The 57,377-nt window shown below is 73.3% G+C and carries 51 protein-coding genes and 1 tRNA gene (2 of these 52 cut by a window edge); 28 read left to right on the forward strand and 24 right to left on the reverse strand.

The window, feature by feature from the left end:
• A protein-coding gene (locus FHU33_RS16885; RefSeq protein WP_142026370.1) for a ribose-5-phosphate isomerase crosses the window boundary here: on the reverse strand, positions 1–438 show its 5' portion. It extends 42 nt beyond the left edge of the window; only the first 438 of its 480 coding nucleotides appear in the window; its start codon is at positions 436–438; its stop codon lies off the left edge, out of view.
• A 26-nt stretch (positions 439–464) separates the two neighbouring features.
• On the opposite strand from FHU33_RS16885, the gene FHU33_RS16890 reads away from it, so the two are divergent.
• A complete protein-coding gene (locus FHU33_RS16890) occupies positions 465–1,136 on the forward strand; it encodes a DUF429 domain-containing protein (RefSeq protein ID WP_142026371.1) in 672 nt (223 codons plus the stop codon).
• Between the two features lie 129 nt (positions 1,137–1,265).
• Here the strand turns inward: FHU33_RS16890 and FHU33_RS16895 are convergent, their stop codons facing one another.
• Entirely contained in the window at positions 1,266–2,027 is a 762-nt protein-coding gene (locus FHU33_RS16895; protein ID WP_142026372.1) for an SDR family oxidoreductase, read from the reverse strand.
• 219 nt (positions 2,028–2,246) lie between these two features.
• Here FHU33_RS16895 and FHU33_RS16900 point away from each other — a divergent pair, with 219 nt between their 5' ends.
• Complete coding sequence (locus FHU33_RS16900) at positions 2,247–3,917, forward strand: MFS transporter (RefSeq protein WP_142026373.1); 1,671 nt, start codon at positions 2,247–2,249, stop codon at positions 3,915–3,917.
• Between the two features lie 15 nt (positions 3,918–3,932).
• On the opposite strand, the gene FHU33_RS16905 is transcribed toward FHU33_RS16900, so the two are convergent.
• Positions 3,933–4,598 carry a mycothiol-dependent nitroreductase Rv2466c family protein gene (locus FHU33_RS16905; protein WP_142026374.1) on the reverse strand — a complete coding sequence of 222 codons (666 nt, stop codon included), beginning with the start codon at positions 4,596–4,598 and terminating at the stop codon, positions 3,933–3,935.
• Positions 4,599–4,750: 152 nt separating this feature from the next.
• Here FHU33_RS16905 and pepN point away from each other — a divergent pair, with 152 nt between their 5' ends.
• Positions 4,751–7,303 (forward strand): aminopeptidase N, encoded by a 2,553-nt coding sequence (gene pepN / locus FHU33_RS16910; RefSeq protein WP_142026375.1) that lies wholly within the window; start codon positions 4,751–4,753, stop codon positions 7,301–7,303.
• A 135-nt stretch (positions 7,304–7,438) separates the two neighbouring features.
• Here pepN and FHU33_RS16915 read toward each other — a convergent pair whose 3' ends face one another.
• Genes FHU33_RS16915 through FHU33_RS16935 form a run of 5 tightly spaced genes read right to left on the reverse strand, consistent with a single transcriptional unit; the run spans position 7,439 to position 11,230 of the window.
• Complete coding sequence (locus FHU33_RS16915) at positions 7,439–7,909, reverse strand: DUF5130 family protein (protein ID WP_142026376.1); 471 nt, start codon at positions 7,907–7,909, stop codon at positions 7,439–7,441.
• Positions 7,910–7,952: 43 nt separating this feature from the next.
• Positions 7,953–8,345, reverse strand: a complete 393-nt coding sequence (gene ctaJ, locus FHU33_RS16920) for an aa3-type cytochrome oxidase subunit CtaJ (protein WP_142026377.1) — start codon at positions 8,343–8,345, stop codon at positions 7,953–7,955.
• Positions 8,346–8,375: 30 nt separating this feature from the next.
• The gene (locus FHU33_RS16925) at positions 8,376–9,809 is read right to left on the reverse strand and encodes an amidase (RefSeq protein ID WP_142026378.1); all 1,434 of its coding nucleotides are present in this window, start codon (positions 9,807–9,809) and stop codon (positions 8,376–8,378) included.
• Between the two features lie 27 nt (positions 9,810–9,836).
• Positions 9,837–10,700 carry an SCO6745 family protein gene (locus FHU33_RS16930; RefSeq protein ID WP_142026379.1) on the reverse strand — a complete coding sequence of 288 codons (864 nt, stop codon included), beginning with the start codon at positions 10,698–10,700 and terminating at the stop codon, positions 9,837–9,839.
• Complete coding sequence (locus FHU33_RS16935) at positions 10,697–11,230, reverse strand: HNH endonuclease (RefSeq protein WP_142026380.1); 534 nt, start codon at positions 11,228–11,230, stop codon at positions 10,697–10,699. The genes FHU33_RS16930 and FHU33_RS16935 overlap by 4 nt, the downstream gene beginning before the upstream one ends.
• Positions 11,231–11,447: 217 nt before the next feature.
• On the opposite strand from FHU33_RS16935, the gene FHU33_RS16940 reads away from it, so the two are divergent.
• The 6 genes from FHU33_RS16940 (at position 11,448) to FHU33_RS16965 (ending at position 18,738) form a co-directional block, all read left to right on the forward strand.
• Positions 11,448–13,556 carry a prolyl oligopeptidase family serine peptidase gene (locus tag FHU33_RS16940; RefSeq protein WP_142026381.1) on the forward strand — a complete coding sequence of 703 codons (2,109 nt, stop codon included), beginning with the start codon at positions 11,448–11,450 and terminating at the stop codon, positions 13,554–13,556.
• Positions 13,557–13,611: 55 nt separating this feature from the next.
• Positions 13,612–14,619: a mechanosensitive ion channel family protein gene (locus tag FHU33_RS16945; RefSeq protein WP_142026382.1), complete on the forward strand. Its 1,008-nt coding sequence runs from the start codon at positions 13,612–13,614 to the stop codon at positions 14,617–14,619.
• The gene (locus FHU33_RS16950; RefSeq protein ID WP_246063748.1) at positions 14,502–15,929 is read left to right on the forward strand and encodes an MFS transporter; all 1,428 of its coding nucleotides are present in this window, start codon (positions 14,502–14,504) and stop codon (positions 15,927–15,929) included. The genes FHU33_RS16945 and FHU33_RS16950 overlap by 118 nt, the downstream gene beginning before the upstream one ends.
• Complete coding sequence (locus tag FHU33_RS16955) at positions 15,926–16,360, forward strand: globin (protein ID WP_142026383.1); 435 nt, start codon at positions 15,926–15,928, stop codon at positions 16,358–16,360. The genes FHU33_RS16950 and FHU33_RS16955 overlap by 4 nt, the downstream gene beginning before the upstream one ends.
• An 89-nt stretch (positions 16,361–16,449) precedes the next feature.
• On the forward strand, positions 16,450–18,036 hold the full coding sequence (locus FHU33_RS16960; protein WP_246063750.1) for a glycoside hydrolase family 13 protein: 1,587 nt from the start codon (positions 16,450–16,452) through the stop codon (positions 18,034–18,036).
• A gap of 105 nt (positions 18,037–18,141) precedes the next feature.
• Positions 18,142–18,738, forward strand: a complete 597-nt coding sequence (locus tag FHU33_RS16965) for a biotin transporter BioY (RefSeq protein WP_211355162.1) — start codon at positions 18,142–18,144, stop codon at positions 18,736–18,738.
• A gap of 77 nt (positions 18,739–18,815) precedes the next feature.
• Here the strand turns inward: FHU33_RS16965 and FHU33_RS16970 are convergent, their stop codons facing one another.
• Positions 18,816–19,229 carry an acyl-CoA thioesterase gene (locus FHU33_RS16970; RefSeq protein ID WP_142026385.1) on the reverse strand — a complete coding sequence of 138 codons (414 nt, stop codon included), beginning with the start codon at positions 19,227–19,229 and terminating at the stop codon, positions 18,816–18,818.
• 70 nt (positions 19,230–19,299) lie between these two features.
• On the opposite strand from FHU33_RS16970, the gene FHU33_RS16975 reads away from it, so the two are divergent.
• Positions 19,300–19,731, forward strand: coding sequence for a protein-tyrosine phosphatase family protein (locus FHU33_RS16975; RefSeq protein WP_142026386.1), 432 nt, complete (start codon positions 19,300–19,302; stop codon positions 19,729–19,731).
• A 46-nt stretch (positions 19,732–19,777) separates the two neighbouring features.
• Here the strand turns inward: FHU33_RS16975 and ettA are convergent, their stop codons facing one another.
• Both ettA and FHU33_RS16985 read right to left on the reverse strand, forming a co-directional pair.
• Positions 19,778–21,448 carry an energy-dependent translational throttle protein EttA gene (gene ettA / locus FHU33_RS16980; protein WP_142026387.1) on the reverse strand — a complete coding sequence of 557 codons (1,671 nt, stop codon included), beginning with the start codon at positions 21,446–21,448 and terminating at the stop codon, positions 19,778–19,780.
• Between the two features lie 103 nt (positions 21,449–21,551).
• Positions 21,552–22,097 carry a single-stranded DNA-binding protein gene (locus FHU33_RS16985; protein ID WP_142026388.1) on the reverse strand — a complete coding sequence of 182 codons (546 nt, stop codon included), beginning with the start codon at positions 22,095–22,097 and terminating at the stop codon, positions 21,552–21,554.
• 217 nt (positions 22,098–22,314) lie between these two features.
• Here FHU33_RS16985 and FHU33_RS16990 point away from each other — a divergent pair.
• A tRNA-Arg gene (locus tag FHU33_RS16990) sits at positions 22,315–22,387 on the forward strand.
• 243 nt (positions 22,388–22,630) lie between these two features.
• Complete coding sequence (locus FHU33_RS16995) at positions 22,631–24,049, forward strand: lytic transglycosylase domain-containing protein (RefSeq protein ID WP_170182491.1); 1,419 nt, start codon at positions 22,631–22,633, stop codon at positions 24,047–24,049.
• 22 nt (positions 24,050–24,071) lie between these two features.
• Here FHU33_RS16995 and FHU33_RS26250 read toward each other — a convergent pair whose 3' ends face one another.
• The gene (locus tag FHU33_RS26250) at positions 24,072–26,096 is read right to left on the reverse strand and encodes a transcriptional regulator (protein WP_142026390.1); all 2,025 of its coding nucleotides are present in this window, start codon (positions 26,094–26,096) and stop codon (positions 24,072–24,074) included.
• Between the two features lie 145 nt (positions 26,097–26,241).
• On the opposite strand from FHU33_RS26250, the gene FHU33_RS17005 reads away from it, so the two are divergent.
• A complete protein-coding gene (locus FHU33_RS17005) occupies positions 26,242–26,604 on the forward strand; it encodes a cupin domain-containing protein (protein ID WP_142026391.1) in 363 nt (120 codons plus the stop codon).
• 33 nt (positions 26,605–26,637) lie between these two features.
• Here FHU33_RS17005 and FHU33_RS17010 read toward each other — a convergent pair whose 3' ends face one another.
• Positions 26,638–27,348: an NUDIX hydrolase gene (locus FHU33_RS17010; protein WP_142026392.1), complete on the reverse strand. Its 711-nt coding sequence runs from the start codon at positions 27,346–27,348 to the stop codon at positions 26,638–26,640.
• A gap of 73 nt (positions 27,349–27,421) precedes the next feature.
• Here FHU33_RS17010 and nadA point away from each other — a divergent pair, with 73 nt between their 5' ends.
• The 3 genes from nadA to nadC are packed head-to-tail and all read left to right on the forward strand — an operon-like array spanning position 27,422 to position 30,997.
• Positions 27,422–28,435, forward strand: a complete 1,014-nt coding sequence (gene nadA / locus FHU33_RS17015; protein WP_246063752.1) for a quinolinate synthase NadA — start codon at positions 27,422–27,424, stop codon at positions 28,433–28,435.
• Position 28,436: 1 nt separating this feature from the next.
• The gene (locus FHU33_RS17020) at positions 28,437–30,107 is read left to right on the forward strand and encodes an L-aspartate oxidase (protein WP_142026394.1); all 1,671 of its coding nucleotides are present in this window, start codon (positions 28,437–28,439) and stop codon (positions 30,105–30,107) included.
• Complete coding sequence (gene nadC / locus FHU33_RS17025) at positions 30,104–30,997, forward strand: carboxylating nicotinate-nucleotide diphosphorylase (protein ID WP_142026395.1); 894 nt, start codon at positions 30,104–30,106, stop codon at positions 30,995–30,997. The genes FHU33_RS17020 and nadC overlap by 4 nt, the downstream gene beginning before the upstream one ends.
• Before the next feature lie 84 nt (positions 30,998–31,081).
• Here nadC and FHU33_RS17030 read toward each other — a convergent pair whose 3' ends face one another.
• Complete coding sequence (locus FHU33_RS17030) at positions 31,082–32,122, reverse strand: LLM class flavin-dependent oxidoreductase (RefSeq protein WP_211355163.1); 1,041 nt, start codon at positions 32,120–32,122, stop codon at positions 31,082–31,084.
• A gap of 265 nt (positions 32,123–32,387) precedes the next feature.
• Here FHU33_RS17030 and FHU33_RS17035 point away from each other — a divergent pair, with 265 nt between their 5' ends.
• A complete protein-coding gene (locus tag FHU33_RS17035) occupies positions 32,388–34,328 on the forward strand; it encodes a putative bifunctional diguanylate cyclase/phosphodiesterase (RefSeq protein ID WP_246063753.1) in 1,941 nt (646 codons plus the stop codon).
• Between the two features lie 60 nt (positions 34,329–34,388).
• The gene (locus FHU33_RS17040) at positions 34,389–35,174 is read left to right on the forward strand and encodes a transglutaminase-like domain-containing protein (RefSeq protein WP_142026397.1); all 786 of its coding nucleotides are present in this window, start codon (positions 34,389–34,391) and stop codon (positions 35,172–35,174) included.
• Here the strand turns inward: FHU33_RS17040 and FHU33_RS17045 are convergent.
• Both FHU33_RS17045 and FHU33_RS17050 read right to left on the reverse strand, forming a co-directional pair.
• Positions 35,113–36,096, reverse strand: coding sequence for a pyridoxamine 5'-phosphate oxidase family protein (locus FHU33_RS17045; RefSeq protein ID WP_142026398.1), 984 nt, complete (start codon positions 36,094–36,096; stop codon positions 35,113–35,115). The two genes, FHU33_RS17040 and FHU33_RS17045, sit on opposite strands and share 62 nt — an antisense overlap.
• Positions 36,097–36,145: 49 nt before the next feature.
• Positions 36,146–37,558 (reverse strand): dihydrolipoyl dehydrogenase family protein, encoded by a 1,413-nt coding sequence (locus FHU33_RS17050; RefSeq protein WP_246063755.1) that lies wholly within the window; start codon positions 37,556–37,558, stop codon positions 36,146–36,148.
• A 35-nt stretch (positions 37,559–37,593) separates the two neighbouring features.
• On the opposite strand from FHU33_RS17050, the gene FHU33_RS17055 reads away from it, so the two are divergent.
• The 9 genes from FHU33_RS17055 (at position 37,594) to FHU33_RS17095 (ending at position 47,013) form a co-directional block, all read left to right on the forward strand.
• Entirely contained in the window at positions 37,594–38,106 is a 513-nt protein-coding gene (locus tag FHU33_RS17055; RefSeq protein WP_142026400.1) for a flavin reductase family protein, read from the forward strand.
• A gap of 121 nt (positions 38,107–38,227) precedes the next feature.
• A complete protein-coding gene (locus FHU33_RS17060) occupies positions 38,228–38,773 on the forward strand; it encodes a sigma-70 family RNA polymerase sigma factor (RefSeq protein WP_246063757.1) in 546 nt (181 codons plus the stop codon).
• On the forward strand, positions 38,757–39,848 hold the full coding sequence (locus tag FHU33_RS17065) for a hypothetical protein (RefSeq protein ID WP_142026401.1): 1,092 nt from the start codon (positions 38,757–38,759) through the stop codon (positions 39,846–39,848). The genes FHU33_RS17060 and FHU33_RS17065 overlap by 17 nt, the downstream gene beginning before the upstream one ends.
• Before the next feature lie 19 nt (positions 39,849–39,867).
• Positions 39,868–40,824 carry an ABC transporter ATP-binding protein gene (locus FHU33_RS17070; protein WP_142026402.1) on the forward strand — a complete coding sequence of 319 codons (957 nt, stop codon included), beginning with the start codon at positions 39,868–39,870 and terminating at the stop codon, positions 40,822–40,824.
• Positions 40,821–41,669: an ABC transporter permease subunit gene (locus FHU33_RS17075; RefSeq protein WP_142026403.1), complete on the forward strand. Its 849-nt coding sequence runs from the start codon at positions 40,821–40,823 to the stop codon at positions 41,667–41,669. Before FHU33_RS17070 ends, FHU33_RS17075 begins: the two co-directional genes overlap by 4 nt.
• Before the next feature lie 97 nt (positions 41,670–41,766).
• Complete coding sequence (locus FHU33_RS17080) at positions 41,767–42,345, forward strand: dihydrofolate reductase family protein (protein ID WP_142026404.1); 579 nt, start codon at positions 41,767–41,769, stop codon at positions 42,343–42,345.
• A 153-nt stretch (positions 42,346–42,498) separates the two neighbouring features.
• Positions 42,499–44,133 (forward strand): sodium-dependent transporter, encoded by a 1,635-nt coding sequence (locus FHU33_RS17085; RefSeq protein ID WP_142026405.1) that lies wholly within the window; start codon positions 42,499–42,501, stop codon positions 44,131–44,133.
• Positions 44,130–44,264: a methionine/alanine import family NSS transporter small subunit gene (locus FHU33_RS17090; RefSeq protein WP_142026406.1), complete on the forward strand. Its 135-nt coding sequence runs from the start codon at positions 44,130–44,132 to the stop codon at positions 44,262–44,264. Before FHU33_RS17085 ends, FHU33_RS17090 begins: the two co-directional genes overlap by 4 nt.
• Positions 44,265–44,409: 145 nt before the next feature.
• The gene (locus tag FHU33_RS17095; RefSeq protein WP_142026407.1) at positions 44,410–47,013 is read left to right on the forward strand and encodes a bifunctional FO biosynthesis protein CofGH; all 2,604 of its coding nucleotides are present in this window, start codon (positions 44,410–44,412) and stop codon (positions 47,011–47,013) included.
• A gap of 78 nt (positions 47,014–47,091) precedes the next feature.
• Here the strand turns inward: FHU33_RS17095 and FHU33_RS17100 are convergent, their stop codons facing one another.
• The 8 genes from FHU33_RS17100 to FHU33_RS17135 form a co-directional block, all read right to left on the reverse strand.
• Positions 47,092–47,940, reverse strand: coding sequence for a formate/nitrite transporter family protein (locus FHU33_RS17100; protein WP_170182493.1), 849 nt, complete (start codon positions 47,938–47,940; stop codon positions 47,092–47,094).
• Between the two features lie 71 nt (positions 47,941–48,011).
• Positions 48,012–48,854 carry an HAD-IIA family hydrolase gene (locus FHU33_RS17105; protein WP_142026408.1) on the reverse strand — a complete coding sequence of 281 codons (843 nt, stop codon included), beginning with the start codon at positions 48,852–48,854 and terminating at the stop codon, positions 48,012–48,014.
• Positions 48,847–50,328, reverse strand: a complete 1,482-nt coding sequence (locus FHU33_RS17110) for a biotin carboxyl carrier protein (RefSeq protein ID WP_142026409.1) — start codon at positions 50,326–50,328, stop codon at positions 48,847–48,849. The genes FHU33_RS17105 and FHU33_RS17110 overlap by 8 nt, the downstream gene beginning before the upstream one ends.
• Positions 50,328–51,692, reverse strand: a complete 1,365-nt coding sequence (locus tag FHU33_RS17115) for an acetyl-CoA carboxylase biotin carboxylase subunit (RefSeq protein ID WP_142026410.1) — start codon at positions 51,690–51,692, stop codon at positions 50,328–50,330. The genes FHU33_RS17110 and FHU33_RS17115 overlap by 1 nt, the downstream gene beginning before the upstream one ends.
• The gene (locus tag FHU33_RS17120) at positions 51,689–52,156 is read right to left on the reverse strand and encodes an acetyl-CoA carboxylase biotin carboxyl carrier protein (RefSeq protein ID WP_211355164.1); all 468 of its coding nucleotides are present in this window, start codon (positions 52,154–52,156) and stop codon (positions 51,689–51,691) included. The genes FHU33_RS17115 and FHU33_RS17120 overlap by 4 nt, the downstream gene beginning before the upstream one ends.
• Before the next feature lie 5 nt (positions 52,157–52,161).
• Positions 52,162–53,241, reverse strand: a complete 1,080-nt coding sequence (locus tag FHU33_RS17125; RefSeq protein ID WP_142026412.1) for a PEP/pyruvate-binding domain-containing protein — start codon at positions 53,239–53,241, stop codon at positions 52,162–52,164.
• Complete coding sequence (locus FHU33_RS17130) at positions 53,241–55,049, reverse strand: PEP-utilizing enzyme (protein ID WP_142026413.1); 1,809 nt, start codon at positions 55,047–55,049, stop codon at positions 53,241–53,243. Before FHU33_RS17130 ends, FHU33_RS17125 begins: the two co-directional genes overlap by 1 nt.
• A gap of 23 nt (positions 55,050–55,072) precedes the next feature.
• Complete coding sequence (locus FHU33_RS17135) at positions 55,073–57,085, reverse strand: acetoacetate--CoA ligase (protein WP_170182494.1); 2,013 nt, start codon at positions 57,083–57,085, stop codon at positions 55,073–55,075.
• A 90-nt stretch (positions 57,086–57,175) separates the two neighbouring features.
• Here FHU33_RS17135 and FHU33_RS17140 point away from each other — a divergent pair, with 90 nt between their 5' ends.
• Positions 57,176–57,377 carry the 5' portion of a helix-turn-helix domain-containing protein gene (locus FHU33_RS17140; protein WP_142026415.1) on the forward strand. The gene runs 620 nt beyond the window's last position, so only the first 202 of its 822 coding nucleotides appear in the window; its start codon is at positions 57,176–57,178; its stop codon lies beyond the right edge, outside the window.

Below are 57,377 nucleotides of genomic sequence, written 5' to 3' on the forward strand. Positions count from 1 at the left end.
CTCGTAGTCGCTGATCAGGCCGATCCGGCGGACGTGCCGCTCGTCGCCGCTGAAGTCGGTGCGCAGGAATTCGAGCACCAACTCGGTCGCCTCCTCGGGACTGTGCTGGCGGGCACCGATGGAGACCACGTTCGCGTCGTTGTGCTGGCGGGCCAGCTGCGCGGTGGCGGTGTTCCACACGAGCGCGGCACGGACGCCGGGCACCTTGTTCGCCGCGATCTGCTCGCCGTTGCCCGAGCCCCCGATGACGACGCCGAGGCTGCCCGGCTCGGTCACGGTCCGCTCCCCCACCTCGAAGCAGAAGGGGGGGTAGTCGTCCTGGGCGTCGAACTCGAACGCGCCGCAGTCGACCGGGTCGTGGCCGGCGTCGGCGAGCGCCTGCTTGAGGTGGTCCTTGAACTCGAGGCCGGCATGGTCGGTACCGATGAAGACGCGCACGGCGGCGAGTCTGTCAGGCTCGCGCCGTGGCGGTGCTGGGGGTCGACGGGTGGCGGGGGTCCTGGGTCGGCGCCCGGTTGGAGGGCCGCTCGGTCACGCTGCTCGCGCTGGAGGACGTCGCCGCGGTGCTCGCCGTCCCGGACGTCGAACTGATCGCCATCGACATGCCGATCGGCCTCTCCGACGACGGCGTGCGCGCCTGCGACGTCGCGGCGCGCAGGCTGCTGGGTCCGCTGAGCAGCTCGGTCTTCCCGACGCCGGTCCGCGCGGTGCTCGCCACCGACGACTACGCCGAGGCCCGTGCCATCTCGCGGGCGCGCACCGACCCGCCGCGGGCGCCCTCGGCCCAGGCCTTCCAGCTCGTGAAGTCGATCCGGGCACTGGACGACGCCCTGGGCGAGCCACCGACCGATCGGGTGGTGGAGGTGCACCCCGAGCTGGCGTTCCGCGCGCTGTCGGACGGGGTGCGTGACCGGAAGGGTTCCGCTCGCGGAACCGTGCAGCGACTGCAGGCGCTGCGCCCGGTCATGGACGTCGAGGCGGCGCTGCTCGGGGCGCCGGTGGGCGTGCCGGTCATCGACGCGCTGGACGCGTGCGCCGCGGCGTGGTCGGCCGCCCGCCTGGCACGTGGCGACGGCGAGTGTGTCGGGGACGGCGCCGTCGACAGCCGCGGCCGCCCGATGCGGATCTGCTGGTAACGGACGGCCTCCGATCCTCGGGATCCGGTGAGCGTCCCGACTGTGTACCTACGGGTCGACCCGGGCCGTGCAGGGTTGAGCCGCGTCAGCCCGCGGCTCAACCCTGCGCGGCCCGGCTCGACGTTCCCCTCAGGAACCGGTGAGGCGGCGGACCACCGAGAGCGGCAGCACGCGCAGCAGCCGCGCGATCGGCGTCCACGGCCACCCGGGGACGTAGGCCTTGGCGGGCTCGCGCTCGATCGCCGCGGTCAGCGCATCGACACCCGTGTCGAGGTCGACGGTGAACGGACCGCGCCGGCCGACGTTGATGTCGGTGGCGATGTAGCCGGGCAGGATCGTCGTCACGACGATGCCGCTCCCCCACACGTCGGAGCGGATCCCCTCGGCGAGGGCGTTGACCGCGGCCTTGCTGGCGCCGTACGCCGTCCGGGTGCCCGGCATGCCCCGGACGGAGGCCACGGAGGAGATCAGCACCAGGTGGCCCGCGCCCTGGGCGCGGAAGACCTCCATGGCGGCCTCGCACTGGGCGTGGGCCCCGAGGACGTTCGTGTGCAGGACGGCCCGGTTCGCTCCCGCCTTGCCGGTGCCGATCGAGGCGCCCTTCCCGATGCCGGCGTTGACGATCACGCGGTCGAGGCCGCCCAGCTCGGTGGCGAGGGCCGGGATCACCCGGGCCACGGTCTCGGGATCGTCGACGTCGAGCGCCGCCGTCGTCACCCGGATGCCGGGGTGCGCGGCGAGCAGCTCCTTCTTCAGCGACTCGAGCAGCTCGGTGCGTCGGGCGACGAGCGCCAGGTCGCGGCCCATGGCGGCGAACCGGCGGGCCATGCCCTCGCCGAGGCCGGAGCTCGCGCCGGTGATGAGGATGCGCTGACGGGCGGGGTTCGGCACCGCGACAGCATGCCGCAGGGTCCTTGGACCCGGCGTCCGACCCCACGGCGTGACCGACCCGTCGCAGTTGCGCAGTACGCGCCGCAACCGGCTGGACCCGCGAACCGCTGAGCATTCTGGGACGCCGCGCGCCTCGGTAGCGTCCCGCGCGGTCCGAGGCCGAGGCCCCGCGTCGCGTTCTCGACCAGCACGGGGGCCGGCTCTGCACGGAGGACACCCATGAGGACCCGTCGCCCAGACATCCCCGATCCACGGCTCCCCGCGGACGAGCCGTCGTCCAGCGCCGCAGCCCCACCCGCGGCGGAGGCGCGCACGGGACCCGGCGGACACCCGCTGTGGGTCGCCCTCGTCCTGATCAGCACCGTCCAGCTCATGGTGGTGCTCGACGGGTCGGTGGTGAACATCGCGCTCCCCCGCATCCAGGACGAACTGGCGATCACCGATGCCGACCTCACCTGGGTGGTCACCGCGTACGCCATCGCCTTCGGCGGCCTGCTGCTGCTCGGGGGCCGGCTCGGCGACGTCATCGGTCGCCGCAAGGTGTTCTTCGCGGGGGTGCTGCTGTTCTCCGTCGGCTCGCTGCTCGCCGGTCTCGCCCAGGAGCAGTGGCAGCTCCTCGCCGCCCGCGCCCTGCAGGGCGGCGGCGCAGCAGCAGCCTCACCCACGGCGCTGGCGCTGATCACCACGACGTTCCCGGCCGGTCCGCCGCGGAACCGGGCCTTCGCCGTCTACGCGGCCATGTCCGGTGCCGGCGCGGCGGTCGGGCTCATCCTCGGCGGCGCGCTCACCGAGGCCTCGTGGCGCTGGACGATGCTGATCAACGTGCCGATCGGCCTCGCCGTCGCGGTGCTGGCGCCCCGGTTCCTGGCCGAGTCCGAGCCTCAGCCGGGCCGCTGGGACCTCCCCGGAGCGCTGACCGCGACCCTCGGGCTGGCCGCCGTCGTCTACGGTTTCAACCGCAAGGCCCAGACCGATGCCGACACCGGGCTGCCCCAGGAGTGGTCGGACACCCTCGTCTACGGCCCGGTCGTCGCCGGCGTCCTGCTGCTGGTCGCCTTCTTCGTGATCGAGGCCCGCTCCCCGCACGCGTTGCTGCCGATGCGGGTGATCGCCGACCGGACGAGGGCGGTGAGCTTCGCGGTCATGCTCGTCACCGGTGCGGCGATCTTCGCGATGTTCCTGTTCGTGTCGCTGTTCGTGCAGCAGGTGCTCGGCTACAGCCCGCTGGAGGCCGGCATCGCGTTCCTGCCGTTCACCGTCGGCATCGTGGTCGCCGCGCAGGTGGCCTCGGCGCTGGCCTCCCGGGTCGATCCCCGCTGGATCGCGGGTTCCGGCGGAGCGCTGTCGGTCCTGGCGATGTGGGGCTACAGCCAGATGGACGTCGGCGCAGGGTACGCGACCGACCTGCTGCCGTGGGTCGTCGTCCAGGCGGTCGGGATGGGCCTGCTGTTCGTGCCGCTCACCCTGACGGCGGTCAGCCGGGTCGACCCGGGTGACGCCGGCGTGGGCTCGGCCGTGCTCAACACGGTGCAGCAGGTCGGCGGCGCCATGGGCATCGCCGTCCTGGGCACGGTGTTCGCCAACGGGATCAGCGAGCGCACCGCCGAACTGGCCGCGGCCGGCGCTCCGCCTGGCCCGGCGGCCGCCCTGGAGGCGCAGGCGTTCGGCACCTCCGAGGCCTTCGGCGTGGCCCTCTGGATGATGGCCGCTGTCACCGCGGTCATCCTGGTCGGCCTCTCCATCGGGCACGAGGAACTGGCCACCGACGTCACCCCGGGGGCGGCACCCGTCCCCGGAGGACCGCCGGAGGTCCCGCTGCAGACGGATGCCCCGAGGGAGGACGGCGCCGGCCCGTCCACCCAGGCCCGCGTCGCAGGCACCCGCGAGTAGGGCCCGCGGGCGGCCTCAGCGGCGGGCGGTGAGCTCCAGGGTGTCGGCGGGCACCGAGTCCATGTCGGGACCGGAGAGCCGGGTGCGCTTGAGCTCCCAGAAGTCGGGAAGGTTGGCCAGCAGGACCGCGCCGTCGAACGCCTTGCCGGCGTCCTCGCCGGTCGGCACCTTGCTGATCACCGGGCCGAAGAACGCGACGCCGTCGATGTGCATGACCGGGGTGCCGACGTCGTCGCCCACCGGATCCATGCCCTCGTGGTGGCTCTTCTCCAGCGCCTGGTCGTACTCGGTGGAGGTGGCGGCCTCGATCAACGACGCCGGCAGCCCGGCCCGCTCGAGCGCCGGGGCGATGAGCTCGTCCAGCTCCAGCCCCTCGTGGTGCCGGAGCGTGCCCATCGCGGTGTAGAGGTTCCCGAGCACCTCGTCACCGTGCTGCTGGGCGGCGGCGATCGCGACCCGGACGGGCCCGATCGCCTGCTTCATCATCTCGGCGTAGTCCTCGGGCAGTTCCCGCCCGCGGTTGAGGACGGCGAGGGACATGACGTGCCAGTGCAGGTCGATGTCGCGCACCTTGGCCGCCTCGAGCACCCACCGGCTGGTGAGCCAGGCCCACGGGCACAGCGGGTCGAACCAGAAGTCCACGCGGGCCGTGGTGGGGGCGCTCTGCACTGCCTCGGTCATCGTCGGTCTCCTCACGTCGGGTCGGCCGGCCGCTCGCGCCGCGCCTGCTCTTCGTGCCAATCCGGATCGACAGCGGCTTGTTCCCGTGCCGTGGGGCCGACGGCGGTGGAGCGCCGGAGAACGTGTCGTCCCGGCATGGGAAGCTGCCCGCTGTGGCCGTACCGAACCTGACCCGCACCGATGCCGCTGCCCGCGCCGAGCTCCTCGCCGTGCAGAGCTACGACCTCTCCCTCGACGTCACCGACGGCGCCGGACACCCCGGCGAGCGCACGTTCCGGTCGGTCACGACCGTCGAGTTCACCGCCCGGCAGGCGGGAGCGGAGACGTTCATCGACCTGGTCGCAGAGACCGTGCACTCGGCCACCCTCAACGGGGCCGAGCTCGACGTCAGCACCTACACCGAGGACGGCGGCCTGCCGCTGCCCGGCCTGGCCGAGCAGAACACCCTGGTCGTCACCGCCGACTGCCGGTACTCCAACTCGGGCGAGGGGCTGCACCGCTTCGAGGACCCCGAGGACGGGCAGGTCTACCTTTACACGCAGTTCGAGCCGGCCGACGCCAAGCGCATGTTCGCCTGCTTCGACCAACCCGACCTCAAGGCCGCGTTCACGCTGCACGTGGTCGCACCGTTCGACTGGCAGGTCGTCTCCAACACCGGTGGGCGCACCATCGAGGCCGGCCCCGCCGGCTCGCAGCTCGTCCACTTCGAGCCCACCAAGCGCATCTCCACCTACCTGGTGGCGCTGATCGCCGGGCCGTACGCCAAGGTCACCGACTCCCACGAGGGCATCCCGCTGGGGCTGTACTGCCGCGCCTCGCTGGCCAAGCACCTCGATGCCGACGAGCTGTTCCGCGTCACCAAGCAGGGGTTCGACTTCTACCACCGGGTGTTCGACTACCCGTACCCGTTCGACAAGTACGACCAGCTGTTCGTGCCCGAGTTCAACGCCGGAGCCATGGAGAACGCCGGCGCGGTCACCTTCCTGGAGGACTACGTCTTCCGCTCCAAGGTCAGCCGGGCCCGGTACGAGCGGCGCGCGGAGACGATCCTGCACGAGCTCGGGCACATGTGGTTCGGCGACCTGGTGACGATGCGCTGGTGGGACGACCTCTGGCTCAACGAGTCGTTCGCGACCTACATCAGCACGCTCTGCCAGGCCGAGGCCACCGAGTACACGACCGCGTGGACGACGTTCGCCAACACCGAGAAGGCATGGGCCTACGCCCAGGACCAGCTGCCGTCGACGCACCCCATCGCCGCGGACATCCCCGACGTCGCGGCTGTCGAGGTCAACTTCGACGGCATCACCTACGCCAAGGGCGCCTCGGTGCTCAAGCAGCTGGTGGCCTACGTGGGCAGGGACGAGTTCCTCGCCGGCGTGCGGCGGTACTTCCGGCGCCACGAGTACGGCAACACCACGCTGGCCGACCTGCTCGCGCCGCTGGAGGAGAGCTCGGGTCGCGACCTCGGCGAGTGGGTCGAGCAGTGGCTGAAGACCAGCCAGGTCAACACCCTGCGGCCGGTCTTCGAGCTGACCAACGACGGCCGGTACAAGACCTTCGCGATCGAGCAGACGGCGGTCGCCGAGCACCCGGTGCTGCGCAACCACCGGCTGGCGGTGGGCCTCTACAGCGAGGGCCCGCAGGGTCTCACCCGCAGCGACCGGGTCGAGCTGGACGTCGCCGGCGCACGCACCGAGGTGCCCGAGCTCGTGGGACACCCGGCCGCGGACCTGGTGCTGGTCAACGACGACGACCTCACCTACGCCAAGCTGCGGCTCGACGAGCGGTCGCTCGGCACCTTGCGCAGCCGCATCGGGGCGATGCCCGACCCGCTGGCCCGGGCACTGTGCTGGTCCGCGGCCTGGGACATGACCCGGGATGCCGAGCTGCCGGCCCGCGAGTGGGTGCAGCTGGTGCTGGCCGGGGTCGACGCCGAGTCCGAGATCAGCGTCGTCCAGGCACTGCTGGGCCGGGTGCAGACCGCGCTGACCTCCTACACCGACCCCTCCTGGGCGCCGACGGGGTGGGCGGCCCTGGCCGACCACGCCTTGAGCGCGCTGCAGACCGCACCGGCCGGCAGCGACATGCAGCTGCAGTGGTCCCGGACGCTGGCCAGCGCGGCGCGCTCCGAGGAGCACGCGGCCGTGCTGCGCGGGCTGCTCGACGGCTCGCACACCGTCGAGGGCCTGCAGGTCGACGCCGATGCGCGCTGGGCCTTCCTCTTCGGACTGGTGGCGATCGGGGCCGCCGGGGACGCCGAGATCGACGCCGAGGCCGAGCGGGACGCCACCGCGACCGGCGTCCGGCGGGCGGCGACCGCCCGCGCACTGCGCCCGACGGCGGAGGCGAAGGAGGAGACCTGGCAGCGGGCCTTCCACGACGAGCAGGTGCCCAACGCCGTGCACGAGGCGCTCCTGCAGGGCTTCTGGCACCCCGCCCAGCGGGAGCGCACCGCCGGCTACGTGGACCGGTACTTCACCGAGATCGGCCCCATCTGGGAGCGCCGTCCGGGCGAGATCGCGAAGAACGCGGTGCAGTACCTGTTCCCGCCGATCGTCGAGCCCCGGACCATCGCCGCGGCCGACGGCTGGCTGGCCGACACCGACCAACCAGCCCCGCTGCGCCGGTTGGTCTCGGAGGGCCGCGACGGGATCGCCCGGGCGCTACGCGCCCGCGAGCGGGACGCCGACGCGCACCTGTAGGACGAACGACGGGCGCCGCACCACCGCGAGGTGGATGCGGCGCCCGTCGGCGTTCGCGCACGATCCGCCCAGGCAAAGGAACCTTTACCCCCCTCCTCGGCGCCCGAGACAGGGGTAAAGGTTCCTATGCCTCGCTCAGTGCGGGCGGCGCAGGGAGGCCGGGTGACCGGCCTGGTCCGACAGCTGCCGGAGTCCGTTCACGGTGCCGCCGACCAGGTCGCCCGCGGCGAAGGACGTCGTCATGGACAGCACGGCCAGCGCGCACGCCCGGTCGGGCAGCCGTCGCGCCGCGCCCGCCCCGGTGACGACCTCGACGACCTTCTGCCCGGGTGAGATCGCGATGAGCACCGAGTCGGTCGGATTGGCGCCGGAGCGGGAGTGCATCTCCTCGGCCTGGACGCGGGTGCGCTTGCCCAGGTCGCCGATGTAGAGGGTGAAGCGCAGGCCGGTCTCCCGGGAGGACATGGTCAGCGCCTCGTCCAGCCGCGCGAGCTCCTGGAAGGTGAAGATCTCGTCGAGCGCGGACCGCTGCGACTCGTCGGTACGTGCCGGAGCCGTCTGGTTCGTGGCCGTGTCGTGCGACTCGGTCTCCAGCGCGCTGGTCATCGCCGTCCTCCCGGGACAGTGGTCGTGGAGTGGGTCATCGTCGTCACCAGGTCCCGCGGGCGCCGCCGAGCGGGCCGGCGTCCACCGGCGGGTACCCGACGTGGGCGCTGTGCGCCCCGGAGCTCCCGTGCGACAGGGAACCTCCGCCGTCCGTGTCGAGGTTTCGTTCCTCGGGCTGCTCCGGGTACATCGACGAGCCCAGGGCCGACGTCGACCTCCCGGGCACCGCCGCCGGGCCGGAGGCAGGAGCCGGCCCGTGGGCCTCCGACCCGCCGTTCTCCGGGTGCGGCTCGTACCAGACCGGCGCGTGGTCCCACGGCTGGCCCGGCTTGTAGCGGAGGCGCTTGCGCCCACCGGGCAGGGTCAGCAGCGCCAGCACCACGATGACGGCCAGCGGGATGCCGACGAGTATCAGGAGGACCTCGACGGTGTTCACGGGCGACAACTTACCGGCACGGGTCGCTGTTCACCCCGTCTGCTCCCACGACGCGGGGTGCCGGTGGGCCCAGGGGCGGGCGGCCTCCAGCTGGGCCGACAGCGCGAGCAGCGTTCCCTCGTCCGCGGGGCGCCCCACGAGCATGCTGCCGACCGGCAGCCCGGCGTCGGTCCAGTACAGCGGGACGCTCACGGCCGGCTGTCCGGTGACGTTGAACAGCGCGGTGAAGGCGGCGTAGCGCTTCTGTCGTTCGAAGTCCTCGGCGCCGTCGCCGTCGGCGTCGAACCAGCCCAGCGGCCGCGGCGTCATCGTGCAGACCGGAGCCAGCAGCACGTCGTAATCGGCGGTCGCCTGCAGGAACCGGCGGGAGAAGAGCCGCAGCGCCGCCATCGACTCCATCGCGGCCCGGGCCGACATCGCCAGCCCGCGCCCCCGCAGCTCGCGGGTGAGCGGGCGGAGCTCGCCCACCCGGTCCGGCGGGACGGGCAGCATCGTCCCGGACAGCGCCCACACCTGCTCGAAGGACGGGAGGACGTCGGGTCCGAGCAGCCCGGCGGGCACGTCCACGACCTCGTGCCCGAGACCGCCCAGCAGCGCCGACGCGTCCTCGAACGCCGCCGTCACCTCGGGGTCCAGGACGACGTCGGGCATCGGCGACTCCAGGTAGCGGCCGATCCGCAGGCGCCCCGGTTCGCGGTCGGCGGCGCCCAGGAAGGTCTCCCCGGCCGGCAGCGGGGGCGCCCAGGCGTGGTCGCCGAGCACGGGGCCGGCCATGGCGTCGAGCATCGCGGCGCCGTCGCGGACGGTGCGGGTGAGCGGGCCGTTGATGCCCAGACCGGTCACGTCGCTGCCGAACGGTGCGTTGCTGATCCGTCCGCGGCTGGGCTTGATCCCGTAGATGCCGTTGATCGACGCCGGGATGCGGATGGAGCCACCGCCGTCGCTCCCCTGGGCGACCGGCACCATGCCGGCCGCCACGGCCACGGCCGCGCCACCGCTGGACCCACCCGCCAGCCGGGAGGGATCCCACGGGCATCGGGCCGGCCCGGCCAACTCGTTGTCGGTGTAGCAGGGGAAACCGAACTCCGGAGTGTTGGTCTTGCCCAGGCTGATCGTCCCGGCGGCGGCCAGCTTGGTCACCACGGCGTCGTCGGTGGAGGGGACGAAGTCGGCCATGACCGTCGAGCCGAACGTCGTCCGGACGCCGGCGGTGTTGTTCAGGTCCTTGATCGCCGTCGGGACGCCCAGCAGGGGCGGCAGGTCGTCCCCCCGGCGGATCAGCGCCTCCGCCCGGCGGGCGGCGGCGAGGGCCCGGTCCGGCGTCACGGTCAGGAACGCGCCGAGCCCCGCGTCGAGGGCAGCGATACGGCCGAGGGAGTGCTCGACCAGCTCGGTCGGACTCACCTCCTTCGCCCGGACGGCGGCGGCCTGCTCGAGCGCGCTCAGGTCGTGCAGCTGGGTCACGGGCGGGACGCTAGTCCCGCCCGCTGGTCAGTCGGCTTCGGGTGCGCCGATCGGGTTGCCGGCCGGCCAGTCCCCCGCCGCCACCACCGCACGGCGCACCGGGGCGAGGAGTTCGGCGAGGCGGTCGCACCCGGCGTCGCCGAGCGCCTGCCACGGGCGCAGCGCGAGCCGGTCGGTGTCGGCCTCGATGGCGGCGACCATGGCCAGGCCCTGGGCGGTCAACCCGTCCTCGTCCAGCCAGCGCCGCTCGACCAGTCGGGCGACCGCGTCGTCCCAGGCGGCGTCGTCCCAGCCGCGGGCCCGCATCAGCCATTCGCGGTCCGACCGCCCGGCGGCCGCGGCGAGGACGTGGGCGGTGATGCCGTCGACCTCGCGTTGCACGAGGGCGACGGAGTGCCCGTCGCCGCGGTGCTCCCGCAGGGTGGTGAGCGCCTGCCACAGCACCAGGTGCGGCTCGCCGGGCACGTCCACCGCGGTGTTGGCGGCGGCCAGCGGACGCCCGGGGAGGTCGACGGCTGCCGCCGCCCTCGCCGCCAGCTCCATCGCCTCGATCGCGTCGTCGGAGGCGATCCACTCGTCGCCGAACAACCGGAGGACGGCCGCGTCGACGCCGGCCAGGCGTGCCTCCAGAGCGGCGGCCGGAGCGAGGCCGTCCCAGACCCCGGGCACCCGGCGCGCCACGAACCCGGGCGCGAAGTTGTAGAAGACCGCCGTCACGACCTCGGGACCCACGGCCCCCAGCGGGGCGGCGCGGAAGGCGAAGTAGCCGTTCCAGAAGCCGCGCAGCCCCGCCCGCTCGGCGGCGTCGCGGCACTCCTGCGCGAAGTAGGTGAGCGCCTGGAAGGGCTCGGCGAGGGCCCACAACCGGCGGGCGGTGCCCGGCGACGTCATGCGCTCACGCTCTCGGGCACGCCGAGCCAGTCGCGCCAGCGCGGGTCGACCGTCCGGGTGCCCAGGAGCCGCCACGCGGCCCCGCTGGGCGTGCGGGGCGGGTGCGGCAGCGCCCAGCCCATTTCGGCCAGCGAGCGGTCGGCCTTGGTGTGGTTGCACCGGCGGCAGGCGGCGACCACGTTGTCCCAGGTGTGCGTGCCACCCCGGCTGCGCGGCACGACGTGGTCGATGCTCGTGGCCGACCCGCCGCAGTAGACGCACGTCTGCCCGTCACGGGTGAAGACGGCGCGGCGGGACAGCGGCACCGACGCCGGATAGGGAACCCGGACGTACCGGGTCAGCCGGACGACGACGGGCACCGGGAGGCTGACGCGCTCGGCGTGCACCACGTCCGCCGCGGAGTCGACCGGCTCGGCCTTCTGCGCCAGCACGAGCACGATGGCCCGCCGGCTCGACACCACGCACAGCGGCTCGTAGGTGGCGTTGAGCAGCAGGGTGGCGCTGGTCGTGCCCGGTGACGGGACGGGCACGACCGAGGGACAGTGTGGGTCGCGGCGCGGGCCTGGGTGACCCACCGACGTCGACCCGGACGCGGCGCGCAGCACGGATCACCTCCGGTCGCCGCGGACCGCCGGTGGCTCCGAGACCCGCGGGCTGCCCCATTCTGACCTGAGAACGCCCGATCGGCGCTGCCGGATTTCCCGGGAGTCCGGGTCGGAAGCCCCGAGCGGCACTACCGTGGGTGCGATGCGCTACCCCGAGGCCACCCGGCTCGACCTCGTCGAGGACCTGCACGGACACCGCGTCGCCGACCCCTACCGCTGGCTCGAGGACGACGCCGACCCGCGCACGCGGGCCTGGAGCGAGGCGCAGGACGCGCTCACCGGCGAGCTGCTCCGTGCGCTGCCGATGCGCCCGGAGTTCACCGCCCGACTGGAGGCCTTGGTGCGCTCCGGCGCCGTCGGCGTGCCCGTCTGGCGGAGCGGCCGGGCCTTCTCGACCCGGCGCGACCCGGGCCAGGAGCACGCGGTCCTGCGCGTGCGCGAAGCCGACGGCGCCGTGCGGGTGCTGGTCGACCCGATGGCGCTCGACCCCGAGGGGACGACGACGCTCGACGCGTGGTCGCCTTCGTGGGACGGCGACCGGCTGGCCTACCAGCTCTCCACCGGCGGGGACGAGGAGTCCCGGCTCTACGTCCTCGACGTCACCACCGGCGAGACCGTCGACGGGCCGATCGACCGGTGCCGCTACTCCCCCGTCGCCTGGCTGCCCGGGGGCGAGGAGCTGTTCTACGTGCGCCGCCTCGCCCCCGACCGGGTGCCGGACGGTGAGGAGCAGTTCCACCGCCGGGTGTGGCGCCACCGCGTCGGGACGCCGGCCGACGACGACGCGCTCGTGCACGGCGAGGGCAGCGACCCCACCACCTACTTCGGCGTGCACACCAGCCGCGACGGCCGCTGGCTCGTGGTCTCCGGATCGGCCGGCACCGCGCCGCGCGACGACGTCTGGATCGCCGACCTGGCCGCGGCGTCCCCGGGAACCCGCCCACCCCTGCGCGAGCTGCAGGTCGGCGTCGACGCGCAGACCGCCGCCTGGGTCGCCCGCGACGGCCGGCTGTGGCTCATGTCCGACCGGGACGCCCCCCGCTGGCGGCTGGCCGTCGCCGATCCCGCGGACCCGGCGACCTGGGCGCCCGAGGCCTGGCAGGACGTCGTCCCCGAGCTCCCGGACGCCGTGCTCTCCGACGTGGCGTTGGTCGACGCCCCCGACGGCTCGCTGCAGGTGCTCGCCGTCCACGCCGTCGACGCGACCGACCGCCTCTCCGTGTGGGCGGGTCCCGAAGCCGCCCACCCCGGGCGGCTCGCCGACGTCGAGGGGCTCGGCGCCGGCAGCATCTCCGGCGTCAGCTCACCCCCGGAAGGGGGCGGCACCGCCTGGGTCGGCTACACCGACTACGCGACGCCGCCGTCGGTGCTGCGCTGGGACGCCGGCTCGCCGACGGCCCTGGAGAGCTGGGAGCAGGCGGCGGTCGCCGGCGCGGTGCCGGAGCTGACCGTCGTCGAGACGCACGCGACCTCGCCCGACGGGACCCCGGTGCACCTCTTCGTCCTGTCGCAGGCGGGCGCTCCTGACACTCCCCGGCCGACGGTGCTCTACGGCTACGGCGGCTTCAACGTCTCGGTCACCCCCGCCTACAGCGCGCAGGCGCTGTCCTGGGTCGCGGCGGGCGGGGTCTGGGCGGTGGCCAACCTGCGGGGTGGCTCGGAGCACGGCGAGGAGTGGCACCGGGCGGGGATGCGCGAACGCAAGCAGAACGTGTTCGACGACTTCGCGGCCGCGGCCGAGCACCTGGCCGCCGAGGGCTGGACGACGCACGAGCAGCTGGGGATCTTCGGCGGGTCGAACGGCGGCCTGCTGGTCGGGGCAACGGTGACCCAGCGTCCCGAGCTCGCCGCGGCGGCCGTCTGCAGCGCCCCGCTGCTGGACATGGTCCGCTACGAGCTGTTCGGGCTGGGGCGTACCTGGAACGACGAGTACGGCACGGCCGAGGACCCCACCGAGCTGGGCTGGCTGCTCGGCTACTCGCCCTACCACGCCGTCCGGGAGGGGACGGCGTACCCGGCGATCCTGTTCACGACCTTCGAGTCCGACACCCGGGTGCACCCGCTGCACGGCCGCAAGCTCGCCGCCGCGCTGCAGCACGCCACGTCGTCCGAGGCGCCGATCGTGCTGCGCCGGGAGACGTCGGTCGGGCACGGGGCGCGGGCGGTCAGCCGCACCGTGGGGCTGGCCGCCGACCAGCTCGCCTTCCTGGCGAAGCACACCGGTCTGCACACCCGCGTGGCCCTTCGGTAGGACGCGACCGGCATCTCACTGACATCGGGCCACTCACCTGGGAGGATTTCCGGTGATGAGCCGATCACTGACAGTGCGGGCCGTGGACGACGACGCCTCGGGCATGCCCGACTGCGTGGACTACTGGCTCTGCGAGAAGCTCTACGACTGGTTCGGGCTCGACTGGCTCGCCGAGAACGCGCGGGTACTGGTCGACACACCCGCCCGGATCCTGCTCGTCGTCGTGGTGGCCGCCGTCGCCCGGGCCCTGGCCCACCGGGCGATCCGGCGGCTCACCGACCGCACCGCGACCGGCGCGGTGCCGACGATCCTGCGGCCGCTGCGCGACCGCGTGGCCCTCACCGACGTCGACGGGCAGAGCACCGCACGCCGCTCCCAGCGCGCCGCGGCGATCGGCTCGGCGCTGCGCAGCTTCGCGTCGATCCTCATCCTCGGTATCGCCGTCGTGCTGGTGCTCGGCGAGCTGGGGATCAACCTCGCCCCGATCATGGCGAGTGCCGGGGTCGTCGGCGTGGCCCTCGGGTTCGGCGCACAGAACCTGATCAAGGACTTCATCGCCGGGATCGGCATCATCCTGGAGGACCAGTACGGCGTCGGCGACGTCGTCGACCTGGGCGAGGCCGTCGGCACCGTCGAAGCCGTGGGACTGCGGATCACCCGCCTGCGCGACATCAACGGCGTGGTCTGGTACGTCCGCAACGGCGAGGTCCTGCGGGTGGGCAACATGAGCCAGGGTTACGCCCAGGTCGTCATCGACATGCCGGTCGCCCATGACACCGACCTCGAGCGCTGCCGTGCGGTGATGCAGGACGTCGGCGACGAGATGTACGCGCAAGCCGAGTGGGCGGCGGTGCTGCTCGCCGAGCCCGAGTCCCTCGGCGTCGAGCGGATCGCCCCCGAGGGGATCTACCTGCGGCTCATGGTGCGCGCGACCAACGCCGACCAGTGGCGGGTCGCCCGGGAGCTGCGGATGCGGCTCAAGGAACGGTTCGTGGCCGAGGGCATCCGCACGCCACTGCCGATGCTGGCCGCACCCACCGGCACCGCGACGGGAGTCCGCTGACCGCGCCCGCGCCGGAGGGGGTCTCCTCCACCGGCGCACCGCTGAGGCAGGCGACGTTCCGCGAGGTCTTCGCCGTCCCGGAGTTCCGGCCGCTGTTCGGCACCTTCCTGCTCTCCACCGCCGGCGACGAGCTGGCCCGCGTGGCGCTGACGGTGCTGGTCTACCAGCGCACGTCGTCCCCGCTGCTGTCGGCGCTGACCTTCGCGATCGGCTACCTGCCGTGGCTGCTCGGCGGCCCGCTGCTGTCGGCCTTCGCCGACCGGCTCCCCCGCCATCAGGTGCTCATCGTCACCGACGCCGCGCGGGCGGTGCTCCTGGCCTGCATGGCGATACCCGGGATGCCGCTGCCGGCGATGCTGGGCCTCCTCTTCCTCGTCTCGCTCGGATCGCCACCGTTCGAGTCGGCGCGCTCGGCGCTGATGGCCGACGTCCTGGACGGCGACCGGTACGCCGTCGCGACCTCCCTCACCAACATCACGCTCCAGCTGGCCCAGGTGGTCGGCTTCCTGGTCGCCGGCGCGCTCGTCGCCGCCCTGAGCCCCTCGGCCGCGCTGCTCATCGACGCCGTCACCTTCGCGGTGTCGGCGGTGTGGCTCTGGGCCCGCCTGCAGCCACGCCCCGCGCCGGCGAGCGAGTCCGGGAACGCCCGGCAGTCGTTGCTCCGGGACACCGGCGACGGTCTGCGGCTGATCCGCCGGTCCCCCCGCCTGGTGGCGATCGTCGGCGTCCTGTGGGTGGCGACCCTGTTCGCCTACGCCGCCGAGGGCGTGGCCGCCCCGTGGGCCGACGAGCTGGGCACGGGAGCCACCGGGCTCGGGGTGCTACTGGCCGCCAACCCGCTCGGGGTGGCCCTCGGCGGGCTGGTGATCGCCCGGCTGGTCTCCCCGGAACGGCGCGAACGGCTCGTGGTGCCGCTCGTGGTGCTGTCCCTGGTGCCGGTCCTGCTCGCGGGCCTCGTCGGCCTGGTGCTCGGCGCCGGCAGCCTGCCGTTCGGCCTGGTGATCGGGCTGTTGTTCGTGTCCGGCATCGGTGCGGCATGGCTGATCCCGCTGAACGTCTCGTTCGTCCAGGCCGTGCCGGCCTCGTTCCGGGGGCGCGCGTTCGGGGTCGCGGTGAGCGGCCTCTACGGCGTGCAGGGCCTCGGGGCGCTCGGTGCCGGGCTCGCGGCCGAGGGCGTCTCGGCCAGTGCCGCCGTCGCGCTGGCCGGAGCGGTGGGACTGGTCGCCGTCGCCCCCATGCTCGTCGCGTTCCGCCGCACCCAGGGCTCCGTGGCGGCTGCCCCCACCGGTGAGGGACCATCGGAGGCATGAGCGAGTCGAGCAGGTCCCTGCCCTCGGCCCGCACGTTCCACGACGAGGTCGGCGGTGGCCCGACCTTCACGAAGCTGGTCGGCCGGTTCTACGCCACCGTCCGCACCGATCCGGTGCTCGCACCGCTGTACCCGCAGGACGACTGGGACGGCGCCGAGATCCGGCTCCGAGGCTTCCTGGAGCAGTACTGGGGCGGTCCGGCGACGTACTCCCAGCAGCGCGGCCACCCCCGGCTTCGGATGCGGCACGCGCCCTTCGCGATCGGGCCGGCCGAGCGGGACGCGTGGCTCCGGCACATGCGGGCCGCCGTCGACTCCCTCGACCTGACGGCCGAGCAGGACGCCACGCTCTGGGGCTACCTGGAGATGGCGGCGCGCAGCATGCAGAACCGGTTCCCGGACGACGCCGGCGGCGATCTCTCCCCCGCCTGAAACTGGATCCCGTCCTCCCCGACCCTTCGCGCGCCCAGGGTGGGACCGGGACGGGGCCGCGCATGACCACACGACCCCTGAGGAGCCCGGTGCCCCCGCACCCGAACAGCGTCCTGCCCGTGTCCACCGACTGGTGGCGGGACGCGGTCTTCTACCAGATCTACGTGCGCAGCTTCGCCGACGGCAACGGCGACGGCATCGGCGACCTGGCCGGGATCCGCTCGCGGCTTCCCTACCTGGCCGACCTGGGCGTGGACGCTCTCTGGATGACGCCGTTCTACCCCTCGCCCATGGCCGACCACGGGTACGACGTCGCCGACCCGCGGGACGTGGAACCGGTGTTCGGCGACCTCGCCGAGTTCGACGCGCTCCTCGCAGAGGCCCACGCGCTGGGCCTGCGGGTGACGATCGACCTGGTGCCCAACCACAGCTCGCACGACCACGAGTGGTTCCAGGCGGCGCTGGCCGCGGGCCCGGGCTCACCGGAGCGCGCCCGTTACCTGTTCCGGGACGGCCGCGGCGCCGACGGCAGCGAGCCGCCGAACAACTGGCCGTCGGTCTTCGGCGGACCGGCATGGACGCGGGTGCCCGACGGGCAGTGGTACCTGCACATCTTCGCGCCCGAGCAGCCCGACCTGAACTTCACCAATCCCGAGGTCGTCGCCGACCTCGAGGAGACCATGCGGTTCTGGCTGGACCGGGGCGTCGACGGCTTCCGGATCGACGTCGCGCACGGGATGGCCAAGCCCGACGGGCTCCCGGACATGGTCCCGATGGACGACACCGGACTGCTCGCCGACCACGGCCCCGGCGACCACCGGTTCGACCAGGACGGCGTGCACCTGGTGCACCGCCGCATCCGCGCGGTCCTCGACCGGTACCCCGGGACCATGGCGGTCGGCGAGGTCTGGGTGTCCGACGACGTCCGGCTCGCCCAGTACCTTCGCCAGGACGAGCTACAGCTCGCCTTCAACTTCAAGCTGCTCACCGCCGAGTGGGACGCCGACGCGCTGCGGCAGGCCGTCACCGACTCCCTCGCCGCGGTCGAGGGGACCCCCGCGCCGGCGTGCTGGGTGCTGTCCAACCACGACCGGCCCCGGCACGTCACCCGCTACGGCGGCGGGGAACTCGGCCTGCGGCGGGCCCGGGCCGCCGCCCTCCTGCAGCTGGCCCTCCCGGGCGCGGCCTACCTGTACAACGGCGACGAGCTGGGCATGCCCGATGTCGATCTCCCCGACGAGGTGCTGCAGGACCCGATGTGGGAGCGGTCCGGCCGCACCGAGCGGGGCCGTGACGCCTGCCGGATCCCGGTGCCGTGGTCGGGCGCCGAGCCGCCGTACGGATTCACCTCGCTCGCGAGCACCTGGCTGCCGATGCCGGAGGGCTGGCAGCAGCTCACCGCACAGGCCCAGACGGGCGATCCGGCGTCGATACAGTCGCTGTACCGAGCGGCGCTAAGGCTGCGGAGGACGTCGGGGGCCTTCGGTGACGCGAACCTGGAGTGGCTGCCCTCCCCCGACGGTTGTCTCGCGTTCCGCCGTCCTGGCGGTCTGGTGTGCCTGGTGAATCTCTCCGCCGGCGCCCTGCAGCTGCCCGAGGGACGGGTCCTGCTCGCCAGCGCCGAGGTCGGCGACGGCACCCTGCCCGCCGACGCCGCGGTGTGGCTGACCGCCTGACCCTCGGCCCTCTCGACCGGCGCAGCGACCGGGCGGGGCGGTAGGGCAGACTCTCCGGTGATCAGCGGCGCCACCGGCGCCGCACCCGCCGTTCCAGGAGGATCCGTGGCCACCGCCTCGATGCCCGCGCTGCCGTCGCGCCCGCTCGTTCTCGCTGACCTCGTCCCGGCCGTGCGTGCCCGAAGCGCCGGACTCGTGGCGCTCGGCGTGCTGTTCACGGCGCTGCTGGCTCAGGTCGCGGTGCCGGTGCCGGGCTCGCCCGTGCCGATCACCGGGCAGACGCTGGCCGTGGTGCTCACCGCCGCCGCCCTCGGCCCGGCCCGCGGGGTCGCGGTGCAGGGCGTCTACATCCTGGCCGCGCTCGTCGGGCTGCCCTTCTACTCGGAGGCCAGCGGCGGCGTCGACGTCGTCCTGGGGGCAACCGGCGGCTACGTCGTCGGCTTCATCCCGGCCGCGTTCCTGATCGGGCTGGCGGCCAAGCACGGCGCCGACCGCAACCCGCTGAAGTCCGTGCCGCTGTTCGTCGGCGGCCAGGCGGTCATCTTCGCGGTGGGCGTCCCGTGGCTGGCCCTGAGCGCCGGCATGTCGGCGAGCCAGGCCCTGGACGCCGGCTTCTACCCGTTCATCCTGGGCGGGATCGTCAAGGCCGCGGTCGCCGCGGCGGTGCTCGGCACGGCCTGGAAGCTCACCCGCCGCAGCTGACGGCTGCTCGCTCCTCGACCCCCTGGCGCTTCGGCGCCAGGGGGTCGTCGCGTTCGGGGCCGGGCAGCCCAGCCGACTCAGGCGTCGGGTTCGTCGAGGTAGCGGAGGAGGAAGGCCTTCTCCTCCGGCGTGATGCGCCGCGGTCGCTCGAGGGCGAAGTCGAAGGGCACCAGCACGGTGCTGCCGGTGACGGCCAGCCGACCGTGGTCGAAGAGTTCGTAGTGGCACCGGAAGGACGCCGCCCGGATGGTGGAGACCCAGATCTGGATCTCCAGCGGATCGGCGTCGTAGACCACCGAGCGCTTGTAGGCGATCTCGTGCGAGTGGACGACGAGACCGCGCCGCATGCCGGTCTTCTCGTCGTGGGTGGGGTGCTCGAAGAACAGGTTGACGCGGGCCATCTCGAAGTATCCCAGGAAGGCCACGTTGTTGATGTGCTGGTAGGCGTCCATGTCCGACCAGCGCATCGGCACGTGCACCGTGTGTCTCACGCGGGCCACCCTGCCGTACCGCGGTCCGGCTGCGCACCCGGGCCCCGCGAACCGCTTCTACGGTGATGCGGTGGGCGATCCCTGGGCCGCGGACGTGGCGGGCGTGCTGTCCCTGCCGTCGGGGCGCCGGGTGTTGGGACGCAGCCTGCGGGAGCCGCCGCCCCGGCCGCTGCCCGAGTACGGCATCTACCTGCTGGGCCGCCCACCACCGGTGACCGCCTGGGATCAGCGCTGGGTGCGATGGCGGGACTTCGGCCTCCCGGCCGACCCGCGGGATCTGCGCGAGGCGCTAGGGACGGCGTGGGAGAGGGCAGCCGGCGAGCGGGTGGAGATCGCCTGCCGCGGCGGCACCGGAGGCACCGGCACGGCGCTGGCCTGTCTGGCCGTGCTGGACGGCCTGCCCGCGGAGGAGGCCGTCGCGTTCGTGCGCCGCCAGTACCGGCTGCGCGCGGTCGAGACCAGGCGCCAGCGGACGTTCGTGACGCGGTTCGACGGCGAGTGAACGACGGCGACCGGCCGGGGCTGGGCTCCGGCCGGCCCGTCCTCGATCAGTCTCGGCTGAGCTTCCGGTAGGTGGCGCGGTGCGGGCGGGTGGCCTCCTGGCCGAGCCGCTCGACCTTGTTCTTCTCGTAGTCGGCGAAGTTGCCCTCGAACCAGAACCACTTCGACTCGCCCTCGTAGGCGAGGATGTGCGTCGCCACGCGGTCGAGGAACCACCGGTCGTGGCTGACGACCACGGCGCAGCCGGGGAACTCCAGCAGCGCGCTCTCCAGGCTGGTCAGCGTCTCCACGTCGAGGTCGTTCGTGGGCTCGTCGAGAAGCAGCAGGTTGCCGCCCTGCTTGAGGGTCAACGCGAGGTTGAGCCTGTTCCGCTCGCCACCGGACAGCACGCCCGCCGGCTTCTGCTGGTCCGGACCCTTGAAGCCGAACGCGGCGACGTAGGCGCGCGACGGCATCTCGACGTTGCCGACCTTGATGTGGTCGAGGCCGTCGGAGACGACGTCCCACAGCGTCTTCTTCGGGTCGATGCCGCTGCGGTTCTGTTCGACGTAGGAGAGCTTGACGGTCTCGCCGACCTTGATGTCGCCGTCGTCGGCCTTCTCCTCACCGACCAGCATCTTGAACAGCGTGGTCTTGCCGGCGCCGTTGGGGCCGACGACCCCGACGATGCCGTTGCGCGGCAGCGTGAACGTCAGGTCGTCGATGAGGACGCGGTCACCGAAGCCCTTGGTGAGCTTCTTCGTCTCCACGACCACGTTTCCCAGCCGGGGGCCCGGCGGGATCTGGATCTCCTCGAAGTCGAGCTTCCGGAACTTGTCGGCCTCCGCCGCCATCTCCTCGTACCGGGCGAGGCGGGCCTTGCTCTTCGCCTGCCGGGCCTTGGCGCCGGACCGGACCCATTCGAGCTCGTCCTTGAGCCGCTTGGCGCGCTTGGCGTCCTTGGCGCCCTCGACCTGCAGTCGGGCCGCCTTGGTCTCCAGGTAGGTGGAGTAGTTGCCCTCGTAGGGGTAGGCGCGGCCGCGGTCGAGCTCGAGGATCCACTCGGCGACGTTGTCGAGGAAGTACCGGTCGTGGGTGACGGCGACGACGGTGCCGGCGTACTTCTCCAGGTGCTGCTCCAGCCACGCGACGCTCTCGGCGTCGAGGTGGTTGGTGGGCTCGTCGAGCAGCAGCAGGTCGGGCGCCTCGAGCAGGAGCCTGCACAGCGCGACGCGGCGGCGCTCACCACCGGAGAGCACCGTGACGTCGGCGTCACCGGGCGGGCATCGGAGGGCGTCCATGGCCTGCTCGATGCGGGCGTCGAGCTCCCACCCGTCGGAGTTCTCGATGATCTCCATGAGCTCGCCCTGCTCGGCGAGCAGCGCGTCGAAGTCGGCGTCGGGCTCCCCCATCGCCGCGCTGACCTCCTCGAAGCGGGTCAGCGCATCCCGCAGGGGCTTCACCGCCTCCTCCACATTGCCGCGGACGTCGAGGTTCTCGTTGAGCGGCGGCTCCTGGAGCAGGATGCCGACCGTCGCCTCGGGCGCGAGCGTCGCCTCGCCGTTCGAGGGCTGCTGCATGCCGGCCATGATCTGGAGCACGGTGGACTTGCCGGCGCCGTTGGGCCCGACGACACCGATCTTCGCGCCGGGCAGGAACGACAGGGTGACGTTGTCGAGGATCACCTTGTCGCCGTGCGCCTTGCGCGCGCGAACCATCGTGTAGATGTACTGAGCCACTGGGGTTGCCGAGCCTTCCGTCGTCTTGCGAGCAGGGGTGGGGCGGCGGGCTCGCGGCCCCACCCCGTGCGTTCTCGCTGCCGATCCTCCCAGCCCGGGACAACTACACGTGCGCGGGCTCCGGCGAGAGGTCGGGGTCGTCCGCGGGGTGCAACGTCGCGTCGTCACCCACGTAATCCCGTCCGGCGAGCAGGTCCTCCTGCGACGGGTAGTCCTCCCCCGGCGCACCGTCGGAGGGCGGCTGGTGCAGTTCGCCGGTCGCGACGGCGTCCGCCGCATCGGGAGCCCGGTCGGCCCGGTCGCGCTTGAAGACGGACCTCCCACGGGTCAGATCGGGGCCCACGGCGAACGCCTTGATGCGCGGCTTGCTGCGGCGGCCGGTCTCGGAGTCCCAGCTGTGCGTGGTCAGCGCGCCGTGCACGATCACCGGGTCCCCCTTGCTGACCGACGCCGAGACGTTGCCGCTCAGCGCGTTCCAGCACTCGACGTCGACCCAGAACGTGCCCGAGTCGACGAACTGCTGGCTGCCGGCGTCGTAGCGACGGGCGGTGGAGGCCATCCGGAAGTTGGTGACCGCCCCGTTCTGCGTGTTGTTGCGGCGCGGTGCGTCGACGACGTTGCCGACGACGGTGACGATGGTGTCGTTCACGGTGCTCCTCAGGGGTGCGGCGCCGAGTGGCGCGGCCGGCGGAGTGCCGGTGTGCCTCGACCTTGGCCGTCGCCCGCCGCCGAGCGCCGACGCCGACGGGATCTGTGGACGACCCTCCCGCCTGTGGACGAAACCGTCGGCGCACTCACCCCGCTGCATGACTGCTCGCGGGCTGTCGCCGCCAGAACCCCCGGTCGATGCGATGATCGGCAACCGAGCGCCCGTAGCTCAGTGGATAGAGCAGGTGCCTTCTAAGCACTTGGCCGCAGGTTCGAGTCCTGCCGGGCGCGCTCAGGGACTGCCTCAGGCCGCGCGGACGATCTCCGCGTGCGGCAAGGATCGTCGCCGTCGGGGAAGGCGCCGAGCTGGGCGCATGTCCGCGATCCTGCCCGCCGCATGACCGTGGCGCCGCAGTCGGTCCGTTATCCGTGATTTCGGGTCGCAGTTTCATGCGTTGCACGGCAACGACCGGGGTAGACGCCCCCCGGCAGGTCACGGGGACCCGAGTCAACGATGGATCGTCGGGAGTGACGGTGGGGCAGTCGATGTCGCCAGGTCAGTTCGAGCCGCCCAACAGCGCGCCCCGGGGCGGAGCCCACCGTGCCCACGCCCTCGACAGGCGGCCACGCCGACGGCTGGGTCGGCGCCGTTGGTTCGTCGCGGCCGGCGTCGTGGCGGCGTTCACCGCCATGGTCGCTCCCCCGGCGGAGTCCCGGGACATGGTCGCGGTGGGGCACGCGGACGACTTCGCCGTGCCGCGGACCCTCGCCGCCCGCTGGGCCATCCCTGCCCTCTCCGAAGGGGCTCCGCGCGGGTCGACGACGCTCTCCGTCGTGCCCGCGCAGGTGGCGGGTCCGCAGCCCGCGCCGGAAGCGGTCGTCACCGGGCTGGCGGCCAACGGCATCCCCAACGTGGCGCTCAACGCCTACCGCGTCGCCGCCGCCCGCATGGCGTCGGCGAAGCCGGGCTGCGGCGTCGACTGGTCGCTGCTGGCCGGCATCGGGCGGGTCGAGTCCAACCACGGACGCTACGGCGGCGCCGTCCTCGGGCCGGACGGCTCGGCGACGCCGAAGATCCTCGGCCCTGCCCTCGACGGCGGGAAGTTCGCCTACATCGGCGACAGCGACAACGGCATGTGGGACAACGACACCACCTACGACCGCGCCATGGGGCCCATGCAATTCATCCCGACCACGTGGCGCTCCTACGCGATCGACGCCGACGGAAACGGCGTGACCGACCCCTTCAACATCAACGACGCCGCCCTGGCAGCGGCCAACTACCTCTGCGTCGCCGGTGGCGATCTGCGGACCGAGGCCGGCCAGCGCAAGGCTGTCTTCGCCTACAACCACTCCGACGAGTACGTCGCCGAGGTGCTCGCACTCGCCCGGGCCTACGCCACCGGAATTCCGGTGGCCGATCTCCCGCTCGTGGGGAACATCAGCGGGGCCGTACCGCCGCCGTCGGCCTTCTACCGCGCTCCCGCCGCACCCGGGCCCGCGATCGGCCTGCGGGACACGACGTCCTCGCCGCCGGAGGAGACCACCGCCTACACACCTCCTCCCGGCACCGGAGGCGGGGCACCGGCCCAGCCCGCGGCGACCGGCGGGAGCGCCCCGGCGCAGCCGGCCGACAGTGGCCGCAACACCGCATCCGCGCCGCAGCAGGGCAGCACGCCGCCGGCGTCGGGTCAGGCGCCCCCCGCGACGTCCGGCGGTCAGCCGGCTCCGGCACCCGCCCCGGCCCCGGCCCCGGCCCCGGCTCCGGCTCCCGCGCCCGCGCCCGTACCGGCGACCCTTCCCGTCCCGGTCGCAATCCCGGTCCCGGCGCCTGCGCCGCCGCCCTCGAACACCGTGAACCCGCCTGCGGTGAACCTCGTCGAAGGGGCCACCTGCAACGTGGGGGGCAACCTCGTCCCGGACCTGCCGGGCCTGCCTGCCTGCCCGGCCTGACACGGAGCCGGCGGCGAGGTCGTCAGAACTCCCACGAGGTGGGCATCCGCGGGTCGGGGACGTAGGAGCAGTAGGTCCCGGTGCGGACCGTCCGCTCCAGGTGGTCGGCCATCGCTGGATGGTGCTCGGCGATGCGGGCAACCGCGTAGCGCAGTGACCGCGTGACGCTGGCCCGGGCCCGCTCGGACGTGGATCCCGCGACCCGGTACCGCCCTCCGAGCCCGAAGGCGCCCGCCAGTTCGCGAAGGAGGTAGTCGCGGTCGGCCTGGGCGAGCGCCTGCCGCTCGCTGTCGCCCAGCACCACGGCCTCGTCCATGTCGTCGTCGATCTCGGCCAGCCGGCGCTTGTAGGCCGCCCGCGCCTGGCCGTCGATCACCGGACCCAGGTCTGCACCGGATCGCGCGACTTCGCCGATCTCCCCCGCGACCAGGTCGAGGACGTGGAACTCCCGGTCCGGCGCCGCCAGCAGCCGGGCCAGGTAGCGCATGCCCTTGAGGTCCCGCAGGACGACGGCCCGGCCGGCGAAGGCGACCGTCCGGACATCCCCCTCGAGGCGGAAGACGCAGTCCGAACCGGTGGGCGACGGCGGCACCGGGGCGGGACGGCAGGTCAGGAGGCGGGCGCCGATGCGGTCGGCCGTTGCTAGAGCGGCGCGCTCCTGGAGCCGGGCCCGCTCCGTCCGCCCCAGGAGTCGCTCCCCGTCGGCCAGGGCCAGTCGCGCGACGGCGGCTTCGTACGCGGCCCCCACCTCGCTCCAGCCGGCCAGCGCCTCCTCGCACTCGCGGACGGCGACCTCGGCGTCCCCCTCGGCGAGGGCGACGCGACCACGCGCGAGTGCGGCCGCGGCGGTCAGCGCCCGGCTGCGGAAGGTCTCCGCGATGCCCGACAGCTCTGCGGTGGCAGTCCGCGCCGTCCCGATGTCCGCTGCCGCGATGCCGATCTCGACCTGGGCCGCGAGCAGCGGGGCCCGGCGCAGGGCACCCAGTGGCGGCCGCTCCTTGGACGGCACCGGGCACGGGTGCTCCAGCTCGTCGGCGATCATGGTCGCGGCGCTTCCGACGTCGCCCTGCGCCAGCCGGAGCAGCGCCAGCCACGGTTGGGGGTCCCAGCCGTGCTCCAGCGCCTGGCTGAAGACCTCCTCCGCGCCGGCCAGGTCGCCGGTTCGCAACCGGATGGCGCCCAGCTCGGTGAGCGGCCAGCCGAACTCCCGGCGCATCCACGGCCGCAGCTCCCTGCAGGCTTCGAGCGCTTCCTCCTCGGCCGCCGAGCACGACCCGCGCAGCCGCAGGATCTCGGCGCGATGGACGCGGCAGCGGCCGTTGATGCCCCCGTAGGCGTTGCCCGCCCGCCAGAGCTCCATGGCCTCGGTCCACTGCTCGGCCCGGTCGTACTGCGCCAGCCCTTGCATCGCACAGATCAGCTCGCAATAGACCATCCCGGCACCGAGCGGATCGAGCTCACCGGAGACCACGCTCACGGCCGCCTCGTCCAGCAACTCAAGCCCGCGATCCACCGAGCCGCCCAGGATCACCAGCCGCGCGGCCGCCACCCGGCCGAGCGCCGCCGCCAACGGGACGCCCTGGCGTCCCCCCACGTCGATGGCCCGCTCGGCCCAGCGCGCGGCGGATTCGGCGTCCCCGCACATGAAGCGCTCGTAGGTGCGCGCCATCGCGACGAGTGCGTGCGTCGGCGACTCCGGCCGCTCCCCCAGCAGCCGGTCCGCCCGCGCGAGCCAGCCGCGCACCGGCGCCATCAGGCCGGTGTCCATCATCAGGTACATGGCGACCGTCGCGGCCGCCGCCGCCGCATTCGCGTCGTCCCCGAGCGACTGGCACAGCGCGCACTGCTGCTCCCAGGCGGTGATCGCGGACTCGAACTCGCCGGCTCCGTAGGCGGCGCGGCCCAGCAGGTCCAGTTCCGCCGGCGTCAGCGGCCGCTGCTGCTGGATCCCTCGCAGCAGCGCGACCGCCGCCGACCACTCCCCCTGTTCCAGGGCCGCGTCGACGCGCCCGTCCGCCGCGACCTGGCCGAGCTCGCCCACCGTCATCGCGCCTCCGCCGCCGAGGCGCCCGAGCGTAGGGGCGGAGGCGGTCCGGCGGCAGACGGGCGACGTTCCCGCCGTAACAACGTTTGTTCCGCCTCTACCCATGACCGGCCGGATGGCCGGCCCCGGACGACGAGAGGACACGACCATGAACGGCGCGCTCGACGAACTCCCCATCGAACTGCAGCAGGGCGACATCGTCACCCGGTACGCGGAGTGGGGCGACATGGCGGTGCGCTTCGCGCGCGTTCCCGCGGGAACGGACATGAGCCCGGTGCTGGAAGGGCTGCCCGGTGACCGGTGCCCGAGCCCGCACTGGGGCCTCGTCCTGGAGGGGGCCGTGCGGCTCACCGGTGCGGACGGCGACGAGGAGGTCACCCGCGCCGGGCACGCCTACTACTGGCCGGCCGGCCACACCGCGCGGATGGACGAGGACACCGCGTTCCTCGAGATCGGACCGGTGGCGGCGATGCGTCAGTTCAGCGAGCACGCCAAGGCCAAGTTCGCCTGATCCGACGCCGGCATCCCAAGGGCGGCGGAGTGCTCAGCGCACCCGGGACGACGGCGGCCGGAAGACCGCGAACGGGTCGGTGACCTCGAGGCTCGCGGACGCGAAGCGGTAGAGCATCGCGGGTCGCCCACCCGATCGACCGGGGTGGGCGAGCTCGCCCGTCGCCTCGAGGACGCCGCGCCGCAGCAGCACCCGTTGCAGGTTCGTCGCGGTCACGTCGTAGCCGATCGCGGCGACGTAGACGTCGCGCAGCTCGGCGATGCTGAACTCCGGCGGCGCCAGCGCGAAGCCGACGTTGGTGTACGACAGCTTGGCGCGGAGCCGAGCGAGCGCGGAGCCGACGATCGAGCCGTGGTCGAAGGCCGTGGCCGGCAGCGCGTCGGTGGGGTGCCAGGCGGTGTCGTCGGGCAGTGCGGGATCGAGGTGCGAGGGCACCAGGCCGAGGTAGGCGGTGGCCACCGTCCGTCCGCGCGGGTCGCGGTCGGGATCGCTGCGCGTCTCCAGCTGCTCCAGGTGGGCGAGCTGGTGCACCTCCACCTTGCTCGCCAGCTGCCGGGCGACGGACGTGCCCAGCCGCTCGTCGGGCAGCAACGGGCCGCCCGGCAGCGCCCAGGCGCCCGCGAAGGGCTCGTTGGCCCGCCGCCAGAGCATGACGTGCAGCCGTGCCGACCGGACCTGCAGCACGGCGGCGAGCGCGTGGTGGGGGTAGGCGGGCCGGTCCGGCGAGGACCACACAGAAGGCACGACGGGAATGCTAGGGTCCGTTCTGCAGGTTTTCGACTGTAAGTATGAAACCCCACTCCTCCGGAGGTCCCCGGTGACCGCAACGCTGCCCGCCCCCACCGCCAGCATCTGGTCTCCGGTCCAGTGGGAGTCCTGGCGCGACGAGGTCCGCCGACTCGCCCGAGAGCGCGACGCCGTCCTCCTCGCGCACAACTACCAGGCGCCGGAGATCCAGGACGTCGCCGACCACGTGGGCGACTCCCTCGCCCTCTCCCGCCTCGCCGCGGCGGCCGAGCAGTCGACCATCGTCTTCGCCGGCGTCCACTTCATGGCCGAGACCGCCAAGATCCTGGCGCCGGAGAAGACGGTGCTGGTGCCCGACGCCGCCGCCGGCTGCTCGCTGGCCGACACCATCACCGCCGATCAGCTGCGGGCGTGGAAGGCCGAGCACCCCGGCGCCGTCGTCGTCTCCTACGTCAACACCTCCGCGGAGGTGAAGGCCGAGACCGACATCTGCTGCACGTCGTCCAACGCCGTCGAGGTCGTGGAGTCGATCCCGGCCGACCGCGAGGTGCTCTTCCTCCCCGACCAGTTCCTCGGCGCGCACGTCCAGCGGGTCACCGGCCGGAAGAACATGCGCATCTGGATGGGCGAGTGCCACGTGCACGCCGGCATCTCCCCCACCGACCTGCGGGCCAGCGTCGAGGCCGCGCCGGACGCCGAACTGCTGGTGCACCCGGAGTGCGGCTGCGCGACCAGCGCGCTGTGGATGGTGTCGGACGGCCAGCTCCCGACCGACCGGGTGCACGTCCTCTCCACCGGCGGGATGCTCGACCAGGCCCGACGGACGACGGCGAAGCGGGTGCTGGTCGCCACCGAGATCGGCATGCTGCACCAGCTGCGCCAGGCCAACCCGGTCACCTCGTTCGAGCCGGTCAACTCCCGCGCGGCCTGCCCGTACATGAAGATGTCGACGCCGGAGAAGCTGCTCCGCGCGCTGCGCGAAGGCCGCGACGAGATCACCGTCGACCCGGAGATCGCCGCCCGCGCCCGTGCGGCGGTCGAGGCCATGGTGGCCATCGGCACGCCGTCACCGGTCGGTGAGTGACATGAGCGCGAGCCTCACCCGCGTCGTCGCCGCGCTGCCGCTCCCGGCGGCCGGCTGGACCCGCAGCACCGACGTCGTCGTAGTGGGCACCGGCGCCGCGGGGCTCATGACGGCGGTGGCGCTCGCCGACGCCGGCCGTGCGGTCACCGTCGTCACGAAGGGGGCGCTCGGCGACGGCAGCAGCGCGTGGGCGCAGGGCGGCCTGGCCGCGGTGCTCGGTCCGGACGACGACGCCGATCTGCACGTGCACGACACCCTCGTCGCCGGGGCCGGCCTGTGCGACGAGGACGCCGTCCGGACGCTCGTGGCCGAGGCGCCCGCCGCCGTCGCCCTGCTGCAGGAGCTCGGCGCCCGGCTGGACCTCGACGCCGACGGGCGCCCGGCCCTGACCCGCGAGGGCGGGCACAGCCGCGACCGGATCGTGCACGCCGGGGGCGACGCGAGCGGCGCCGAGGTCACCCGCACGCTCGGCGACGCGCTGCGCGCCCGCGGCATCGAGGTGCTCGAGCACACCGCGGCGCTGGAGATCCTGCGCACCGGCGACGGCCGCGTCGTGGGACTGCGCGTCGCGCGGATCGAGGACGGCGCCCTCGTCGACGCCGGAGACCTCTACGCACCCGCCGTCGTGCTGGCGACCGGGGGCTACGGCCAGGTCTACGCCGCCAGCTCCAACCCGGCCGGTGCCACCGGCGACGGGCTAGCCCTGGCGCTGCGGGCCGGCGCCGAGGTCGCCGACGTCGAGATGGTGCAGTTCCACCCGACCGTGCTCTGGTGCGGGCCGGGTGCCGAGGGGCAGCAGGTGCTCGTCTCCGAGGCGGTGCGCGGCGAGGGGGCGGTCCTGGTCGACGCCACGGGACGGCGGATCATGCTCGGCGCCCACCCGCTGGCCGACCTCGCCCCGCGCGACGTCGTCTCGGCGACGATCGCCGCCCACCTCCGGGCCACCGGCGAGGACCACGTCTTCCTCGATGCCACGCACCTGGGCGCGGAGTTCGTCGCCCGGCGCTTCCCCGGGATCACCGCGGCCTGCGCGGCGGCCGGCTTCGACCTGTCCCGGGAGCCGGTGCCCGTCGCCCCGGCTGCCCACTACGCCTGCGGCGGGGTGGTCGCCGACCTCGACGGGCGGACCACCGTGCCGGGGCTCTACGCCGTCGGCGAGGTCGCCTGCACCGGCGTGCAGGGAGCCAACCGGCTGGCCTCGAACTCGATCACCGAGGGGCTGGTCGCCGCCCGTCGCTGCGCCGCCCTGCTGTCCACAGAAATGGCCACATCTGCGGGGGTTCCGGCAACGATGACGGGAACGGCCGGCGCGCTCGATCCGGCCGCACGGCCGGCGCTCGCCGCGGCGACCACCCGGCACGCCGGTGTCGTCCGCGACGCCGCCGGGCTGACCGAGCTGGCCGGCCTCCTCGGCGCCCTCCCCCGGACGGGGCCCGACGCCGTCCTCGATGCCGCGGCAGTGGAGACGACGGCCCTGCACACCGTGGCCACGCTGCTCGCCGCCGCGGCCCTGACGCGCACCGAGAGCCGCGGCTGCCACCGACGGCTCGACGCGCCCGGGACCCGCCCGGAGTGGCAGGTCCGGCTGGTGCACCGGCTCGACCGGAGCGGGCACGTGCACACCCGCACCGAGCCCGTCCGGACCCTCGCGGCTGCGCAGGTGGTCGCATGACCGGCGAGGGGGTGCTGCGCCCTGCCCTGACGACGGCGCTGGACTCGGCCGGCCTGGATCCGGCCGAGGTGGTGCGCGTCATCCGCCGCGCGCTCGAGGAGGACCTGACGCTCGGTCCCGACGTCACCACGAACTCGACCGTCCCGGCGGACGCCCGGGCCACCGGTGACGTCGTCCCGCGAACCTCCGGCGTGCTCGCCGGGGTGCCGGTGGCCGCAGCGGTGTTCGAGCTGGTCGGCGGGCCTGATGTCGAGGTCGGGTTGCACGTCCCCGACGGCGCCACGGCACAGCCGGGGCGGCCGGTGCTGTCCGTCGTCGGGCCGACCCGGTCGCTGCTCACCGCCGAGCGCACGGCGCTGAACCTGATCAGCCACCTGTCCGGCGTCGCGACGCTGACCCGCCGGTGGGTGGACGCCGTCGACGGAACGCGGGCCGCCATCCGCGACACCCGCAAGACCACGCCCGGGCTCCGCGCGCTGGAGAAGTACGCGGTCCGGTGCGGTGGCGGGGTCAACCACCGGATGGCCCTCGGCGACGCCGCGCTGGTCAAGGACAACCACGTGGCCGCGGCAGGCGGGATCACGGCCGCGGTGGACGCGGTCCGCGCCCATGCGCCGGGCGTCCCGCTCGAGGTCGAGTGCGACACGCTCGACCAGGTGCGCGAGGCCGTCGCGGTCGGCGTCGAACTCGTGCTGCTGGACAACTTCTCGCTCGAGGACACCCGCGCGGCCGTGGATCTGATGCGCGGATCCGGGGTGCGCCTGGAGGCTAGCGGTGGGCTCTCGCTGGACCGGGCTCCGGAGGTCGCGGCGACCGGCGTCGACTACCTCGCCGTCGGCGCGCTGACCCACAGCGCCCCGGTGCTCGACCTCGGCTTCGACCTACGCTGACTGAGCCAGGTATAGGTACCTATACATGCGGTTCGGGCCCGAAAACACAGGCATAGGTACCTATACCCAGGAGCGGGGGCGGGATCAGGCGGTGCGCTGGACCGGGTGCACCCAGCCGATCGCCGGGGCGACGTGCCGCACGATGTTCTCCAGCAGCCGGGCGTTGTAGTCCACGCCCAGCATGTTGGGCACCGTGATCAGCAGCGTGTCGGCCTCCTGCACGGCGGCGTCCTTCGCCAGTTCCTCGGCCAGCGCATCGGGCTCGCCGACGTAGCTCTTGCCGAACCGGGCCCGCACGCCCTCGAGGACGCCGACCTGGTCCTCGCCGGACCGCTCGCCGCCGAAGTAGGCGCGGTCCTCGTCGCTCACGATCGGCAGCACGCTGCGGCTCACGGAGACGCGCGGCTCACGTCCCCACCCGGCCTGCGCCCACGCGGCCCGGAACCGCGCGATCTGCTCGGCCTGAAGCTCGTCGAACGGCACGCCGGTGTCCTCCACGAGCAGCGTCGAGCTCATCAGGTTCATCCCCTGCTGCGCGGTCCACTCGGCCGTCGCCCTGGTGCCCGAACCCCACCAGATCCGCTCGCGGAGTCCCGGCGACTGCGGCTGGATCGCGAGGCGGCCCCGCGCACCTCCGGTCATCCGGGGATCGGCCTCGACCACGGTCTGACCCTCGAGGGCGACCAGGAACAGCGCGGTCTTGTCACGCGCCAGGTCGGCGTCGTTCACACCCTCCGGCGGTACGTAGCCGAACGCCTCCGACCCACGCAACGCCGTCTCCGGTGAGCCCCGGCTGATGCCCAGCTGCAGCCGGCCGTCGGCGAGCAGGTCGGTCGCGGCGGCCTCCTCGGCCATGTACAGCGGGTTCTCGTAGCGCATGTCCACGACGCCGGTGCCGATCTCGATCCGGCTGGTGCGGGCGGCCATCGCCGCCAGCAAGGGGAACGGCGAGGCCAGCTGCCGCGCGAAGTGGTGGACGCGCACGTAGGCGCCGTCCACACCGATCTCCTCGGCTGCCACGGCCAGTTCGACGCTCTGCACCAGCGCGTCCCGCCCGGTGCGCACCTGCGACCCGGGGATGGGCTGCCAGTGCCCGAAGGACAGGAACCCGATCTTCTTCTCCACGGCACGTGGAGCGCTCGGTGCCCACGACCTGTTCCCGAGGGTCATCCGCGCGGGAGGGTCGCCGCCCTCGCGGTGTACGGCGCAGTCGGCAGCTGTACCGCGAGGTCGACGGGCGACCCCGCGCACAGATGTGACGGGCCGGTCCCCGTCGCTTGGCACAAAGCGCCCACAGACATGAGGGAACTAACGCACTGTGACGGCACGATCACGACTCTCCGTGAGGAGGTTCCGTCACTTCCCGCCCACGATGGGTGACCCTGTGCTGGTGAGTCTTCCTGCCTCCGAGGTGCCCCCGACGCCCGCAGGACCTCCCGGCAGCGCCGCCGGGCAGCGCATGCGGGCCATCGACACCCTCCTCGCCGACCGGGGGCAGCTGTTCCAGGCGCTGTTCCTGTCCGCACCGATCCCCAAGGCGCTGGTCGGCCTCGACGGGCACATCCTGGTGGCCAACCCCATGCTCTGCGCCCTCACCGGGCGGACCGCGGAGGAGCTGACCGGCCGGCACGTCGACCTCTTCGCCCATCCGGACGACCCGCCGGTGGCCGACCTCGGCCTCGTACCGGCGGCGAACGAGCCGGCCGACCTCGACCCGCACCTGCTGCTGGACGGCGAGCGCCGCCTCCGCCGCTCCGACAGCACGGAGCTGTGGGTCGTCCAGTCCCACGAGCTCGTGCGGCACAACAACGGCGCGGCACAGTTCGCCGTCCTCTCCCTCGTCGACGTCACCGACCGTCGCCGTGCGGAGGACGACCTGGTCCGCCGCGCCTACACCGACCCGCTCACCGGGCTGCCCAACCGGCGGGCCCTGACCGACCGGCTCCGCCACGCCGTCGCGCTGTCCCGCCGCCGCGATCTGCACGTCGGTCTGGTGCACCTCAACATCGACCGCTTCAAGGCCGTCAACGACTCCCTGGGCCACGAGGCGGGCGACCTCCTGCTCAGCCAGGTGGCCGACCGGCTCCGCTGGAGCACCCGCGTCGAGGACACCGCCGTCCGGCTCGGTGCCGACGAGTTCCTCGTCGTGGCCGAGGACGTCGAGGACCTCGACGGCCTGCGCGCCCTGGCCGACCGGCTGCTGGCCGTCCTGGACGAGCCCTTCCTCGTCCAGGACCGCGAGCTCACGCTCTCGGCGAGCGTCGGCCTCACCCTCGGCTCGGACACGACGCCCGACGACCTGCTGCGCCAGGCGCAGAGCGCACTCACCCGCGCCAAGGCCGACGGCAGCCGGGCGCGGATCGAGGTGCACGAGGGTGCGCTCAGCCGGGACGACGTCGACGCGCTCCAGCTGGAGACCGACCTCAAGCACGCGCTCGACAACGAGGAGCTGCGGCTCTTCTACCAGCCGATCGTCCACCTCGCGGACGAGACGCTGCTGGGCTACGAGGCACTCGTGCGCTGGGAGCACCCCACCCGCGGGCTGCTCCCCCCGGGTGCCTTCCTCGACGCCGCCGAGAACAACCGGCTCACCTCCAAGCTCGGCGCATGGGTGCTGCACCGCGCCTGCACCGACGCCGCCGCGTGGCCCGACGACCTGCGCGTGCACGTCAACGTCTCCGCACGGCACCTCGCCGAGGAGGGCTTCAGCGAGCTGGTCGCCGAGGCGCTGGCGGTCTCGGGGCTTGCCCCGCACCGGCTCGAGCTGGAGATCACCGAGTCGACGGCGCTGTTCGCGGCCGAGGCCACCCTGCACTCGGTCGCCGTCGTCACCGACCAGGGCGTGACGCTGGCGCTCGATGACTTCGGCACCGGCTACTCGGCGATCACCGCGCTGCACCGGCTCCCGATCCACACCGTCAAGATCGACCGCTCCTTCGTCGCCGACGTCGTCACCGAGCCCTCCACGGCCGCCCTCGTGCAGGGGCTGCTCCAGCTCGGCCGCGGCATGGGGCTCCAGGTCATCGCGGAGGGCATCGAGGACCTGGACCAGGCGGCCTGGCTGCTCGACCACGGCTGCGCCATGGCCCAGGGTTACGCATTCGGCCGCCCCGCACCGCTGCCGAGCCCGGCCGAGGTGTTCATCGGCGAGATGACCGACGCCCCGGCCGAGCACGTCGCCGGCGAGCTGCTGCCCGTGGAGCGGGAGATCCCCGCGGTGCCGCGGCAGCGCAGCGAGCCGACGCTCCGGCAGACCGACCTCGACGACACCGGCGCGTTCGCCACGGGTGCCCTGTCCGAGGAGCCCGCCGACCCCGACGCGCAGGACTGAGCAGCAGCGAGGACGTACTGCACGCGCGGGAAACAGCAGGCGGACGCCAGGATGGCGGCCATGCGTATCGACGTCGCCGCCACCCTCACCGTGAGCTCCCCGGAGCCGGCGACCGCGCTGCTGCAGATCGCCGTCGCCGATCCGGTAGCCGAGCAGCTCACCGTGCTCTCCGGCGGCACCGCCGTGGAGCCTGAGGAGTTCGAGGTGAACGGCGCCCGGGTGCACCGGCTGCAGCTCCTCGCGGGCGACACGACGGTCACGTACTCGGCGTCGGCCCAGGACGGCGGGTCCCCGCGGAAGGTCTCCTCCGCCGAGTGGGCCGAGGCCCTGCGCCCGAGCCGCTACTGCCCCTCCGACCAGCTCGAGGGGTTCGCGGGCACCGAGTTCGACCGGACGCTCCCCCGCGCCCGGCTGGTCAGCACCGTCGCGGACTGGGTGCACCGCCGGCTGGTCTACACGTCGGGCGCCAGCCGCCCCGTCGACACCGCCGTCGACACGCTGCTCGCCGGCCGGGGCGTGTGCCGGGACTACGCGCATCTGACGGTCACCCTGCTCAGGGCCCTGGAGATCCCGGCACGCCTGGTGGCGGTCTACGCGCCGGGGCTCGCGCCGATGGACTTCCACGCCGTCGTCGAGGCCGAGGTCGACGGCGTCTGGTCCGTGGTCGACGCCACCCGCCTCGCACCGACCAGGTCGCTGGTGCGCATCTGCTCGGGCCGGGACGCCGCCGACACCGCGTTCCTGTCCCTGTTCGGCGGGGTGGCGCAGTTCCGCACGATGCGCGTCACGGCGACGACGGACGGCCCGCTGCCGGCTCCGGACGAGGCTCCGTTCCCGCTGCCCTGACCCCGTTCCCGAGTGCCCGGATGCCGTTCCAGGCCACATCCGGCCGCGGCAGCGAGCGCTTCTCGAGATAGCCCGCGGCGGCACGCCGCAGCCGGCGGATCTCGCGGACCAGCGCGAACGGACCGACCGCGCCCGCGCCATCGACGACCCGCTCGGGCTGGAAGGTCCACACGTCGGTCGCGATCAGCTCCCCGGTCACGACGACGCTGCGCAGCGACCACAGTCTCTCGTCGTGCCCGTGTGCCAGCAGGCTGGCCGGCCCCTCGCGCAGCGACTCGTCGGGCGGTACGTCGAGCCGCAACCGCCCCGCGGCGCCCGGTCCAGTGACGCGGGCCCGCTGGAGGCTCGGCATACCGTCGTCCGTCCGGGTCGCGAGGACGGCGCTGGGATAGGCCGCCAGCTCGGCCAGCGCCCGTGCGGAGACGCCGTCCGGGACACCGGTGAACACCGTCGCGGGGCCCGCGGGCAACGGCGGCCGCGTGATCCACGCCGTCGGCGTGACCGTGATCAGCAGCCGCATGTAGTACCAGTCGAACAGCCGCCGGGTGACCACGTTGCGGGAGTACACGTGGTTGAACGGCTGGCGCTCGTGCAGCCGCCGCCAGTACTCCGGCGCGCCGGCGACGTCGGTGACGATCTCGTCCGGACAGCGGGCGCGCCCCTGCACGAGCACCTGCGGAGCCCCCGCCATGCCGCTCCCCGTGGGCTCGCTGAACAGCAGCGCCACGCGGTCGTCGCGGCGGATGTTGTAGGCCTTCTGCGGCAGCGCGATCGACGTGGTGATCAGGAAGGTGCCGTCCGATCGGTAGAGCACGGCCGTCGGCCAGGTGATCGGGACGCCGGACCTCGTGAGGGTGGCGAACTCGCATGTCCGGTAACGATCGACCACCTCCAGCACCTGCGGATCCGACGGCGGCGTCATCCGGGACTCCTCGGGGCGGCGTGACTGCCCAGAGGGTGGCAGCAGCGGGTCAGCCGCGGTAGGCCTCCAGCAGCCGCAGCCAGATCTCGCTGACCGTCGGGTAGGCGGGCACGGCGTGCCAGAGCCGGCGGATCGGCACCTCGCCGACGACGGCGATCGTCGCGGCCTGCAGCAGCTCACCCACGGCCGGCCCGACGAACGTCAGACCGAGCAGCACGTCGCGGTCGGTGTCGATGACCGCGATCGCCCTCCCCTCGTAGCCGTCGGCGAACAGCGACGAGCCGGCCACCTCCAGCGGGATGTCGACGACCCGGTGCGGGAGGCCGGCGTCGTCTGCCTCTTTCGCGGTGCGGCCCACGCTGGCCACCTGCGGGACGGTGAAGACGACCGACGGCGTGGCGTACCGGTCCGCCGTGGCGACGAACGGCGACCAGTCCGAGGTGTCGACGTCCTCCCCCGTCGCCCGGGCGACGATCGCCGCCCCGGCCTGGCGCGCCTGGTACTTGCCCATGTGCGTGAGCAGGGCGCGGCCGTTGACGTCGCCCACTCCGTAGAGCCAGGACGATCCGTCCACCCGGAGCGTGTCGTCCACCTCGAGGTAGTTCCCGGGCTCCAGTCCGACGACGTCCAGCCCCACGTCGCCGGTACGGGCGGCGCGGCCGACGGCGACGAGCACCTCGTCGCCACGGAACTCGCCGCCCGAGGTCGTCAGCACGACCTCGCCGTCGTCACGCCGGGCGGCGGTGACGTCGGTGTCCAGCCGGACGTCGACACCGCTGTCCCGCAGGGACCGGGCCACCGCGTCGCCCGCCGCCGGCTCCATGCCCTCCAGCAGCCGGTCGCCCCGCTGCAGAACGGTGACCTGGGAACCCAGCGCCTGCCAGGCGGTCGCCATCTCGCAGCCCACGTAGCCCCCGCCCAGCACCAGCAGCCGGCCGGGCGCCTCCTTGGCGCTGGTCGCCTCCCGCGGGCCCCAGGGGTCGACGTCGGCCAGCCCGTCGATCGGAGGCGTGGCGGACATCGACCCCGTGCACACGGCGACCGCGTGCCGCGCGGTCAGGCGGGTCTCGGTGCCGTCGGCGGCAGTGACGACGACGGTGCGCTCGCCGGCCAGCCGTCCGGTGCCGCGGATCAGGTCGATCCCGGCGCCCTGGACCCACTCGACCTGACCGGAGTCGTCCCAGTGCGAGGTGAACGAGCTGCGGCGTTCCAGCGTGGCCGCGACGTCCTGCTCACCGGTGACCGCCTGCCTCGCCCCGTCGACGTCACGGGCCTCGGAGAGCACCTCCGTGCCGCGCAGCAGCGCCTTGCTGGGCATGCACGCCCAGTAGGAGCACTCGCCGCCGACCAGTTCGCTCTCCACGAGGACGGCGGTCAACCCACCCCGGACGACGACGTCGGCGACGTTCTCCCCCGTCGACCCGGCCCCGAGGACGACGACGTCATAGCTCTGCTCAGTCACACGCCCCATCCTGTCCGTGTGGTCGACTGGCCGCCATGCCGGTCGATGCCGCCGATTTCGCCGCCGCCCTGGGGCAGTACGCCGCCGGGGTCTGCCTGCTGACCGTGCGCGACGGGATCGACGACGTCGGGACGACGGTCAGCTCGGTGATGAGCGTGTCGGCCGCCCCACCGCTGGTCGCCGTCGGGCTCTCGGCCCAGGGCTACCCGGCGGAGGTGCTGGAGGAGGTCGGGACGTGCGGGCTGACGGTGCTCGCGGCGCAGCACGCGATCGTCGCCTCGCGGTTCGCCTCGGCCGGCCGCCCGAGCGCCCGGCACCTCCTGGAGTCGGTGCCCTGGTCGCGGGCCCCGGGCAGCGACGCGATCGTGCTCGACGACGGCCTCGCCGCCCTGGACTGCCGGCTCGAGCGGCTGGTCGAGGCGGGCGACCACGTGGTGGCGCTGCTGGCCGTCGAGGCCGTGCCGGTGCTCGACGCGGACGCCCGCCCGCTGCTGCGCCTGCGGGGCCGGTACGTCGACGAGTCCGGCTCCCCGCGCCCCCGCGCCTGAAGGGCGTTCATGGCCATAATCGCCTTGACTGTCACATCCACGGCGTCGGCGGTGCTTACCCGTTGTGGAACCCGTACGGCCATCGGCCACCGCAGCAGTGCCCTTCCCCGGGGTGCGCGGCATGGCGCGGCCCCGGACTGAACGGGGCACCGGCATGTCTCGCGGGCGGGTCGACGTCCGGACGGACCTCGAGCAGGTCTTCCGCAGCAACTATGCGGGCGTCGTCGCCGTCGCCGCCCGGGTGCTCGGCTCCCGCGACCAGGCCGAGGACGTCGCCCAGGAGGTCTTCCTCTCCTTCGGCCGCTCCTCGGTGCCGGCCGACGAGGCCGGCGGCTGGCTGACCGTCGCCGCGACCCACACCGCCCTGAACCTGCTCCGCTCGGGCCGCCGTCGCAGTGCCCGGGAGGAGAACGCCTGCGACGGTCCGGCGGTCGTGCCCGACGTCGCCGACCTCGTGATCACCCGCGAGGAGCGCAGCGCCGTCCGGGCCGCGCTCGCCCGGCTGCCGCACAAGCAGGCGGTCACGCTGGTGCTCCGGCACAGCGGCCTCAGCTACGCCGAGGTCGCCTCGGCACTCGATCTGTCCCCAGGGAGCGTGGGCACCACCGTGCGCCGCGCCGAATCCGTGTTGCTCAAGGAGCTGAACCGCCATGCGTCACCCGAGTGACGGCGTCCTGCGCCGACTGGTCGACGAGCCGGCCGGCGTGACCGACGACGACCGCGCCCACGTGGCCTCCTGCCCGGCCTGCCTGCGCGCGCTGGACAGCGCCCGCGCCGACGCCCGGCTGGTCGGCTCCGCGCTGGCGGCGCCTCGGACCGGCGACGTCGACACCGACGCGGCCTGGGCGCGGCTCTCGTCGGCGGCCTCGGCCACCACCACGCCCGCGTTCCGCCCGGCACCCACCGCCGCACGCCGGCGCTGGGGGTCGGCGGTGCGGCGGCCCGCGGCCGCCGCGCTCGGCGCGGTGGTGATCCTGACCGGCGCCGGCGTCGCTGCGGCCAACGACTGGCTGCCGATCTTCCAGACCGAGCGCGTCGACCCCGTCGAGGTGACCGCCACCGATCTGGTCCAGGTGCCCGACCTCTCCGCGTACGGCGACCTGCAGATCACGCAGGACCCTGAACCGGGGCAGGTGGCCGACGCCGAGACCGCGCGCGAGCGGACCGGTCTCGCCGTCCCCGAGGTCGCCGACCTGCCCGAGGGCGTGACCGGGGAGCCGACCTACCAGGTCGCCGGCGTCGCCGAGGCGACGTTCACCTTCTCGGCCGACAAGGCCGCCCGGGCCGCGGCCGCCGAGGGCGAGGTCCTGCCGCCCCCGCCGGCCGGGCTGGACGGCAGCCAGCTGCGGCTGCAGGCGGGCCCCGGTGTCGCGGCGATGTGGTCGCAGCCGACCGGGGTGCCGACTCTCGTCGTCGCCCGGGTCGGCGCTCCGACGGTCTACTCGTCGGGCGTGCCGTTCGAGACGGTCCGCGACTACCTGCTGTCCCTGCCCGGCCTGCCGGAGGGGCTCGCGGACCAGCTGCGCACGCTCTCGGCGGACGGCGGGACGCTGCCCCTGCCCGTCCCGGCGGAGCTGGTGACCAGCTCCACGGCCGACGTCGGCGGTGCGGAGGCCACCGTGCTCACCTCCCGCAACGGACTGTTCGCCGGCGTGGTCTGGGTGGAGGACGGCGTGATGACCGGCGTGGCCGGGTCGCTGAGTGCCGACGAGCTCCTGTCGGTCGCCCGTGACCTGGGCTGACGCCGCTACCGTCCGCGGGATGACCCCTTCCGGCTCGTCGGTGGAGCTCGCCGACCTCCCGCCGTCCCCGGCGGTCTGGTGCTCCGGGCTGCGCAAGCGGTACGGACGCCGGACCGCCGTCGACGACGTGTCCTTCTCCGTGGCCCGCGGCGAGGTGCTCGGCCTGCTGGGCCCCAACGGCGCCGGCAAGACCAGCGTCATCAAGATGCTGCTGGGCCTCGTCCGGCCCGACGCCGGCGAGGTGCTGCTGCTCGGGCGGCGAGCGTCCGACCCTCGATCCCGCAGCGCCGTCGGGTACCTGCCGGAGCTCTTCCGCTACCAGCCGTGGCTGACCCCGACCGAGGTGCTGGACCTGCACGTCCGGCTGGCCAGGTCCGACGTGCCCCCGGCCGAGCGGCGGGAGTGCCTGGCGCTCGTCGGGCTGGCCGGCCGCGCGGGCGACCGCTTGGGCGGGTTCTCCAAGGGCATGCAGCAACGGCTCGGCCTCGCCGTCGCGCTGGTCGCCCGGCCCGAGCTGGTCGTGCTCGACGAGCCCACGAGCGCGCTGGACCCGATCGGCCGGGTCGACGTCCGCGACCTCGTGCTCTCGCTGAAGTCCCGCGGCGTCGCCGTGCTGCTCAACTCGCACCTCATCGGCGAGGTGGAGCGCGTGTGCGACCGGGTGGTGATCCTCGACGAGGGCCGGGTGGCGGCGTCGGGCACCCTGGCCGAGCTGCTCGGTCAGCGGGAGGTCCGGCTGCGGCTGGCCGGGGTCGACGGACGGGCGGAGGACCGGCTGCGGGCGGCTGGCTCGCTCGCGCACAGCGGCGACTGGTTCACCGTGCAGCTCTCCGCAGACGACGACGGCGTCACCGTCCCGGACCTGGTACGCGACCTCGTCGGCCTCGGCGTCCGCGTGCACGCCGTCGAGCCGGTGCGGATCAGCCTGGAGGAACGGCTGCTCGCCGTCCTCCGGCATGAGGAGGTCAGTCCGTGATCGTGCTGACCGTCGCCGGGCTCACCCTGCGCGAGGCGTTCCGGCGGCGGGTCGTCTGGGCGCTCCTGGTCCTGACCGTGGCGCTGCTCGTGCTCAGCGGCTGGGGCTTCTCGAAACTGATCGGCCTGGACACCGAGCTGGGCACCATGACCAGCGGCGAGGCCCGCCTCGTGGCCTCGCTGCTGCTCAACCTGATCATGTTCGGGTTCAGCCTCATCGCCGCGATCGGCACCGCATTCCTCGCTGGGCCGACGCTCGCGGGCGAGGTGGAGTCGGGGCAGGCACTGGCGATCCTCGCGCGACCGGTCCGCCGATCGTCGGTCCTGCTCGGCAAATGGCTGGGCCTGCTCACCTTCGGCTGCGGCTACGTGGTCCTGGCCGGTCTCGCGCAGCTGCTCATCGTGCGTGCGGTGGTCGGCTACTGGCCTCCGGCACCTGCCTCGGGCCTCGCGCTGCTCGCGGCCGAGACGGTCGTGCTGCTGACGCTGGCCCTCCTGCTGTCCAGCGTCGTCTCGCCGATGGCGTCCGGGATCGTCGCCGTCGGCCTCTTCGGGGCGACCTGGGTCGCCGGTGTGGTCGGCGGCATCGGCGGGGCCCTGGGCAACGAGGGCGTCGAGCGCGTCGGCACCGTGTCCCGGGTCCTGCTGCCCACCGACGGCCTGTGGCGCGGCGCCATGAACGCGTTCCAGGACCCGATCGCACTGGTCCAGATGGGTCCTGGGGAGGGCGGGTTCCCGTTCCTGGCCGAGGCGCCGCTGGCGCCGGCCTACCTGGCATGGGCCGTGGTGTGGATCGCCGTGATCCTGGGGCTGACCGCCCTCTCCTTCCAGCGCCGGGACATCTAGCGTCCGTCTCCGCGCACTCGCGGCCCCCGACGACGATGAATCCGGCCGTGGTTCGCGGTCTTCTCTGCCACCCGATCCGCACGCGAAGGGGAGCACCATGACCGCGATCTACACCTTCGACGTCTTCTGCAGCCTCGACGGCTTCGGCGCCGCCGGCGGCGACTGGACCGGTTACTGGGGCAAGCAGGGCCCCGAGCTGCTCGAACGCCGCCTCGCGATCTACGACCAGGACCAGCGGATGGTCTTCGGGGCCCACACCTTCCGCGCCTTCGTGCGGATGCTGGCCGAGAGCACCGAGGAGGCCGAGGTCCGGGACCCGTGGGTCACCCGCATGCGGAACCTCCCCGCAACGGTGGTGTCGACGACGCTGGACGGCCCCCTCGACTGGCCGGACGCGACCCTCGTGCGCGGCGACGCCGTCGACGTCGTCGCACGGCTCAGGGAGGAGTCCGAGCTGCCGTTGCGCTCGCACGGCAGCCTGTCGATGAACCGGGCGCTGATGGCCGCCGGCCTGGTCGACCGCGTCCAGGTGACGATCTTCCCGGTCATCACCGGTCGGACCGGGGTGGAACCTATCTTCGGGGGTGCGGCCGACTTCGACCTCGAGCTGATCGGGAGCCGGACGCTCGACGGCCGCATCCAGGAGCTCGTCTACCAGCCCACCCTGCACGTCTGACGGAACACCCCGCCAGACTCGCAGCCATCGTTGGCAACGTCCGAGATTCTCGGACAGCCGAGCCTCCCGAGTCCTGCCATCCTCTCTTCGACGGCGCAACGTTGGCCGGTACTCGATGTGCAGGGCTCGGCGGATCACGACAGAGGAGGTCGCATGAGCACGACGGCGGGGGGAGCCACGGAGCAGGCTGACGAGGAGCGCCGCCGCGGCGGTTTCAGCTCCCGGCGCGTCTTCATCCTGGCGGCGATCGGGTCGGCTGTCGGACTCGGCAACATCTGGCGGTTTCCCTACGTCGCCTACGAGAACGGCGGCGGCGCCTTCGTGGTGCCCTACCTGGTCGCACTGCTGACCGCCGGCATCCCGTTCCTGCTGCTCGACTACGCGATCGGCCACCGCCACCGCGGCTCCGCGCCGCTCTCCTTCGCCCGGCTGCGCCGCGGCACCGAGGGGTTCGGCTGGTGGCAGGTGGCCATCTGCGCCGTCATCGCCGTCTACTACGCCGCGGTGCTGGCCTGGGCGCTGCGCTACACGTTCTTCTCGCTCGACGAGGCGTGGGGCGCCGACCCCGAAGGGTTCTTCTTCGGCGAGTTCCTCCAGGCCGGTGACGTCGAGGTCACCGCCGACGTGGTGCCCGGGGTGCTCGTCCCCCTCCTGGTCGTCTGGCTGGCCGTACTCGTGATCATGGCCCTCGGCGTCCAGCGCGGGATCGGTGCGACCTCGCTGATCTTCATCCCGGTGCTGGTGCTCGCCTTCGCCGTCCTCGTGGTGCAGGCGCTGCTGCTGCCGGGCGCAGGAGCCGGCCTCGACGCGCTGTTCACGCCCGACTGGTCGGCGCTCACCTCGGCCTCGGTCTGGGCCGCCGCGTTCGGCCAGATCTTCTTCTCCCTGTCGATCGGCTTCGGCATCATGATCACGTACGCCTCGTACGTCCGCCGCCGCGAGGACATGATCGGCTCCGGCCTCGTCGTCGGCTTCTCGAACTCCAGTTTCGAGCTGCTCGCCGGCATCGGCGTCTTCGCCGCCCTCGGCTTCATGGCCCAGTCCGGCGGGGTCGCGGTGGGCGAGGTCGCCAGCGACGGGATCGGGCTGGCCTTCATCGCCTTCCCGACGATCATCAGCGAGGCCCCGGCCGGTGCCCTCATCGGCGTCCTGTTCTTCGGGTCGCTGGTCATCGCCGGCATCACCTCGCTGATCAGTGTCATCGAGGTCGTGATCTCCGCCGTCCGCGACAAGCTCGACACCAGCCGGCTCACCGCGACCCTCGCGGTCGTCGTTCCCACCGCGGTGCTGAGCCTGGTGCTCTTCAGCACGACGAGCGGCATCTACGTGCTCGACGTCGTCGACCACTTCGTCAACCAGTACGGCATCCTCGTCGTGGCGCTGCTGAGCATGCTGGTCGTCGCGTGGGTGCTCCGGGCCCTGCCCAGGCTCGGCGAGCACCTCAACGTCCACGGCCGGCCCCGGGTCGGCACCGGCTGGCGGGTGCTGACGAGCGTCGTCGCCCCCACGGCCTTGGCCGTCGTGCTCGTCCTCGCGGTGCGGGACGACCTCGCCGCGCCGTACGGGGACTACCCCGGCTGGCTGCTGCTGATCTTCGGCTGGCTGATGGTCGTGGCGCTGCCGCTGATCGGCTTCCTGCTCGCCCGGCTGAAGTGGCGCGCCGGCACCCACCTGGACGGGCCGCCACCCGGCTCCGACCCGGCGGCGCCGTTGCACGCCACCAGCCCGACGGACCGGACCCTCCGGAACCGGCCGGTGAGCGGGCACGACGAGGGAGGACCCCGATGAGCACGTCCGCGATCGTGATGATGCTGGTGGCGATGGCCGTGATCTGGGGCGGCCTCACCCTGGCCGTGGTCAGCCTGCTGCGCCACGGCGCCGTCGAGGACCGCGCCGGGGATCTGCGCCGCGACCTCTGAGAAAGGACCCCGTCCTCCCCACCCTTCGCACGCTCAGGGCGAGCCCCGGGACGGGGCCGGTGCGCGCCTTCGGTGGGCTCGCCGCCGGGCCGAACCGGGGTGGGAAGCCTGGCCGTCACCTGCCGGGGATAGCGTCGGGGTCGACATGAGTGCCCTGCCTGCCCCGTCCGAGTCCGCCCTGCGCCGTGCGCTCACCCGCGCCGAGCGCGGGGTCACCCTCGACCCCGTCGAGGCGGAGACACTCCTGCACGCCCGCGGGCTCGGCGAGCGCGAGCCGCTGGACCGGCTGCTGACCGCCGCCGGCCGGGTGCGGGACGCCGGGCTCGCCTCCGCCGGACGCCCGGGTGTGGTGACCTACAGCCGCAAGGTGTTCATCCCGCTCACCCACCTGTGCCGCGACCGCTGCCACTACTGCACGTTCGTCACGACGCCGGGGCAGCTGCGTGCCCAGGGGAAGGCCCCCTACCTCTCCCCCGACGAGGTGCTCGACATCGCGCGGGCGGGCGCGGCGATGGGCTGCAAGGAGGCGCTGTTCACCCTCGGCGACCGCCCCGAGGACCGCTGGCCGGTCGCGGCCGAGTGGCTGGAGGCGCACGGCTTCGACTCGACGCTGGGCTACCTGCGGGCGATGGCGATCCGCGTGCTCGAGGAGACCGGGCTGCTCCCCCACCTCAACCCGGGCGTGCTGACCTGGGAGGAGATCCAGCGGCTCAAGCCGGTCTCCGCCTCGATGGGGATGATGCTGGAGACGACAGCGACGCGCCTGTGGTCGGAGCCCGGCGGCCCGCACTTCGGGTCGCCGGACAAGGACCCCGCCGTCCGCCTCCGGGTGCTGGAGGACGCCGGGCGCTCCGCCGTCCCGTTCACCACCGGCGTGCTGCTCGGCATCGGCGAGGACTACGCCGAGCGGGTGGACGCCGTCGGCGCGATCCGGGCCGCAGCACTTCGGCACGGGCACGTTCAGGAGGTCATCGTCCAGAACTTCCGGGCCAAGCCGCGCACGGCGATGCAGGCGCACGACGACCTGGAGCTGCAGGAGTACGTCGCGGCCGTCGCCGTCACCCGGCTGCTGCTCGGCCCGAAGGCACGGGTGCAGGCGCCGCCCAACCTGTCGGACTCCACCGAGCTCGGGCTGCTGCTCCGCGCCGGGGTCGACGACTGGGGCGGGGTCTCACCGCTGACCCCCGACCACGTGAACCCCGAGCGCCCGTGGCCGAACATCGACAAGCTGGCGGCGCTCTCGGCCGAGGCCGGCTTCGAGCTGCGCGAGCGGCTGGCCGCCCAGCCGCCGTACGTGCGGCAGTCCGAGCCGTGGCTGGACCCGCGGGTGCGCCCGCACGTGTCCGCGCTGGCCGGTCCGGACGGGCTGGCGGTCGAGGGCCGGATCCCGGCCGGTCTGCCGTGGCAGGAACCCGACGAGGCGTGGACGTCGTCGGGGCGGGTGGACCTGCACGTGGAGGTCGACACCGTCGGGCGCACCTCGGACCGGCGCAGCGACTTCGACGCCGTCTACGGCGACTGGTCGGAGCTGCGCTCCCGCACGGAGAGCGCCCGGGACGGGCACTCGACGGCGTTGGCCGCCGGCGACCGCGAGGTGCTGGCCGCCCTGCTGCACGCCGAACGCGACCCGGCCGGGCTCTCCGCCGCCGAGTACCTGGCGCTCCTGGGCGCCGACGGCAGCGACCTGGAGCACCTGTGCGCCCTGGCCGACGCCGTCCGTGCCGACGTCAACGGCGACGACGTCACCTACGTGGTGAACCGGAACATCAACTTCACCAACGTCTGCTACACCGGCTGCCGGTTCTGCGCCTTCGCCCAGCGACGCACCGACGCCGACGCCTACACGCTGTCGATGGCCCAGGTCGGCGACCGGGTCGACGAGGCGTGGGCCGCCGGGGCGACCGAGATCTGCATGCAGGGCGGCATCCACCCCGACCTGCCCGGGACGGCGTACTTCGAGCTCGCCCGCGAGGTGAAGCAACGGCAGCCCGGCATCCACCTGCACGCGTTCTCACCCATGGAGATCGTGAACGGCGCCGCGCGGACGGGGCTGTCGTTCCGCGACTTCCTGACCGAGGCCAAGGCCGCGGGTCTGGATTCGATCCCCGGGACGGCGGCGGAAATCCTCGACGACGACGTCCGCTGGGTGCTCACCAAGGGCAAGCTGCCGACGGCGACCTGGCTGGAGATCATCCGGACGGCGCACGAGGTCGGGATCCCGACGACGTCGACGATGATGTACGGACACGTCGACACCCCGGCGCACTGGGTCGGGCACCTGCGCACGCTCAGCCGCCTGCAGGACGAAACGGGCGGCTTCACCGAGTTCGTGCTGCTGCCGTTCGTGCACCACAACTCGCCGATCTACCTGGCCGGCGTCGCGCGGCCCGGGCCGACGGTGCGGGAGAACCGGGCGGTGCACGCGGTCGCGCGGCTGTTGCTTCACGGCCGGATCCCGAACATCCAGACGTCGTGGGTGAAGCTCGCCGAGGCCGGCACCAAGGCGGTGCTGCGGGGCGGGGCCAACGACCTCGGCGGCACGCTGATGGAGGAGACGATCAGCCGGATGGCCGGCAGCGAGAACGGCTCGCTGAAGACCATCGCCGAGCTGGAGGCGATGGCCGCCGCGATCGGCCGGCCGGCCCGTCAGCGGACGACGGAGTACGGGACCCCGTCCGCAGAGCGCCTGGCCACGGCCCGCTCCGACGAGGGCCGCCGCCGGCTCACCCTGTCGATCACGCCGTCCTGAGGCCGTCCGCGCGAACAGTGGGCGCCGATGAGCAGTTTCGGGCCGCGAACTGCCCATCCGCGCACACCGTCGGCACGGTCAGGCACGCTCGGCGGGCTCCTGGTCCGCCGCCGCGGGCTCCTCCGGCTTGTCCTTGAGGAACAGGTACCAGTAGCTCGTCGCCACGAAGATGACCGCGCCGACCAGGTTCCCCGTTCCGGCGAGCAGCCAGTTCAGCAGGGCGTCGCCCCAACCGAGATCGGGAACGCCGGCGAAGATCGCAGCCGGGATGAAGAACATGTTGGCGACCACGTGGTCGAAGCCCATCGCGACGAACGCCATGATGGGGAAGAAGAGGGCGAGGATCTTCCCGGACACCGTCGTCGCGGCCAGCGACATCCACACCGCCAGGCAGACCAGCCAGTTGCACCCCACCCCGCGCAGGAACGTCTCCCACGCGGTGTGCCCGCCCGCCTTGCCCTGGGCGATCTCGGCCAGCCGGTCGTAGGTCAGCCCGCTGCTCCCGGTCGCGCCGGCGTCGCCGATGACCCCGGTCTGCACGGACAGGAAGTACGCCACGAACAGCGCGCCGATGAGGTTGCCGAGCAGCACCAGCGTCAGGTTCTTGGCGACGTCTCCCACGCCGATCTTGCCCCGCATCGCGCTGAGCGGGACGAGCAGCATGTTGCCGGTCGCCAGATCCGAGCCGGCGATGAGCACCAGCACCAGGCCGAGGGTGAAGGCGATGCCGGTGAAGAGCGTCGGCAGCGTGCCCCACGTCCCGGGATCCAGCCCCGCGGAGACGGTGATCGCCACCAGCCCACCGAACGCGATGTACGCGCCGGCCAGGAAGGCACTGACCAGCACCCGGTCCCAGGTGCGCCGGGTCTTCTTGGCTCCGGTCTCTGTCGCGACCTGCGCCATCTCTGCTGGTTCACGTGCGGACACCGAAGCCTCCCGAGGTCGGACCGACAGTCGAGGGCGGTAGTGCCCGCTCGGCGACCGGTCCACGCCCGGCTTCAGCTCCTGAGCAGCCGGGCCAGCTCCCCCACGTCGGCCAGGTCCAGGTGCGGGCGCACCTCGGGCGGCAGGTCGGTGTAGGACTCCGCGTGCCCGATCCCGGTGTGCACGGCCACGGCGAACGCCCCGCCGGCGTGCGCCATCGGCACCTCGAGCTCCGGGTCGTCGCCGACCACCGCCAGCTCGCCGGCCGGCACGCCCAGCCGCCGTCCCGCCGTCCGCAGAGCGCTCGGCGACGGCTTGCCGACGACGGTCACCTCGCAGCCGGTGATGTCGCGGACGACGGCGCTGATCGCCCGCGACGTCCCGAGCGACTTGCCCTCCGCCGTCGCGAAGAACTGCGACTGGGAGGCGCTGTAGAACTCCGCCCCGTCGAAGACCGCGAAGCAGGCGGCCTCCAGGGACTCGAAGGTCAGCTCCTGCCGGTACCAGCCGGCCATCACCGCGTCGCAGTCCGTCCCCCGCAGCGGGGGCACCGTCTCGATGCCCGCCGCCTCCAGCGGCTCGGTGATGCCCTTCCCACCCAGCACCATCACCCGCCGGTGACCGCGCTCGCCGAAGACGTCCACCGCGGTGGAGGCCGGCGTCAGCGCCTGGTCGGCCGTGACCGGCAAGCCGAGTTGCTGCAGTGCGTCCGCGCACTGTGCCGGCGTCTTCACGGTGCCGTTGGTGAAGACGCAGAAGGGGATCGAGAGCTCGTGCAGGGTCTGCAGCAGCTCCAGCGCCCCCGGCAGCGGCGTCAGCCCCCGGTTGTCGCGATCGCCGAGCACCAGCGTGCCGTCCATGTCGAGGACGAAGCCGCGCACCTGCCGCAGCCGGTCGAGGACAGCAGGGTCAGGCAACGGAGGTCCCTTCGGAGGCCCGGCCGACCGACATGCGCAGGCCCGGCGTGGTGACGGCGAGATCGTGGACGGACGTCCGTGACCCGAGCTCGCGCAGCAGCGTGAGCACGGGCGCCAGCGAGGGGTTGAAGTGCCGGGGCGCCGGCCCGGCCGCGAGCATCGCGTCGACCTGGTCCTCGGGCATGTGCGCGCGCAGGAGCAGCTCCTCGTCGCTGATCCCTGGGCGGAACTGCCTCCGCAGCTCGGCGGGCGTCGGCGGCGGCGGCTCCGACGCGAGCTCGCGCGCCCGCGGCCGGTCGAGGATGCGGTCCTGCACGGTCGGGTCGATCGGTGCGGTGGGCCGGCCGAAGCTGCCCAGCACGTACCGGATGACCTGGTCGGGGACGTTCGCGTACCGCTCGCCGATGACGTTGAACAGGGCCTGGGACACCACCATCTGCGGGAACGGCGTGACCATGATCGGGTGGCCCAGCTCCGCCCGGACGGCGCCCACCTCCTCTACCAGGGCCTCGAACCGGTGCTCCATGCCGATCTCGCGCAGCTGCCGCCGCGTCGTCGTCATCACGCCGCCGGCGATCTGGTGGTGCAGGAACGCCGCGTCGAAGTCCTGCGGCCGGCCGACCGGCAGCTCCTCCGCCACCGCCAGCCCGTCGAGGAAGTCGCAGACCAGGCCCAGCGCGCGGTCGTCGACGTCCACCCGGTGGCCCATCTCCCGCAGGTTGGCCACCGTCCGCCGCGCCTCGGGCAGCGACGAGCCGTTGCCCAGCGGCCCGCTGCCCACCTGCACGACCTCGACGCCGAGCTCCGGCGCGATCGAGTAGGTGAGCGGGGAGAGGCCGATGGTCGCGTGCGAGTGCAGCTCCAGCGGCGTGCCGTCCAGCCGCCCGACGATCGCCGGCAGCAGCGTCCGGGCCCGCTCGGCGGTGAGGATCCCGGCCGGGTCCTTCACGTAGACGCGGTCGAAGTTCGGATCGGCGGCGAACTGCGCGGCCAGGTCGGCGTAGAAGGCGTCGTCGTGCACCACGCTGATCGTGAAGGTCAGCGCCCCGATCACCTCGTCGACGCCGGCCTGTTTGAGCCGGCGCGCGGTCTCGCGGGCGGCGTCCATGTCGTGCATCGGGTCGAGGACGACGACCCGGTCGATCCCGTTGGCCACGAGCCGGTCGTAGACCAGTTGCATGGTCTCCGGGTGGGAGTTCTGCCAGCTGATGAACCGGAAGCCGGTGCCGATGAACTGCAGCTTCGTCGTCGGCATCGCCGCCCGGGTCAGCCGCAGCCGCTCCCACGGGTCCTCCCTGTGGGTGCGGACGGCGACCCCCATCGCCGTGCTGGAGCTGTAGTCCAGCGCCCGGAAGCCGACCCGCTCCATCAGCGGGGCGACCTGCGCGATGTGCGCCGTCCGCAGGCCCGTGGCACCCCACAGGCTCTGGTTCCCGTCGCGGATCGAGACGTCCACGAGTCCCACGTCGGCCATCAGCGCGCCCCCACGAGCTGGGAGTCGAGGAACCGCTCGAAGAACGTCGTGTCCACTCCTCCGGCGGCGAACTCCGGATCGGCCAGCAGCGCCCGGTGCACCGGCACCGTCGTCGTCACGCCCTCGATCCGCAGCAGGTCCAGGGCGGCACGGGCCCGGGCGACGGCGTCGTCCCGGTCGGTCCCGTGCACGATCAGCTTGGCGAGCAGCGAGTCGTAGTACGGCGGGACGACGGAGCCGCCCTGCACGTGGGTGTCCACGCGCAGGCCTTCCCCCACCGGCAGCACCACCCGGTGGATCCGGCCCGGCGAGGGACGGAAGCCCAGCGCCGCGTCCTCGGCGTTGATCCGGCACTCCACGGCATGCCCGGTCAGGACGACGTCCTCCTGCCGGAGCCCCAGCGGCAGGCCCTCGGCGACGGCGAGCTGCTCGGCAACCAGGTCCAGGCCGGTGACCATCTCGGTGACCGGGTGCTCGACCTGGATGCGGGCGTTCATCTCCAGGAAGTAGAAGGAGCCGCGCTCGCGGTCCACCAGCAGTTCCACGGTGCCCAGGCCGCGGTAGTGCAGGTGCTCGGCGAGGGCGAGAGCGGCGGCGGCCATCTCCGCCCGCAGGGCGTCGGGCAGCAGCGGCGCGGGCGCCTCCTCGAACAGCTTCTGGTACCGGCGCTGGACGGAGCAGTCCCGGTCCCCGAGCGCCACGGCACGCGCACCGTCGCCCAGGATCTGCACCTCGACATGTCGACCTGACGACACGAAGCGCTCCAGGTACACCCGCGGGTCGCCGAACGCGGCGGCGGCCTCGGAGACGGCGAGGTCGAGGGTGTGCGCCAGGTCGTCCGGGCCGGCGACGAGCTTCATGCCGCGGCCGCCGCCACCACCGACGGCCTTCACCAGCAGCGGGTAGCCGACCTCGGCCGCCACCTCCTGCGCCCCGGCCAGGTCGGCGGCCTCGCCACCGGGGACGACGGGTAGCCCGGCGGCCACCGCGTGCGAGCGGGCGGTGAGCTTGTCCCCCACCGCCTCCAGCGACTCCGGCGCCGGCCCCACGAAGACGATCCCGGCCGTCGCGCAGGCCCGGGCGAGCGACGGGTTCTCCGACAGGAAGCCGTAGCCCGGGTGCACCGCGTCCGCCTCCACCGCCTGCGCGGCCCGCACGACGGCCGCCGGGTCGAGGTAGCTCTGCGCCGCGTTCGCCGGTCCGAGCCGGACGACGCGGTCGGCCAGCCGCGCGGGGAGCGACTCCGTGTCGGCGTCGGAGGCGGCCAGCACCGACTCGATGCCGAGTCGCCTGCAGGTCCGGATCACCCGGGCGGCGATCTCGCCCCGGTTGGCGATCAGCAGCCGGCGGATCCGTGTAGTCATGCCGGCTCCACCACCAGCAGCACCGCGTCCGCGTCGGCGAACTCGCCGTTGCCCAGCCGGAACTCGACCACGGTGCCCCGGACGCCGGCGTGCACCGGCGTCATCATCTTCATGGTCTCGACGATCCCGACGACGGTCTCCGTGCCGACCTCGTCGCCGATGTCCACGAACGGCGGGGCGCCCGGCTGCGGCGCGCGGTAGAACGTGCCCAGCAGCGGCGGGTGCACGGCCACCAGCCCCTCGCCGACCTCCGCGGCGGGCGCGGGCGCCTCGGCGGCGGCCGCGGGCGCGGCGGCCTGCTCCACCTGCGGCGCGCGCGTGACCTGCTGCTCGGCGGTCCAGCCGGCGGCGCCCTCCCGGCGGACGGTCAGGGTCAGGTCGGCGAGCTCCAGGTGCAGCTCCTGCAGGCCGCTGGAGTCGAGGGCCCGCAGGACGTCGCGGACGTCGTCGGGGGTCAACTCCACGTCGCTCAGCCCTCCGACGGGCGCTTGCCGCCCAGCAGGTTGAAGACGTGGTCGAACGGGCGTGCGGCCGGGGCAGCCTTGGCCGCGCGGTCCTTCTCCGCCCACACCGTCTCCGGCCGGCTCTGCAGCAGGAAGACCTCGCCGGCGTCGTTCACCGCCCACTCGATGTCCTGCGGGCAGCCGTAGTGCCCTTCGACCCGCCGCGCGACCGCCACCAGCTCGGCGATCTCGTCGTCGGAGATCGCCGGCCGGTCCTGCAGCTCGGCCGGCACGTCGGTCTCCACCACCCCGGAGCCGGACGGGTCCGGCCGGTGCCAGCGGGTCTTCGTGGCCACGGTTCGCTTCATCTTGCCGGTCACCTTGCTGACGACGAACGAGTCGGGCGTGACGTCACCACTGACGACGGCCGAGCCCAGCCCCCAGCTTGCATCGATGGCGACCACCGACTTGTCGCCGCTCCTCGGGCTGCGGGTGAACAGCACGCCGGAGCTGCGCGCGCCGACCATCCGCTGGACGACGACGGCCATCCCCAGATCGGTCTCCGGGATGCCGCGGCGCAGCCGGTAGGTCACCGACTCGACGCTGTAGAGGCTGGCCCAGCAGCGGCGCACGTGCTGCAGCACCGAGTCGGCCCCGCGCACCCACAGGTAGGTGTCCTGCAGCCCGGCGAAGCTGGCCTCGGCGCTGTCCTCGCTGGTCGCACTCGACCGCACGGCCACGGGCAACGCGGGGTCGCCGCACTCCTCGCACAGCGCCGCATACGCCGCGGTGACCGCCTCGATGACCTCACCCGGCGGGGGCGCGGACTCCAGCACCGCCCGGATCCCGGCGGTGGCGGCAGCGAGCCCCTCGGCGTCCGCGGGATCGAGGGCGGCCACCCGGGCCGGGATCGACTCGCCGTCGACGGTCAGGTGCTCGACGGTCTGCCGGAAGGCCGCCGTCGTCACCGCGAAGCCGGTCGGCACCCGGATGCCGGCGCGCAGCAGCTCGCCGAGGCTGGCGCCCTTCCCGCCGACGGTCGCGACGTCGCCCAGGCCGACGTCGCGGAAGTGCAGGACGGAGCGGATGGCCATGAGCGTTCCCATCAGCTCAGCACGGTGACGACGCCGCGGTCGCCGTCGACCCGGACGCGGTCGCCGGTCCTGATCCGGGCGGTGGCCATGCCGGTGCCGACGACCGCCGGCATGCCGTACTCGCGGGCCACGATCGCCGCGTGCGACATCGTGCCGCCGATGTCGGAGACGGCCGCGGCGATCTTGCCGAAGACCGGGCCCCAGCTGGGGGCGGTCACCGGGCAGACGAGCACCTCGCCCTCGCGGATCTGACCGATGTCGTTGACGTTCAGCAGCACGCGAGCGACGCCTTCGACCACGCCGGGTGAGGCCGCGTAGCCGCGCACGGTCGACTCGTCGTCGTCGTCACCGCCGAGCCAGGTCTCGATCGTCTCCTGGGTGATGCCCCAGAGCATCTTCACGGCGGGGTCGTTCAGCGCCTCGGGGACGGCGCCCAGCGCGGGCGGCGGCGACCAGCCCGACAGCGCCTCGACGATCCGCTTGCGCTCGGCGACGATCGGCTGCCAGTGGCGGGCGCCGAGTTCGGTGCCGCCCGAGGCCCAGGCCAACTGGACGTCGGCGAGCGCGTCCTCGACCTCCACGTGCCGCAGGTGGAAGACGTCGTCGGCGGTCAGCAGCACGCCCCGCTCGGCCAGCAGCGCCCCGAAGGCCCGGATCTTCTGGAAGAAGCGGGTGGTGAACCAGTGCTCGCAGTAGAACTTGTGCGACTCGATGTAGGGGAACACCTGGCGGCACAGGCCCAGCATCTGGTCGAAGGCGGCCTTCTCCTCCTCGGCGTCCAGCAGGGCCCGGTACTGCCCGGCGATCCGGTCGCGCTCCTCGGCCAGGCGCTCGGTCGGGCGGGTGAGGTCCTCGCCGGCCGCGATCTGCTCGACGTAGCGCGGCAGGGCGGCGAAGGGCACGGTCAGGTCGTCGGCCCAGGACAGGTGGTGGTGGTAGAAGCCGTCACCGACCGAGACGTTGAACCACGGGTCCTTCGCCGCCTCCAGCGCGGCCAGCCAGCGGGCGCCGGCGTCCCCGCGCTCGCCGAGCGCCGCCAGCACCTTCGCCGGCTCCGCGCCCTCCACGAACAGATCCCCGAGATCGAGCTCCACGGCGAGCGCGGCGAGCTTCTTCAGCTCGTCGTCCGGCCGGTACATGGTGACGTCCATGCCGGCGACCATGCGGGCCACCATCTGGTCGCCCATCTCCGGGAAGGCCTGCTTGCAGAACTCGAAGAAGACGACGTAGGCGCCGTACCCGAGCATCAGCAGCTCGGTGTGGTGGTGCCACATCTTCGAGTACAGGTCGATGCAGCGGTGGAAGTTCTCGCGGAGGTAGTGGTTGGAGGCGATCCCGCGGCCACCCGTGACCACCTCGAGGGGGTCGAGCTCACCGAGTTCGGGCACCTCGACGGCCTCGATGTCGGCGATCAGCGCCTCGATGCGCTGCTGCCACTCGCCGTAGATCCGGTCCCAGTTGCCGTAGTAGTGGCCGGCCCGCTCCTGGAAGGCCGCGAACCGCCTGCCCTGCTCCGCCTCGTCGAGCACCGGGTTGGCGGTGATGTAGACCCGCCCGTTGACGATGCGGTACTCGATCCCCATGGTCGTCGGGAAGGAGAACAGCCGGGCGGTGTTGGCGCCGATGGCGGTGTACGGGATCTCCGAGGTGAGGCCGTCGAAGGCCGGGATCACCTCCGGGAAGTGCATGGAGTTGTAGAACCAGAAGCGCTGGTCGTCCTCGGGCTGGAACCGGGTGAAGTACGGGTACATCGCCTCCCAGCCCTCGGCGCCGGGGACGGCCTCGATCTGGGACGGCAGGGGGAACGATCGCTCGGGCATGGTGGGCTCCTGTCGGGGCGGGGTCAGCGCAGCGAGTAGTCGCGCTGGGTGCGGGCGTACTCGACGAAGTCGTCCAGGGCGGTGGGATCGGCCATGGCGTCGGGGTCGGCGACGACGGCGGGGTCGGCGCCCAGGAGCAGCCGGCGGACCGGGATCTCCAGCTTCTTGCCGCTGCGGGTCAGCGGGATGGCGCGGACGGCGACGATCGCGTCGGGCACGTGCCGGGGCGTGTACTCCTCGCGCAGCCTCCGCCGCAGGCGTCCCGCCAGCTCGTCGTCCAGCTCCGCGCCGGGGTTCAGCGAGACGAACAGCGGCATGAAGAAGCCGCCGTCGGGCAGGTCGAGGTTGACGATCAGCGCACCGAGGACGGCGGGGTCGTCCTCGACCACGCGGTAGATCTCCGCGGTGCCGATCCGCACGCCCTGCCGGTTGAGCACCGCGTCGGACCGGCCGCGCACGAAGCAGCCACCGCGCTCGTTGACCTCGAAGAAGTCCCCGTGCCGCCACACACCCGGAAAGGTCTCGAAGTAGCTGGCGCGATAGCGGGCGCCCTCGTCGTCACCCCAGAAGAACAGCGGCATCGACGGCATCGGCGCGGTGATCACCAGTTCGCCCACCTGGCCGACGACGGGGTGCCCGGCGTCGTCCCACGCCTGCGCCGCCACCCCCAGCGAGCGGGCCTGGATCTCCCCGGCCCGCACGGGAAGCGTCGGCACGCCGCCGACGAAGCCGGTGCAGCAGTCGGTGCCGCCGCTGCCCGTCGCGATCCAGAGGTCGGGCCCGACCGCGTCGTAGAACCACGCGGTGATCGCCGGCGACACCGGGGAGCCGGCCGGCATGACGATCTCCAGCGCGGAGAGGTCGAACCGCTCTCTCGGCACGACGCCGGCCTTCTGCATCAGCTCGACGAACGTGGGGCTCGCGCCGAAGAGGCGGGCCCGGCTGTCCTGCGCGGTGCGCCAGAGTACGTCGACGTCGGGGTGGGACGGATTGCCGTCGTAGAGCACGGGGACGATGCCCTGCAGCAGCATGCTGACGCAGAAGTTCCACATCATCCAGCCGGTGGTGGTGAAGAAGAAGGCGCGGTCACCCGGGCGCAGGTCGAGGTGGAACGCCTGCAGCTTCAGCTGCTCGAGCAGGATCCCGCCGTGCCCGTGCACGATCGCCTTGGGCAGGCCGGTGGTGCCGGAGGAGAACAGCACCCACAGCGGATGGTCGAAGGGCACCTGCTCGCAGGCGAAGTCGGCGGCCGGCACGGTCGGGCCGGCCAGCACGTCGTCCCACGGCGTGCCGGGCGCCTCCAGCCCGAGCACCGGCACCCGCACGACCTCGCGCAGGTTCGGCAACCCGGCCACGAGCTCGGCCACCTCGCCCCGGCGGTCGAAGTTCCTGCCGCCGTAGCGGTAGCCGTCGGCGGCGAAGAGGACCGTCGGCTCCAGCTGGCCCAGCCGGTCGAGCGCGCCCCGCGAGCCGAAGTCCGGTGAGCAGCTGGCCCAGACGGCGCCGACGCTCGCCGCCGCCACCATCGCGACGACGGCCTCGGGCACGTTCGGCAGGTAGGCGACGACCCGGTCCCCCGGCCGGACGCCCCGGTCGCGCAGATGCGTGGCGACGGCGCGGACCTGGCGGGTGAAGTCCTCCCACGGCAGCTCCCGCAGCGGGGTGGTCTCACCGACCGCCAGCAGCGCCGGCTGCCCGGCTCGCTCCTGGGCCAGCACGTGCTCGGCGAAGTTCAGCCGGGCGCCGGGGAACCACCGGGCGCCGGGCATCTCCCGGCTCTCCAGGACGGCGGTGTGCGGTGCCGACGAGCCGACGTCGAAGAAATCCCAGACCGCCTGCCAGAACTCCTCGAGCTCGCTGGTCGACCACGTCCAGAGGTCGGCGTAGTCACCGAACGTCCGGCCGGTGCGCGTCTCCGCGAAGCGGGTGAACTCGGCCAACCGCGTCTGCTCCGCCCGCTCCGGCGGTGGCGACCAGAGCAGGTCGCCCTCCCGTACCGCCGGGGAGGTGGCGGTGTCCGCCGCCGACGAAGCCATGGGCAGACAGTGGCGCAGCGGCAGTGTGATGAGCAACACTCATGCGCACGTATTTCACGCCGTGAAAAGCAGCAGCTGAATCGGGGTTCCGTGCGCGAGTACCGGGTCAAGACGATCGACTCCCTCGCCCGCGGGCTCCAGGTCCTCCAGGTCCTGCAGGAGGTGCGGGCGGCGAGCCTGCACGACCTCCATCTGGCCACCGGCATCCCCAAGCCGACCCTGACGCGGATCCTCTTCACCGCCTACCGGCACGGCCTGGTCTGGCAGCGGATGGTCGACGGCGCCTTCCTCC

The organism is Blastococcus colisei (assembly GCF_006717095.1).
Lineage (GTDB): Bacteria > Actinomycetota > Actinomycetes > Mycobacteriales > Geodermatophilaceae > Blastococcus_B > Blastococcus_B colisei.

Bases quoted from the DNA above. Each gene is read 5' to 3' on its own strand.
- FHU33_RS16900 (WP_142026373.1), top strand. From the start codon at position 2,247: ATGAGGACCCGTCGCCCAGACATCCCCGATCCACGGCTCCCCGCGGAC.
- FHU33_RS16905 (WP_142026374.1), bottom strand. From the start codon at position 4,598: ATGACCGAGGCAGTGCAGAGCGCCCCCACCACGGCCCGCGTGGACTTC.
- FHU33_RS16915 (WP_142026376.1), bottom strand. From the start codon at position 7,909: ATGACCAGCGCGCTGGAGACCGAGTCGCACGACACGGCCACGAACCAG.
- FHU33_RS16930 (WP_142026379.1), bottom strand. From the start codon at position 10,700: ATGACGTCGCCGGGCACCGCCCGCCGGTTGTGGGCCCTCGCCGAGCCC.
- FHU33_RS16940 (WP_142026381.1), top strand. From the start codon at position 11,448: ATGCGCTACCCCGAGGCCACCCGGCTCGACCTCGTCGAGGACCTGCAC.
- FHU33_RS16945 (WP_142026382.1), top strand. From the start codon at position 13,612: ATGAGCCGATCACTGACAGTGCGGGCCGTGGACGACGACGCCTCGGGC.
- FHU33_RS16955 (WP_142026383.1), top strand. From the start codon at position 15,926: ATGAGCGAGTCGAGCAGGTCCCTGCCCTCGGCCCGCACGTTCCACGAC.
- FHU33_RS26250 (WP_142026390.1), bottom strand. From the start codon at position 26,096: ATGACGGTGGGCGAGCTCGGCCAGGTCGCGGCGGACGGGCGCGTCGAC.
- FHU33_RS17005 (WP_142026391.1), top strand. From the start codon at position 26,242: ATGAACGGCGCGCTCGACGAACTCCCCATCGAACTGCAGCAGGGCGAC.
- FHU33_RS17020 (WP_142026394.1), top strand. From the start codon at position 28,437: ATGAGCGCGAGCCTCACCCGCGTCGTCGCCGCGCTGCCGCTCCCGGCG.
- nadC (WP_142026395.1), top strand. From the start codon at position 30,104: ATGACCGGCGAGGGGGTGCTGCGCCCTGCCCTGACGACGGCGCTGGAC.
- FHU33_RS17040 (WP_142026397.1), top strand. From the start codon at position 34,389: ATGCGTATCGACGTCGCCGCCACCCTCACCGTGAGCTCCCCGGAGCCG.
- FHU33_RS17045 (WP_142026398.1), bottom strand. From the start codon at position 36,096: ATGACGCCGCCGTCGGATCCGCAGGTGCTGGAGGTGGTCGATCGTTAC.
- FHU33_RS17055 (WP_142026400.1), top strand. From the start codon at position 37,594: ATGCCGGTCGATGCCGCCGATTTCGCCGCCGCCCTGGGGCAGTACGCC.
- FHU33_RS17060 (WP_246063757.1), top strand. From the start codon at position 38,228: ATGGCGCGGCCCCGGACTGAACGGGGCACCGGCATGTCTCGCGGGCGG.
- FHU33_RS17065 (WP_142026401.1), top strand. From the start codon at position 38,757: ATGCGTCACCCGAGTGACGGCGTCCTGCGCCGACTGGTCGACGAGCCG.
- FHU33_RS17070 (WP_142026402.1), top strand. From the start codon at position 39,868: ATGACCCCTTCCGGCTCGTCGGTGGAGCTCGCCGACCTCCCGCCGTCC.
- FHU33_RS17080 (WP_142026404.1), top strand. From the start codon at position 41,767: ATGACCGCGATCTACACCTTCGACGTCTTCTGCAGCCTCGACGGCTTC.
- FHU33_RS17085 (WP_142026405.1), top strand. From the start codon at position 42,499: ATGAGCACGACGGCGGGGGGAGCCACGGAGCAGGCTGACGAGGAGCGC.
- FHU33_RS17090 (WP_142026406.1), top strand. From the start codon at position 44,130: ATGAGCACGTCCGCGATCGTGATGATGCTGGTGGCGATGGCCGTGATC.
- FHU33_RS17095 (WP_142026407.1), top strand. From the start codon at position 44,410: ATGAGTGCCCTGCCTGCCCCGTCCGAGTCCGCCCTGCGCCGTGCGCTC.
- FHU33_RS17110 (WP_142026409.1), bottom strand. From the start codon at position 50,328: ATGGCCGACGTGGGACTCGTGGACGTCTCGATCCGCGACGGGAACCAG.
- FHU33_RS17115 (WP_142026410.1), bottom strand. From the start codon at position 51,692: ATGACTACACGGATCCGCCGGCTGCTGATCGCCAACCGGGGCGAGATC.
- FHU33_RS17125 (WP_142026412.1), bottom strand. From the start codon at position 53,241: ATGGGAACGCTCATGGCCATCCGCTCCGTCCTGCACTTCCGCGACGTC.
- FHU33_RS17130 (WP_142026413.1), bottom strand. From the start codon at position 55,049: ATGCCCGAGCGATCGTTCCCCCTGCCGTCCCAGATCGAGGCCGTCCCC.
- FHU33_RS17135 (WP_170182494.1), bottom strand. From the start codon at position 57,085: ATGGCTTCGTCGGCGGCGGACACCGCCACCTCCCCGGCGGTACGGGAG.